Source organism: Streptomyces justiciae, from assembly GCF_015163075.1.
GTDB classification, from domain to species: Bacteria; Actinomycetota; Actinomycetes; order Streptomycetales; family Streptomycetaceae; genus Streptomyces; species Streptomyces justiciae.
The window spans coordinates 281,241-338,506 of the sequence record NZ_JADDXU010000001.1; the positions used below are offsets into that span (position 1 = coordinate 281,241).

Annotated in this window: 47 protein-coding genes (1 of these 47 only partly in view); 19 read left to right on the top strand and 28 right to left on the bottom strand. The window is 70.7% G+C overall.

Features of this window, described 5'->3' with window-relative positions; genetic code table 11:
* The first annotated feature begins 73 nt into the window (after positions 1-73).
* Both IQ210_RS01330 and IQ210_RS01335 read left to right on the top strand, forming a co-directional pair.
* Positions 74-601 (top strand): universal stress protein, encoded by a 528-nt coding sequence (locus tag IQ210_RS01330; RefSeq protein WP_059191971.1) that lies wholly within the window; start codon positions 74-76, stop codon positions 599-601.
* Positions 602-750: 149 nt separating this feature from the next.
* Entirely contained in the window at positions 751-1,308 is a 558-nt protein-coding gene (locus tag IQ210_RS01335; RefSeq protein WP_194075835.1) for a GPR1/FUN34/YaaH family transporter, read from the top strand.
* A 156-nt stretch (positions 1,309-1,464) separates the two neighbouring features.
* Here IQ210_RS01335 and glmS read toward each other — a convergent pair whose 3' ends face one another.
* Together glmS and IQ210_RS01345 are read right to left on the bottom strand one after the other, a co-directional pair.
* Positions 1,465-3,282, bottom strand: coding sequence for a glutamine--fructose-6-phosphate transaminase (isomerizing) (gene glmS / locus IQ210_RS01340; RefSeq protein WP_194075837.1), 1,818 nt, complete (start codon positions 3,280-3,282; stop codon positions 1,465-1,467).
* Between the two features lie 14 nt (positions 3,283-3,296).
* A complete protein-coding gene (locus tag IQ210_RS01345; protein ID WP_079306286.1) occupies positions 3,297-3,554 on the bottom strand; it encodes a hypothetical protein in 258 nt (85 codons plus the stop codon).
* Positions 3,555-3,739: 185 nt separating this feature from the next.
* On the opposite strand from IQ210_RS01345, the gene IQ210_RS01350 reads away from it, so the two are divergent.
* Positions 3,740-5,296, top strand: a complete 1,557-nt coding sequence (locus tag IQ210_RS01350) for a purple acid phosphatase family protein (protein ID WP_194075839.1) — start codon at positions 3,740-3,742, stop codon at positions 5,294-5,296.
* Positions 5,297-5,331: 35 nt separating this feature from the next.
* On the opposite strand, the gene IQ210_RS01355 is transcribed toward IQ210_RS01350, so the two are convergent.
* Both IQ210_RS01355 and IQ210_RS01360 read right to left on the bottom strand, forming a co-directional pair.
* Positions 5,332-6,225, bottom strand: coding sequence for a DUF4429 domain-containing protein (locus tag IQ210_RS01355; RefSeq protein WP_194075841.1), 894 nt, complete (start codon positions 6,223-6,225; stop codon positions 5,332-5,334).
* 34 nt (positions 6,226-6,259) lie between these two features.
* Positions 6,260-7,723, bottom strand: a complete 1,464-nt coding sequence (locus IQ210_RS01360) for an RICIN domain-containing protein (protein ID WP_194075843.1) — start codon at positions 7,721-7,723, stop codon at positions 6,260-6,262.
* 125 nt (positions 7,724-7,848) lie between these two features.
* Here IQ210_RS01360 and IQ210_RS01365 point away from each other — a divergent pair, with 125 nt between their 5' ends.
* Complete coding sequence (locus IQ210_RS01365) at positions 7,849-9,450, top strand: beta-N-acetylhexosaminidase (RefSeq protein WP_194075845.1); 1,602 nt, start codon at positions 7,849-7,851, stop codon at positions 9,448-9,450.
* Between the two features lie 113 nt (positions 9,451-9,563).
* Here the strand turns inward: IQ210_RS01365 and IQ210_RS01370 are convergent, their stop codons facing one another.
* From IQ210_RS01370 to IQ210_RS01420, 11 genes are all read right to left on the bottom strand, one after another.
* A complete protein-coding gene (locus tag IQ210_RS01370) occupies positions 9,564-11,336 on the bottom strand; it encodes an IucA/IucC family protein (protein ID WP_194075847.1) in 1,773 nt (590 codons plus the stop codon).
* A complete protein-coding gene (locus IQ210_RS01375; protein WP_194075850.1) occupies positions 11,333-11,872 on the bottom strand; it encodes a GNAT family N-acetyltransferase in 540 nt (179 codons plus the stop codon). The genes IQ210_RS01370 and IQ210_RS01375 overlap by 4 nt, the downstream gene beginning before the upstream one ends.
* Entirely contained in the window at positions 11,869-13,146 is a 1,278-nt protein-coding gene (locus IQ210_RS01380; RefSeq protein WP_194075852.1) for a lysine N(6)-hydroxylase/L-ornithine N(5)-oxygenase family protein, read from the bottom strand. Before IQ210_RS01380 ends, IQ210_RS01375 begins: the two co-directional genes overlap by 4 nt.
* Positions 13,130-14,572: a lysine decarboxylase DesA gene (gene desA, locus IQ210_RS01385; RefSeq protein ID WP_194075854.1), complete on the bottom strand. Its 1,443-nt coding sequence runs from the start codon at positions 14,570-14,572 to the stop codon at positions 13,130-13,132. The genes IQ210_RS01380 and desA overlap by 17 nt, the downstream gene beginning before the upstream one ends.
* A gap of 260 nt (positions 14,573-14,832) precedes the next feature.
* Positions 14,833-15,687: a siderophore-interacting protein gene (locus tag IQ210_RS01390; protein ID WP_194075856.1), complete on the bottom strand. Its 855-nt coding sequence runs from the start codon at positions 15,685-15,687 to the stop codon at positions 14,833-14,835.
* Between the two features lie 109 nt (positions 15,688-15,796).
* Positions 15,797-16,846 (bottom strand): ABC transporter substrate-binding protein, encoded by a 1,050-nt coding sequence (locus tag IQ210_RS01395; protein WP_194075860.1) that lies wholly within the window; start codon positions 16,844-16,846, stop codon positions 15,797-15,799.
* A 204-nt stretch (positions 16,847-17,050) separates the two neighbouring features.
* Positions 17,051-17,635, bottom strand: a complete 585-nt coding sequence (locus tag IQ210_RS01400) for a Uma2 family endonuclease (RefSeq protein ID WP_194075862.1) — start codon at positions 17,633-17,635, stop codon at positions 17,051-17,053.
* 71 nt (positions 17,636-17,706) lie between these two features.
* On the bottom strand, positions 17,707-18,867 hold the full coding sequence (locus IQ210_RS01405) for an acyl-CoA dehydrogenase family protein (protein WP_194075864.1): 1,161 nt from the start codon (positions 18,865-18,867) through the stop codon (positions 17,707-17,709).
* A 6-nt stretch (positions 18,868-18,873) separates the two neighbouring features.
* On the bottom strand, positions 18,874-19,806 hold the full coding sequence (locus IQ210_RS01410; protein WP_194075866.1) for a hydroxymethylglutaryl-CoA lyase: 933 nt from the start codon (positions 19,804-19,806) through the stop codon (positions 18,874-18,876).
* A complete protein-coding gene (locus tag IQ210_RS01415; RefSeq protein ID WP_194075868.1) occupies positions 19,803-21,791 on the bottom strand; it encodes an acetyl/propionyl/methylcrotonyl-CoA carboxylase subunit alpha in 1,989 nt (662 codons plus the stop codon). The genes IQ210_RS01410 and IQ210_RS01415 overlap by 4 nt, the downstream gene beginning before the upstream one ends.
* A 6-nt stretch (positions 21,792-21,797) precedes the next feature.
* Positions 21,798-23,414 carry a carboxyl transferase domain-containing protein gene (locus tag IQ210_RS01420; protein ID WP_194075870.1) on the bottom strand — a complete coding sequence of 539 codons (1,617 nt, stop codon included), beginning with the start codon at positions 23,412-23,414 and terminating at the stop codon, positions 21,798-21,800.
* 95 nt (positions 23,415-23,509) lie between these two features.
* Between IQ210_RS01420 and IQ210_RS01425 the strand changes: the two genes are divergently transcribed.
* From IQ210_RS01425 to IQ210_RS01440, 4 genes are all read left to right on the top strand, one after another.
* Positions 23,510-24,103 carry an SACE_7040 family transcriptional regulator gene (locus IQ210_RS01425; protein ID WP_194075872.1) on the top strand — a complete coding sequence of 198 codons (594 nt, stop codon included), beginning with the start codon at positions 23,510-23,512 and terminating at the stop codon, positions 24,101-24,103.
* Between the two features lie 110 nt (positions 24,104-24,213).
* The gene (locus tag IQ210_RS01430) at positions 24,214-25,371 is read left to right on the top strand and encodes an acyl-CoA dehydrogenase family protein (protein WP_194075874.1); all 1,158 of its coding nucleotides are present in this window, start codon (positions 24,214-24,216) and stop codon (positions 25,369-25,371) included.
* A 58-nt stretch (positions 25,372-25,429) separates the two neighbouring features.
* Entirely contained in the window at positions 25,430-26,302 is an 873-nt protein-coding gene (locus IQ210_RS01435; protein WP_194075877.1) for an acyl-CoA thioesterase, read from the top strand.
* 5 nt (positions 26,303-26,307) lie between these two features.
* Positions 26,308-27,282, top strand: a complete 975-nt coding sequence (locus IQ210_RS01440) for a cation diffusion facilitator family transporter (RefSeq protein WP_194075879.1) — start codon at positions 26,308-26,310, stop codon at positions 27,280-27,282.
* Positions 27,283-27,294: 12 nt separating this feature from the next.
* Here the strand turns inward: IQ210_RS01440 and IQ210_RS01445 are convergent, their stop codons facing one another.
* Together IQ210_RS01445 and IQ210_RS01450 are read right to left on the bottom strand one after the other, a co-directional pair.
* On the bottom strand, positions 27,295-28,083 hold the full coding sequence (locus tag IQ210_RS01445; protein ID WP_194075881.1) for a phosphatase: 789 nt from the start codon (positions 28,081-28,083) through the stop codon (positions 27,295-27,297).
* Between the two features lie 62 nt (positions 28,084-28,145).
* A complete protein-coding gene (locus IQ210_RS01450) occupies positions 28,146-29,660 on the bottom strand; it encodes a PucR family transcriptional regulator (RefSeq protein WP_194075883.1) in 1,515 nt (504 codons plus the stop codon).
* Positions 29,661-29,851: 191 nt separating this feature from the next.
* Between IQ210_RS01450 and IQ210_RS01455 the strand changes: the two genes are divergently transcribed.
* From IQ210_RS01455 to IQ210_RS01465, 3 genes are read left to right on the top strand one after another with little or no spacing between them, the layout of a single operon-like run.
* Complete coding sequence (locus IQ210_RS01455) at positions 29,852-31,309, top strand: sodium:solute symporter (protein ID WP_194075886.1); 1,458 nt, start codon at positions 29,852-29,854, stop codon at positions 31,307-31,309.
* 57 nt (positions 31,310-31,366) lie between these two features.
* A complete protein-coding gene (gene speB / locus IQ210_RS01460) occupies positions 31,367-32,338 on the top strand; it encodes an agmatinase (protein ID WP_194075888.1) in 972 nt (323 codons plus the stop codon).
* On the top strand, positions 32,335-34,020 hold the full coding sequence (locus IQ210_RS01465) for a thiamine pyrophosphate-binding protein (RefSeq protein ID WP_194075890.1): 1,686 nt from the start codon (positions 32,335-32,337) through the stop codon (positions 34,018-34,020). Before speB ends, IQ210_RS01465 begins: the two co-directional genes overlap by 4 nt.
* A gap of 308 nt (positions 34,021-34,328) precedes the next feature.
* On the opposite strand, the gene IQ210_RS01470 is transcribed toward IQ210_RS01465, so the two are convergent.
* Both IQ210_RS01470 and IQ210_RS01475 read right to left on the bottom strand, forming a co-directional pair.
* Complete coding sequence (locus IQ210_RS01470; protein ID WP_194075892.1) at positions 34,329-35,132, bottom strand: endonuclease I family protein; 804 nt, start codon at positions 35,130-35,132, stop codon at positions 34,329-34,331.
* A 199-nt stretch (positions 35,133-35,331) separates the two neighbouring features.
* Positions 35,332-37,530: a mannosyltransferase YkcB-related protein gene (locus tag IQ210_RS01475; protein WP_194075894.1), complete on the bottom strand. Its 2,199-nt coding sequence runs from the start codon at positions 37,528-37,530 to the stop codon at positions 35,332-35,334.
* A 190-nt stretch (positions 37,531-37,720) separates the two neighbouring features.
* Here IQ210_RS01475 and IQ210_RS01480 point away from each other — a divergent pair, with 190 nt between their 5' ends.
* Both IQ210_RS01480 and IQ210_RS01485 read left to right on the top strand, forming a co-directional pair.
* Positions 37,721-38,563 (top strand): serine hydrolase, encoded by an 843-nt coding sequence (locus tag IQ210_RS01480; RefSeq protein WP_194075896.1) that lies wholly within the window; start codon positions 37,721-37,723, stop codon positions 38,561-38,563.
* A 48-nt stretch (positions 38,564-38,611) separates the two neighbouring features.
* Positions 38,612-39,643: an esterase-like activity of phytase family protein gene (locus IQ210_RS01485; protein ID WP_194075898.1), complete on the top strand. Its 1,032-nt coding sequence runs from the start codon at positions 38,612-38,614 to the stop codon at positions 39,641-39,643.
* A gap of 12 nt (positions 39,644-39,655) precedes the next feature.
* Here the strand turns inward: IQ210_RS01485 and IQ210_RS47810 are convergent, their stop codons facing one another.
* Positions 39,656-39,790, bottom strand: a complete 135-nt coding sequence (locus IQ210_RS47810) for a hypothetical protein (protein WP_256780980.1) — start codon at positions 39,788-39,790, stop codon at positions 39,656-39,658.
* A 157-nt stretch (positions 39,791-39,947) separates the two neighbouring features.
* Between IQ210_RS47810 and IQ210_RS01490 the strand changes: the two genes are divergently transcribed.
* Together IQ210_RS01490 and IQ210_RS01495 are read left to right on the top strand one after the other, a co-directional pair.
* A complete protein-coding gene (locus IQ210_RS01490; protein WP_322656295.1) occupies positions 39,948-43,649 on the top strand; it encodes an ABC transporter ATP-binding protein in 3,702 nt (1,233 codons plus the stop codon).
* A gap of 116 nt (positions 43,650-43,765) precedes the next feature.
* Positions 43,766-44,170, top strand: coding sequence for a hypothetical protein (locus IQ210_RS01495; RefSeq protein ID WP_194075902.1), 405 nt, complete (start codon positions 43,766-43,768; stop codon positions 44,168-44,170).
* Between the two features lie 38 nt (positions 44,171-44,208).
* On the opposite strand, the gene IQ210_RS01500 is transcribed toward IQ210_RS01495, so the two are convergent.
* The 4 genes from IQ210_RS01500 to IQ210_RS01515 all read right to left on the bottom strand — a co-directional run bounded on the left by IQ210_RS01500 (position 44,209) and on the right by IQ210_RS01515 (position 49,790).
* Positions 44,209-45,636, bottom strand: coding sequence for a S28 family serine protease (locus IQ210_RS01500; RefSeq protein ID WP_194075905.1), 1,428 nt, complete (start codon positions 45,634-45,636; stop codon positions 44,209-44,211).
* Positions 45,637-45,731: 95 nt separating this feature from the next.
* On the bottom strand, positions 45,732-46,367 hold the full coding sequence (locus IQ210_RS01505) for an LppU/SCO3897 family protein (protein WP_194075907.1): 636 nt from the start codon (positions 46,365-46,367) through the stop codon (positions 45,732-45,734).
* 115 nt (positions 46,368-46,482) lie between these two features.
* On the bottom strand, positions 46,483-48,270 hold the full coding sequence (locus IQ210_RS01510) for a glycoside hydrolase family 3 protein (RefSeq protein ID WP_228046681.1): 1,788 nt from the start codon (positions 48,268-48,270) through the stop codon (positions 46,483-46,485).
* A 602-nt stretch (positions 48,271-48,872) separates the two neighbouring features.
* The gene (locus IQ210_RS01515; RefSeq protein ID WP_194075911.1) at positions 48,873-49,790 is read right to left on the bottom strand and encodes a LysR family transcriptional regulator; all 918 of its coding nucleotides are present in this window, start codon (positions 49,788-49,790) and stop codon (positions 48,873-48,875) included.
* 107 nt (positions 49,791-49,897) lie between these two features.
* Between IQ210_RS01515 and IQ210_RS01520 the strand changes: the two genes are divergently transcribed.
* From IQ210_RS01520 to IQ210_RS01530, 3 genes are all read left to right on the top strand, one after another.
* Entirely contained in the window at positions 49,898-50,854 is a 957-nt protein-coding gene (locus IQ210_RS01520) for an EamA family transporter (protein ID WP_194075914.1), read from the top strand.
* Between the two features lie 344 nt (positions 50,855-51,198).
* On the top strand, positions 51,199-52,446 hold the full coding sequence (gene aroA, locus IQ210_RS01525; RefSeq protein ID WP_194075916.1) for a 3-phosphoshikimate 1-carboxyvinyltransferase: 1,248 nt from the start codon (positions 51,199-51,201) through the stop codon (positions 52,444-52,446).
* Positions 52,443-53,078, top strand: coding sequence for a GNAT family N-acetyltransferase (locus IQ210_RS01530; protein ID WP_194075919.1), 636 nt, complete (start codon positions 52,443-52,445; stop codon positions 53,076-53,078). The genes aroA and IQ210_RS01530 overlap by 4 nt, the downstream gene beginning before the upstream one ends.
* 24 nt (positions 53,079-53,102) lie before the next feature.
* Here IQ210_RS01530 and IQ210_RS01535 read toward each other — a convergent pair whose 3' ends face one another.
* Positions 53,103-54,056, bottom strand: coding sequence for a LysR family transcriptional regulator (locus IQ210_RS01535; RefSeq protein WP_194075921.1), 954 nt, complete (start codon positions 54,054-54,056; stop codon positions 53,103-53,105).
* Between the two features lie 51 nt (positions 54,057-54,107).
* On the opposite strand from IQ210_RS01535, the gene IQ210_RS01540 reads away from it, so the two are divergent.
* A complete protein-coding gene (locus IQ210_RS01540) occupies positions 54,108-54,671 on the top strand; it encodes an RBBP9/YdeN family alpha/beta hydrolase (protein WP_194075924.1) in 564 nt (187 codons plus the stop codon).
* Here the strand turns inward: IQ210_RS01540 and IQ210_RS01545 are convergent.
* The 3 genes from IQ210_RS01545 to IQ210_RS01555 all read right to left on the bottom strand — a co-directional run.
* The gene (locus IQ210_RS01545; protein WP_194075927.1) at positions 54,658-55,923 is read right to left on the bottom strand and encodes an MFS transporter; all 1,266 of its coding nucleotides are present in this window, start codon (positions 55,921-55,923) and stop codon (positions 54,658-54,660) included. The two genes, IQ210_RS01540 and IQ210_RS01545, sit on opposite strands and share 14 nt — an antisense overlap.
* A gap of 79 nt (positions 55,924-56,002) precedes the next feature.
* Positions 56,003-56,803: a sugar phosphate isomerase/epimerase family protein gene (locus tag IQ210_RS01550; RefSeq protein ID WP_194075929.1), complete on the bottom strand. Its 801-nt coding sequence runs from the start codon at positions 56,801-56,803 to the stop codon at positions 56,003-56,005.
* 18 nt (positions 56,804-56,821) lie between these two features.
* Positions 56,822-57,266: the 3' portion of a bifunctional helix-turn-helix transcriptional regulator/GNAT family N-acetyltransferase gene (locus IQ210_RS01555; protein ID WP_194075932.1), read on the bottom strand. The gene runs 488 nt beyond the window's last position; the window shows 445 of its 933 coding nt (coding positions 489-933); its start codon lies beyond the right edge, outside the window; the stop codon is at positions 56,822-56,824.

Genomic DNA, 57,266 nt, shown 5'->3' on the forward strand with positions numbered 1-57,266 from the left:
AAGATGATTCCCGGACACAGCTCCGCCGCAAACGGTCGTCCCTCCCACTAAGGATCACAACGCCGAGACAGCCATGGCCGGTCACGAATTCTTCGAACCCGCGGACCGCAAGCGGCCCGTCGCCGATCCCACGGCGGCCGAGCCCCAGGCGGCGGAAGAGCCACGCCATTCCTGCGACCCCGCCTTCAAGCACGGCGTCGTGGTGGGCTTCGACGGCTCCACGTCCAGTGAGCGCGCCCTCGCGTACGCCATCGGCATGGCCCACCGCTCCGGCTCGGGCCTGATCATCGTCCATGTCGCCAACCGGCTGCCCACGACCGTGTGGGCGGGCTGCGAGCCGCCGGTCTTCGTGGACGTACCGGACCACCGCACCGAGGTGCTCGGTCTCGAGCTCGCCTGCGCCGACTATCTGGCCGAGGTGCCCTGGATCCTCGTCGAGCGCGGTGGCGACATCTGCCACGAACTCGAAGAGGTCGGGCGGGAGTACGAGGCGGACGCGATCGTCGTCGGCTCCACGCACGGCATCGTGGGGCGCATCTTCGGCTCCGTCGCGGGGCGGCTCGCGAAGCGGGCCAAGCGTCCCGTCGTTGTCATTCCGTAACTCGTCGTTCTCCCAGGTGAGATGCGAACTGGGAACGGCCCCTCCCCCTTGTGCAGCGACCGAATCTACTGGCGCGTAGAGGTGTTTGTGCCCTTGTGAAGGGCATATATCGCACACCGCACAACTGCACAGCATGAAGGGAGCCCGCCGTGGACAACGACGTCTCCGCGGGAGCAACCACCACCATCGTCGGCCGACTCGCCCTCGGGATCACCCTCCTGGCGTTCGGACTCGGCCACACCGACGTGATCGACGGTGTGTCAGCCGCTGACGCCGTATCAATCGCCCAGTACGTGGGCGGCATTGCCCTCTTCGTCGCCGGACTCATGGCCTTCCGTGACCGCGACACCGCCAATGGGACCGCGTTCGCGGCGCTGGGTGCGCTGTGGTTCACGTGGGCCGTCTCGGACGCCGGTTCCGCCAACGCGGCCGGGCTGTTCTTCCTGCTCTTCGCCCTCGTGGCGCTGTCGCTCACGCTCGCGGGCGGGGACCAACTCGGGCAGGGCGCCTACGGGTTGTTCTTCGTGTCCTTGCTGCTCATGGCGATCGCCAACTTCGCCGACAACGACGGTCTCACCAAGGTGGGCGGCTGGTTCGCCGTCGCGGCGGGGGCGGTTGCCTGGTATGCCGCGACCGCCGCGTTGGCCCATTGGCCGACGTCGCTTCGTGGACGTGCTGCCGGACGTGGCGTGACGGCCACCGGCTAACTGGCAGCCGACGTCGGGGTATTGGGCGGCCCCGGCGATGAAAACGGACCCCCCGTGATTGGTGGCATCACGTGGGGGTCCGTTCCTGTTTCGGTGGCCTCTGCGGGTGCGTTGTGGTTGCTCGCGCAGTTCCCCGCGCCCCTAAAGCCAGGCCAACTACTCCACCGTTACTGACTTGGCGAGGTTCCTCGGCTTGTCGATGTCCCGGCCCAGGGCCAAGGCCGTGTGGTACGCCAGGAGTTGCAGGGGGATGCCCATCAGGATCGGGTCGAGTTCGTCCTCGTTCTTCGGGACGACGATCGTGTGGTCGGCCTTCTCCTGGTGCTGGTGGGCGACCGCGAGGATCTTGCCGCTGCGGGCCTTGATCTCCTCCATCGCGGCGCGGTTCTTCTCCAGCAGGTCGTCGTCGGGGACGATCGCGACCGTGGGGAGGGCGGGCTCGATGAGGGCCAGCGGGCCGTGCTTGAGCTCGGAGGCCGGGTAGGCCTCGGCGTGGATGTAGGAGACCTCCTTGAGCTTCAGGGAGGCCTCACGGGCCACCGGGTAGCCCCGGACGCGGCCGATGAAGAGCATCGAGCGGGCGTCGGTGTACTGCTCGGCCAGCTTCTTGATCTCCTCCTCCCGGTCGAGGATCTCGGAGATCTGGGCGGGCAGCCTGCGCAGGCCCTCGATGATGCGCTTGCCGTCGCGGACCGAGAGGTCGCGGGTGCGGCCCAGGTGCAGGGCGAGCAGGGCGAAGGCGACCGTGGTGTTGGTGAAGCACTTCGTCGAGACGACGCAGACCTCCGGGCCCGCGTGCACGTAGACGCCGCCGTCCGCCTCACGGGCGATCGCGGAGCCCACCACGTTGACCACGCCGAGGACACGCGCGCCCTTGCGCTTCAGCTCCTGGACGGCCGCGAGGACGTCGTACGTCTCTCCCGACTGGGAGACCGCGATGTAGAGGGTGTCGGGGTCCACGACCGCGTTGCGGTAGCGGAACTCGGAGGCCGGCTCGGCGTCCGCGGGGATGCGGGCCAGCTCCTCGATCATCTGGGCGCCGATCTGGCCCGCGTGGTACGAGGTGCCGCAGCCGAGGATCTTCACGCGGCGGATCTGGCGGGCCTCACGGGCGTCCAGGTTCAGGCCGCCGAGGTGGACCGTGGAGAAGCGGTCGTCGATGCGGCCGCGCAGGACGCGGTCGACCGCCTCGGCCTGCTCGAAGATCTCCTTGTGCATGTACGTGTCGTGGCCGCCCATGTCGTAGGAGGCGGCCTCCCACTCGACCGTGGTGGGCTCGGACGTCGTACGGGTGCCTTCCGTGGTGTAGGTGCGGAAGTCGTCGGCCTTCAGGGTGGCCATCTCGCCGTCGTCGAGAGTCACTATCTGCCGCGTGTGGGCGACCAGGGCGGCGATGTCCGAGGCGACGAACATCTCCTTCTCGCCGATGCCGAGGACGACCGGGGAGCCGTTGCGGGCGACGACGATGCGGTCCGGGAAGTCGGCGTGCAGGACGGCGATGCCGTAGGTGCCCTCGATCAGGCGGAGGGTCTCGCGGACCTTGTCCTCCAGCTTCTCCGCGGTGGAGCGGGAGATCAGGTGGACGAGGACCTCGGTGTCGGTCTCGGAGAGGAACTCGACGCCGTCGGCCTCCAGCTTGCGGCGCAGGTCGGAGGCGTTGTCGATGATGCCGTTGTGGACGACGGCGACCTTGCCCTCGGCGTCGAGGTGCGGGTGGGCGTTCACGTCGGAGGGGGCGCCGTGGGTGGCCCAGCGGGTGTGGGCGATGCCGGTCGTGCCCTTGAAGCGGGCCGGGACCTTGGCCTCCAGGTCACGGACGCGACCCTTGGCCTTGACGGTCCTGAGGCCTGCCGTCTTCGGCGCGGTGATGGCGATGCCCGCCGAGTCGTAGCCCCGGTACTCCAGGCGCTGGAGGCCCTCCAGGAGCAGCGGCGCCACGTCACGCTTGCCGATGTATCCGACGATTCCGCACATATATATACGTATTCCTAGCCGTAGACGATCCGGCGCAGCTGGCGGAGCGTGAGCTCCGGCGGTGCCACCGCCCGGTATTTCAGGTCCGCCTCGATCCGGTCGAAGATCTCCGCGTTCACCAGGCCCTGGGCCTGGAGCTCGCGGTGGCGGCGACGGACGTACACCTCGGTCGTCTCGTCGAAGTAGGCGAGCACGTCCTGGATCACCCGCAGCGCCTCGCCCCGCTGGAGGGGCGTGGTGCGGGTCAGGTGATCAACAAGGTCGTCGTGCACTCGGTAGATCCTGGGGTATCGGGGGCTGCCTCGCAAGAATCCTGCCCGATATCGGGCAGGGCGCTGTAGAAACTCTTAGAACAACATTGAATCTCTTATGAGGCCGTGTTCGTGACTTGGCCACCCGGCGTCTTGCATCTCGTTGCCTGAGGGGACGAGTTTCGGTCGTCATGGACATTCCTCGCATGGGAGTACCCGAGCAGCTCGCCGACCGCATGAGCATGGCCGAGCAGCACGAGTACCTGCGCGCCAGATTCTCCCGGCGCACGATGATCAGGGGCGGCGCGGTCACGCTCGGCGCCGTCACCGGCGGCGCCTTCGTGCCCGGCGCCACCGCCCAGGCCACGCCCATGGCCGCCCCGCGCACCGAGACCGTCGACGGCTCGCTCGTCGCCCCCTTCGGCCGCCACCTCGCCTACGGCAACGACCCGCGCACCGAGATGACCGTCTCGTGGCAGGTCCCGGTCGCGGTGAAGAAGCCCTTCATCCGCGTCGGCGCCCACCCGTGGGACCTCTCCCGCAAGATCGAGGCCGAGGTCCGCAGCCTCTACACCCCGACCGGCGTCGGCGCGAGCGCCGATCACACTCAGTACTACGTCCACGCCAAGCTGACCCACCTCAAGCCGGGCAAGACGTACTACTACGGCGTCGGCCACCAGGGCTTCGACCCGGCCGCGCCCCACCTCGTCGGCACCCTCGGCACCTTCACCACCGCCCCCGCCCACAAGGCGCCCTTCACCTTCACCGCCTTCGGTGACCAGGGCGTCAGCTACCACGGCCTCGCCAATGACAGCCTGATCCTCGGCCAGAACCCGGTCTTCCACCTCCACGCCGGTGACATCGCGTACGCCGACCCGGCCGGGCAGGGCAAGTCCGCCGACACCGGCTTCGACTCGCGGGTGTGGGACCAGTTCCTCGCCCAGACCGAGTCGGTCGCCAAGTCGGTGCCGTGGATGGTGAGTTACGGCAACCACGACATGGAAGCCTGGTACTCGCCCAACGGCTACGGCGGCGAGGAGGCCCGCTTCACGCTCCCCGACAACGGGCCGGACCGGAAGAACCTCCCGGGCGTCTACTCCTTCGTCTACGGCAACACCGCGATCATCTCCCTCGACCCGAACGACGTGTCGTACGAGATCCCCGCCAACCTCGGCATCTCCGGCGGGACGCAGACCACGTGGTTCGAGGGGCAGTTGAGGAAGTTCCGGGCCCGGCCCGACATCGACTTCGTCGTCGTCTTCTTCCACCACTGCGCCTACTGCACCTCCACCGCGCACGCATCGGAGGGGGGCGTACGGCAGGAGTGGGTGCCGCTGTTCGAGAAGTACACGGTGGACCTGGTCATCAACGGCCACAACCACCAGTACGAGCGGACGGACGTCATCAAGGGGAACAAGGTCGCCAAGAAGCTCCCGATCGGCGAGACGGCCTACCCCGAGACCGAGGGCGTGGTGTACGTGACCGCCGGTGCGGCGGGGCGGAGTCTGTACGCGTTCAGCGCGCCCGACTCCTACGAGGGGCACCTCAACGAGGTCGACTCCGTCGTCTCGTTCATCAACACCAAGGACGGCAAGGTCGACGAGACCGTGGCCTGGTCCCGGGTGCGGTACCTCAACTACTCGTTCCTGCGGGTGGACGTGGAACCGGCGGCGCGCGGGCACTACGCCAAGCTCAAGGTGTCGGGCATCGCCGAGACCGGGGACCGGATCGACCACTTCACGGTGGCGAGGAAGGCCAAGTAGGCGTGCCATCAGCGGACTTACGTCCGGTGGCGGACCTACATCCGTTTGAGGATCGCCTGTTTGGCCATCGTGAACTCCTCGTCCGTCAGCACACCCGTGCGGCGCAGCTCGCCGAGTTCGCGCAGGCGGCGCAGGAGGGCGTCGTGGCCGTCCTCGACGGGGGCGACCGGGAGGGAAGGCGTTTCCGGTCGTGCGGCGAGGGTTTTTCGTACGTCGACGGCGGCCGTCCGGGCCGGGTGGGGGAGCCTGGCCTGGACAGCCGCCGCGATCAGCGCCATCAGCGGGTCCTTCTTGAAGCCCCACAGCTCCACGGAGTTGGGGTCGTACTTCGGCGGGGCCTTGGTGGGCGCGTTCCGCACCGCGAAGCGGAGATGGCCGTTGTCCAGGCCGGCCGCCGGGAGCCACTCCACGCCGACGACGTCGGTCAGGGGGAGGGTGCGGATGCCGGCGGCGGCCTTGGCGTCCTCCGTCTTCCAGTTCCACTCCAGGCGGACGCGCTCGCCGTCGAAGGTGGCGGTGCCGTCGCCCGCGGAGACCGACAGCGGGACGGCCGGGCCGGGGAGGAGATACTCCGTGACCGGGGTCGCCGGGACCTGGTCGAGGAGGAGGGCCTCGCGGACCTCGTCCACGAAGTACTCGGCGACGCCGTAGCGGTCGGACTCGACGATCAGCTGGTAGGGGTCGTTGGGTTCGGTGAGACGGCCGCCGGTGGCGTGCAGCAGCGGGTCGGCGCCGTCGCGCAGCCGCAGCCTGAGCCGCCCGGCCCTGCGACCCTGCTCGAAGGAAACGCCCGCCAACGCGCCCAGCGGGACGACGAGTTCACCCAGGGTCTTGCGGAGCAGGCTGACGTTCTTGTCGCGTCCCGGGGTCAGACGCAGGGCGTCGCCGTCGAAGGCCCACGTGCCGTCCTTCTGGATGATTTCCGCCATGGGGCAAGTCTGGCATTCGGCTCGCGGGCGCCGGTCAGCCGCCGAGCGCCTTCGTCAGGTCCGCGGTGGCCTGGAACCTGATCGCCTTGCCGCTCCCGGCGGTCGCCAGCATGCGGACCTCTCCGTTTCGGACGCCGACGGCGATGCCCTGGTTGTCCTGGCACACGAGGGTGAAGGTGCCGTCCGCGCGGGTCTTCATGAGGAACGCCTGGTCCTCCGGGTAGGGGGCGTCGTCGCCCTGCTGGTAGGCGCACGGGCGCAGTTGCATGGGGTCGCCGGTGACGCGGTCGCCCGCGATGTCGAGGCAGAACTTCGAGGAGACGTGCTCCAGGGCGTACGTGTTCTTGCCGGACGGGACGAGGTTCCACTGCTGGGTGGGGCCCTCCGCGCAGGTGGCGGTCCTGGGGGCGTTGTCGAAGGAGGAGCCGGCGTCGGCGGCGACGCAGCGTCCGGTGGCGGTGTTCTCCAGGGTGAGGGTGGCGATCGACGCGCCGGCGCTCGGCGAAGGGGTGGGGGACGCGGTGGGGGCCGGGGCGGAGACGGACGGGGCGGTGGCGGCGTTCGCGGCCTGGGCGGTGGAGTCGTCGCCGAGCAGCTTCAGGGCGGCGGTGGTGGCCACGGCGGTGACGACGACCGCGATCGCCACGGCGAGGACGGGGCGGCGTCTGCGCGGGGGCTCCGGGGCGGGAGGCGTGGCGGTCTCCGGCTCCGGTTCTCGCGGCGCCACCGGGGCCGTCTCCGGCTGCCGGGCCGCGCGGTAGGCCGGGCCGCCCCACACCAGCACCTGGTCGACCAGCAGGGCCCGCAGCTCCTCCGGGGCGCCGGAGGTGAGCGTGTGCAGCAGGGTGAAGTCGTGGGCACAGAACCGGCAGCCGTCCAGGTGCCGTCGGAGGTCGTCGGGGGTCTCCCGGTGGGTGCCGCGGGCGATCGCGCCGAGCATGGTGCCGTAGTGCACACAGCGGGCGTCCTCGGTGCGCTCGGCACGCAGCCGCAGAAACCCGTCGGCCAGCCGGGCCCGCGCAGACTCCGCCATGGACTCGGCGAACTCCTCGGTGATGCCGAGCACTTGGGCGGCGAACGCGGTCTCGCCCTGCTCGGCCTGGCACAGCCACAGCGCGGCCTGCGCCTGGTCGGGCAGGGTGGCGAAGGCGGCCAGCAGCAGCGAGGTGTGCTCCACCCGGCGCAGGGTGTCCACGGGCCCGAAGGTGTCCGCCGCCCGCTGCGCCCAGGACCGGAAACCGGGGCGCAGCAAGGCGGCCCGTTCCTGGCGCACCCAGGCGTCGGCGGTACGGCGGACGGCGGCCAGCAGGTCCAGGCGGCCGGTGGGCCCCGGGTGCTGCGGGGCGTGGGCGAGGACCTCGGCGGCGAGGTCGGCGGCGGCGTGCTGCTCGCCGCAGAACGCGCCCGCGTAGGCGCGCACCGCCGACACGTCGGCCGACGGGACGCCCGACGCCGGGGCGTGGGCGGTACCGGCTTGCTGTGCGCTGTGCTCGGACATCTTCGTCTCCCCCAAGGAGCCGTCACGGCAAGGTGTGGACCGTAGTGGGACTCCCTGTGACGGGGCTGTGCACTTCCGCAACCAGCCCGTCACCCGGCAGAGTGGTCTGCACCAATCCAGGGTTGATGGAGAAGGGGGCGCAGGTGAGACGGCACCACAGAACGACTCCCCGTACGACCCGAGTTCTGGGCGCGCTGCTGCTCGTGGCGGTGGGCTCGCTCACCGTGGGCGCGGCGCCGACGCCCGCCGAGGCCACACCGCTCGACCAGGTGATTCCGGCGCCCTCGAAGGTGACGCCGGGCGGATCGCCGTACCGCATCACGGCGAAGACCCGTATCGGCGTGGACGACTCGCGGGAGGTGCGCCGCGTCGGCGAGTACCTCGCGGGGGTGCTCCGACCGTCCACGGGCTATCCGGTGCCGGTGGAGGTGGGGCGCGGGGGAGACATTCAACTGCGGCTGGCGAAGGGCCCGTTCGGTGCGGAGGGATACCGTCTTGTCAGCGGGGCGAAGGGGGTCACCATCACCGCCGCGCGGCCCGCCGGCCTCTTCCACGGGGTGCAGACCCTGCGGCAGCTGCTGCCGGCGAAGGTCGAGAAGGGTTCCGTGCAGTCCGGACCCTGGCTGGTCGCGGGTGGCACCGTCACCGACAGCCCGCGTTACGGCTGGCGGGGAGCGATGCTCGATGTCTCCCGGCACTTCTTCACCGTGGACCAAGTCAAGCGGTACATCGACCAGTTGGCGCTCTACAAGGTCAACAAGCTGCATCTGCATCTCAGTGACGACCAGGGCTGGCGCATCGCGATCGACTCCTGGCCGCGGCTGGCGACGTACGGCGGGTCGACGCAGGTCGGTGGGGGTGCCGGTGGTTACTACACCAAGGCCGACTACAAGGAGATCGTCCGGTACGCGTCCTCGCGGTATCTGGAGGTCGTCCCCGAGATCGACATGCCCGGCCACACCAACGCCGCGCTCGCCTCGTACGCCGAGCTGAACTGCGACGGGGTCGCGCCGCCGCTCTACACCGGCACCGAGGTCGGATTCAGCTCGCTGTGCGTCGGCAAAGACCTCACGTACGACTTCGTCGACGACGTGATCCGGGAGCTCGCCGCGCTCACGCCCGGCCGCTATCTGCACATCGGCGGGGACGAGGCGCACTCGACCAGCCATGAGGACTACGTCAAGTTCATGGACCGGGTGCAGCCGGTCGTCGCCAAGTACGGGAAGACGGTGGTGGGTTGGCATCAGCTCACCGGGGCGAACCCCTCGCGGGGGGCTGTGGCGCAGTACTGGGGGCTCGATGACACCAGTGCGGAGGAGAAGGCGCAGGTGGCGAAGGCTGCGCAGAACGGTACGGGGATTGTGCTGTCGCCCGCCGACCGGGTGTACCTCGACATGAAGTACACCGCGGATACGCCGTTGGGGCTGGACTGGGCGGGGCTGGTCGAGGTGAAGCGGTCGTACGACTGGGATCCGGGGGACTATCTGGCGGGGGTGCCTGCTGCGGCTGTGCGGGGGGTTGAGGCGCCGTTGTGGACGGAGACGATCGTGACGTCCGCCGACATCGAGTACATGGCGTTTCCGAGGTTGGCGGGGGTGGCTGAGCTGGGGTGGTCGCCTTCCGTCACGCATGACTGGGAGGCGTATCGGGTGCGGCTTGCTGCGCAGGGGACTCGGTGGGAGGCGATGGGGATCAATTACTACCGGTCGCCTCAAGTGCCCTGGTGATTCGGCTGCGGGCCGGTGGGGGCTGGTCGCGCAGTTCCCCGCGCCCCTTAACGGCATGAAGTCGGCGGGCGCCACGAAGGACCGTACCTCGTGGCGCCCGCCTGTCTCTGGGGTCAGAAGCCCGCTATCGGGTTCTTCAGGTTGCCCACCAGTTGGAGTGCGCCCGCCGGGTCCGCCAGGTCCACCATCTGCTTGTTGTTGCGCAGTTGGAGGCGGTTGAGGCAGGACAGGGCGAACTCCGGGGCGAACATGTCGTACTGGCGGAACTTGTCGGCGAGTTCGGGCACCGAGGCCTGGTACTCGCGGGTGACGTCCGCGACCGTCCGCCAGAAGTCGTCCTCCTCCAGGATTCCCTCGGCGGCGAGGTTCGCGGCGAGGAAGCGGAAGAAGCAGTCGAAGACGTCCGTGAAGATGGAGAGGAGCTTCTTGTCCTCCGGGACGTCCACGCGGAGGCGTTCGACGGTCGGCGGGAGCACCGCGTCGACGTCCATGACGGCGATCTCCTCGGCGATGTCCTTGTAGATCGCGCGGGTCACCGCGCCGTCCTTCAGGGCCAGGATCACGTTCTCGCCGTGCGGCATGTAGACCAGGTCGTAGGCGTAGAAGCTGTGGAGCAGCGGGGTGAAGTACGCCGTCAGGTAGCGGCGCAGCCACTCGGTCGGGGTCAGGCCCGACTGCTCGATCAGGGCGCCCGCGAAGGAGTTGCCCTCGTGGTCGACGTGGACCAGGGACGCCATCGTCGCCAGCGACTCCCCGTCCTGGAGGGAGTTGACCGGGCTCTCGCGCCACAGGGCGGCCAGCATCTTGCGGTACGGCGAGTAGCGGTCCGTCGCCGCCTCGTACTCCAGATGGCGGTAGCCGACGGCCGCGCGCTCGCGGATGATCGACAGGCCCGTGGACTTCAACACCGGGTCGTTGTCGATGAGTTGGGCGAGCCAGTCGTTGATCGCCGGGGTCGCCTCCATGTACGCCGCCGAAAGGCCGCGCATGAAGCCCATGTTGATGACGGACAGGGCCGTCTTCACATAGTGCTTCTCGGGGTTGGACTTGTTGAAGAAGGTCCGGATGGACTGCTGGGCCAGGTACTCGTCGTCGCCCTCGCCCAGGCAGACGAGGTGGCGCCGGGCGACCTCCGCGGCGAAGGTGACGGAGAGCTTGTTCCACCACTGCCAGGGGTGGACCGGGATGAGGAGGAAGTCGGCCGGGTCGAGGCCCTGCTCGGTGAGCTGCCGGTCGAAGCGCTCGACCGTCTCCGCACCCAACTCGTCCCGTACGAAGGCCTCGTACTCGATCCCGACACCCGCCGTGAACGCGGCGCGGGAGCGGTGCGCGGCCAGCCAGACCAGGCGGACCGGGCTCGCCGTCTCCGGGGCGTACGACAGGTACTCGTGGATGCCGAAGCCGAGCCGGCCGTTGTTGGCGACGAAGCAGGGGTGGCCCTCGGTCATGCCGGTCTCGATGGCCTGGAAGTCGGATCGCGCCAGCTCTGCTACCGGGATCTGGGGCTTGGTGAGCTTGTAGCAGGTGCCGGAGAGGGTGGAGGAGATCTCCTCCAGGTAGACCGGCAGGATCTCGTCGCTCAGGCCCAGCGCCTTCTTCAGCTCGATGAAGAAGTCCAGCGCGGCGAGGGGGAGGTCGACGCCGTCTCGCTGACGGGAAAGGGAGTCGGCGTCGACCTGCCAGTGGTCGAGGGCGCGGCGGGTGGCGGTGAACCCGTAGCGGGTCAGACCGTCGTCGCTGCGGACCTCGAAGCGGCCGTCGGCGGTGGCCTCCGGCGTGATGAGCCGCTCGTGGGCGAACTCGGCGAGAGCCTTGCGGATGAGCAGGCGGTTGGCCTGCTCCCAGCGCTCGGGGGAGAGGTGGGCGACGGAGTCGGCGAGGCTCATGCGGCCACCGCCTTCGCGAACTGCTCGCGGGTGCAGAAGCTGAGCAGCGCCCTCTTCTCCGGCTTCTCGATCTCCCGCTCGGGCACGAACCCGACGGCCTCGTTGAGGGCGTGGACGCCCTTGTTGGAGACGTCCGGCTCGACGACGACGCGCTCGACGGCCGGGTCCTCGAAGAGGTGGGCCATCACGGCGGTGATGACGGACCGGGTGAAGCCGTGCACCGGCTTGTCGGTCGCGGGGGTGAGGAAGTGCATGCCGACGTCACCCGGCAACGGCTCGTACAGGCCCACGAGTTCACGATGGGCGGGGTCGTACTTCTCCATCAGGAACACGGGGACGCCATACTCGTCGAGACCCAGCAGCGCGTGGTGGTGCTCGTCGGCGGCTATCTCCATGTACGCGCGCTCGACGTCCTCCAGTTTCGCGTCCTGCATCATCCAGAACGCGGCCTTGGGGTGGGTGACCCAGCCGTGCAGCAGCTCGGCGTCCTTGAGCGGGTCGAGCGGGCGGAAGGTGAAGGTGTGGGGGGTGGTCATACGGAGAACTCCTGGAACGCGATCGTCTTCTCGACCGGGTAGTACTCGGTGCCGAGCAGCTCACGGATGATGTAGCTGTTGCGGTACGCACCCATGCCCAGGTCGGGCGAGGTGATGCTGTGGGTGTGCACGCCGGCGTTCTGGAGGAAGACGCCGCGGCCGGTGGTGTCGATCGAGTAGTTGCGGGCGACGTCGAAGTTGCCCTGCGAGTCGTAGCGCAGCCGGTCCTTGACGGGGGTCAGGAACTCGGGCTCGGCGTACTTGTATCCGGTGGCGAGGACCAGGCCGTGCGTCTGGAGGTCGTAGTCCTTCTCCTGCTCCTCCTGCCGGAAGGAGAGGGTGTACGTGCCGTTTTCGTAAGTCGCGCCGTTCAGCGCCGAGTTGGTGAGCAGCCGGGTGGGGACCGGACCGCCGAGGTTCTTCTGGTAGAGCAGGTCGAAGATCTCGTTGATGAGATCGCCGTCGATGCCCTTGAACAGGCCCTTCTGCTGGGCGGTGAGCCGGTAGCGGGTGGCCTCGGGCAGCTCGCGGTAGTAGTCGATGTACTCCGGGGAGGTCATCTCCAGCGTGAGCTTGGTGTATTCGAGCGGGAAGAAGCGGGGCGAGCGGGTCACCCAGTTCAGCCGGTAGCCGTAGACGTCGATCTCGGCGAGGAGGTCGTGGTAGATCTCGGCGGCGGACTGCCCGGAGCCGACGATCGTGATCGACTCCTTCTTCTGCAACTCCGCCTTGTTCTGCATGTATTGGGAGTTGTGGAAGAAGTCACCGCCGAGCCCGCGCACGGCCTCCGGGTAGTGGGGGGAGGTGCCGGTGCCGAGGACGAGATGGCGGGCGCGGTAGACGTCGCCGGCCGTGGTCGTCACGACGTACACGTCATCCACGTACTGGACGTCCGCGACCGTCGTGCTGAAGCGGACGCTGCTCAGCTTGTTCGCGGCCCAGCGGCAGTAGTCGTCGTACTCGACGCGCAGCGGGTAGAAGTTCTCCCGGATGTAGAACGAGTACAGCCGGCCTTTGTCCTTCAGGTAGTTGAGGAAGGAGTACGGCGAGGTCGGGTCGGCCAGCGTGACCAGGTCCGACATGAACGGCGTCTGGAGGTGGGCGCCGTCGAGGAACATGCCGGCGTGCCACTCGAAGTCGGGCTTCGACTCCAGGAAGACACCGTCGAGTTCGTCGATGGGCTCGGTGAGGCAGGCCAGGCCGAGGTTGAACGGGCCGAGCCCGATGCCCACGAAATCGTAGGTTTTGGTCGGGGTTTCAGGACGCGCGGTCAAGGGACTCTCCCAGGTACTGCTCGGCGTGGCCGGCGATCAGATCGAGTACGGCGGCGATGTCTTCGGTCGTCGTCTCAGGGTTGAGCAGGGTGAACTTCAGGTAGTGGCGGCCCTGCACCTTGGTGCCCGCGACCACGGCGTCACCGGAGGCGAACAGGGCCTTGCGGGCGTACAGGTTGGCGCGGTCGATCTCGGAGGGGTCGGTCACGGCGGCCGGGATGTAGCGGAAGACGAGGGTGGAGAGCGTCGGCTCGACCACGACGTCGTAGCGCGGGTCGGCGGCGAGGATCTTCCAGCCCTCGACGGCCAGGTCGCACACCTCGTCGAAGAGCTGCCCGATGCCGTCCGCGCCCATGGTCCGCAGCGTCACCCACAGCTTCAGGGCGTCGAAACGGCGGGTGGTCTGGAGGGACTTGTCCACCTGGTTGGGGATGCGCTCCTGCACCATGCGCTTCGGGTTGAGGTACTCGGCGTGGTAGGTCGCGTGGCGGAGCGTGGCGGCGTCGCGGACCAGGACGGCGGACGAACTCACCGGCTGGAAGAAGGACTTGTGGTAGTCGACGGTGACCGAGTCGGCGCGCTCGATGCCGTCGATCCGGCCGCGGTACTTCACCGACGCGAGCAGTCCGCAGCCGTAGGCCGCGTCGACGTGCATCCAGGTGCCGTACTGCGCGCACAGCTCGGCGATCTCGGGCAGCGGGTCGATGGACCCGAAGTCGGTGGTGCCGGCGGTGGCGACGACGGCCATCGGGACGAGACCGGCGGCCTTGCAGCGCTCCAGCTCATGGGCGAGCGCGACGGTCTGCATCCGCTTGTTCTGGTCGACGGGGATGGTGACCACGGAGTCGGGGGAGAGGCCGAGGAGTTTGGCGGACTTCTTGACGCTGAAGTGGCTGACCTCGGAGGCGAAGATACGGAGTTTGGCTGTGGTGTCCGTCTTCGCCTCTTCCCGGGCGAGGAGCAGCGCCTGGAGGTTGGACTGGGTGCCGCCGGAGGTGAACACGCCGTCGGCGGCGGGGCCGAGGCCGATGCGGGCGGTCGTCCAGTCGATGAGCTTGCGCTCGATGAGGGTGCCGCCGGCCGACTGGTCCCAGGTGTCCAGCGAGGAGTTGACCGCGGAGAGGATCGCCTCGCCGAGCACCGCCGGGATGACGACCGGGCAGTTGAGGTGGGCGAGATAGCGGGGGTGGTGGAAGTAGACCGCGTCGCGGAGGTAGACGTCCTCCAGCTCGTCGAGCACGGCGCCGGTGTCGAGCAGCGGCTTGTCGAGGTCGATCGCGTCGATGGCCGGGGCGAGGGCGTCGACGGTGACACCTGTGAACGGACGGTCGGTGGCGGCGAGTTTGGCTGCCACCCGCTCTATTCCTTCGGTCACGGAGCGGCGGTACTGCTCCGCGGTCGTGTCGTTGAGCAGGTGCGAGCGCATGGTGGGGGTCCTCCGGTGGGGAGCAGTCCGTGCGGGTCGGACGGGGTGGGGACGCTTGGGGAAGCGGTCTTCGTTTCACGTTCGCGTCGATCTCGCCTTACTTAGGTTAGCCTAACCTAAGTCACTTGGATCAAACGCGGTGTCGGCCGTGACTACGGTCACTTCGGCCGCAGTTGCCACTCCCCGCACAGCAGTCACCGCCGCACGCGGGGGAGTTGGGCGTGCGGCGGCTCGGGGTCGTTCTGGGGGCTACGCGGCGGCTACTCGGCGGCGCGGAGCTGTTCCTCGGTCATGCCCTGCCGCCAGTAACCGACGAAGGTGACGCTGCGGCGGTCGATGCCGCGTTCGCCGACGAAGTGCCGGCGCAGCTGCTTCACACAGCTCGACTCGCCCGCGATCCAGACGTACGGCTTTGTGGAGTCCGGGAGTTGGGTGTCACGGATGGCGCCGAGGGCCATGGGGGACCCCTCGGCGCCCTCGTGGTCCCGGACGAACCAGGTGATCTCGGCGTCGGCCTCGGTCACCAGGTCCTGGATGTCGGCGGCGTGCTGCACCTCCAGCCAGACCCGGGCGGGAGTGCCGGCCGGCAGGGACTCGAGGATCGCGGAGACGGCGGGTACGGCGGTCTCGTCGCCCCAGATGAGGGTGAGGTCGGTGTCCTCGGCGGGCCGGAACCGGATCGCCCGGTTGTCGGCGATGGCGGGGCCGAGGAGGAGGACACGGTCCCCGGCGGTAGCGGCGGCGGCCCAGCGGGAGGCGGGCCCGGCCTGCGTGTCGGCACCGGGTTCGACGCCGTGCAGCACGAAGTCGATGTCGATCTCGTCGGGGTCCCGACGCAGGGCGCGGAGCGTGTACGACCGCATCACGGCCCGTACGTCGTCCGGGAGTTCACGCCAGCCCTGCCACCAGCCGTCACCGAGCTCGATGGGCACACGGGGCTCGGTCTGCCCCTCGGCGGGGATGAAGAGCGACAGCGACTGGTCGCACCCGTTGGAGCAGAACTCCCGCAGTTCTTCGCCGGAGAAGGTGACCCGGACGAGAGACGGCCCGAGCTGCCGCGTTCTCACGACGTGCAGCGCGAAGAAGCGGAACGGGGCGGCAACGGCGGTGGTCATGGGAGTGCTCCTGAGTTTTGGATCAGGGGGCGAGGTGACGTACCCAAGGGGCGCGGGGAACTGCGCGACCAGCCACGACGGACCCGCAGCTCCCCACCGGCGTAAGCGACTAGCTGACCTTCTTCGCGTTCTCAAGAGCCTCGGCGAGGGTCTCAAGAAGCGGCGTGCACTTGTCGTACGACAGGATCGGCTCCGGCGACCGAGAGATGACCTGCCCGGCCTTTACGGCAGGGAGCTTCTTCCAGGTCGCCTCGGTGATGTCGGCCGGCTGGATCGTCGACGACCGGTCGTCCATCATGATGATGTCGGCCTTGTACTTGTCGACGTTCTCCCAGCTCAGCGACTCGTACCAGCCGCCACCCTCCTTCTTGGCGCTCTCCGGCGGCTCGACGAAGTTCACGCCGAGGGCCTTGAAGTACTCGAGGTCGATGGAGAGGTTGGTGCCGGAGACGTAGAAGATGTCCTGGCTGGCGGAACCGGCCATCACCTTGATGTCGGGCTTCGCCTTCGCGGCGGCGCGCAGCCGGGTCGCGGCGGCCTCGAACTTCTTCTTGGCGTCGGTGACGGTGGCGGCCGTCATGTCGGCGCCGAGGGACTCCGCGAGCTCCCACATGCGCTGGAGCGGCTCGGTGATCTGGCGGTCGTAGACGGAGATGCCGACGCTCGGGGCGAGCTTGGCGATCTTGTCCTTGGAGGCGGCCGGGACGTACCAGAGGGTGCCGGCGTCGTCGAACATCGTGGTGATGAGGACGTCCGGGGCGAGGGCGGCGTACTTCTCGACGTTGAACTGGTCCCAGACGTTGCCGAGGATCTCGACCTTGGAGATGTCCATGTCGCCGGCCTGGACGTCGGCCTTGCCGTCGGCGGTCTTGGTGGGGCCGAAGACGCCCTTGACGGAGATGCCGTAGTCGTAGAGCGCGGCGGCGACGCCGGTGAAGGCGACGATGTTCGCGGGGATCTTGTCGAGCTTCACCTCGGTGCCGCGGTCGTCCTTGAACGTCCAGGGACCGGACTTCTTCGCGGCGGCCGTCTCCTCGCCAGAGCCACCGCTTTTCGCGTCGTCGTCACCGCAGGCTGCGAGCACGGCACCGAGGCCGAGGGCGCCGCCCGCGGCGAGGATGCCGCGGCGGGTGAGGTGGGTGGCTCTGGCGTTGGACATGAGTGTGGCTGCTTTCGAACGGGGCGAAGCGCCCGCCGGACAAGTTCGAACGTAGGTTAGCCTAACCTCAGATCTTGTCCAGGGGGCAGGGCCCCTTGAAAACGAAGCTGTGGGCTGTCTGTGGGGTGGCGTGGGTGTACCGCCGGGCTCCAACTCCTTTGCAATCAACGGATGTTGAAGCGCCGCTGCACAGTCGCCCGGCCCTCAGCCGACGCCGTTCCCTGCCTTGCCGTAGCGGCGGAAATCCGCCGTCTCGACCGTCCAGGGGCCGAACGGGACCGCGTCTCCGAAGATGTACGGGTCCTTGCGGCTGTAGCGGTTCTTGCACGGGTCCGAGTGCACTTCGATGGTGCCGGTGCGAGGGTCGACGATGAGGTAGTGCGCGATACCCATGGCAGGGTATTCGGCGAGCTTCTCGCCGTAGTCGTTGTTCGGGTTGGACGGCGAGACGATCTCGATGACGGCCAGCACTTCCGTGGCGTCCACGGCCAGGTCCTCTTCGTCGAGTACGTGCTCCGGGATGACGACGGCATCGGGGCGGCGCATGCGGCCGATCGCTGGGTGTTCGATCTCGGGGCCGTTCGCGCAGATGTAGCCGGGGTGGGTGGTGAGGAGCTGCTCGTCCAGTTGCTCCCGGATGCGGCGGATCGTGCCCTGGTGGCGCTTCGACGGGCACGTCATCGCCAGTACCGGTCCCGACGGGCCGATCTCCACGATCCAGGCACCCTCAAGGCGCTCTGCGTACGCCTCAAGCTCCTCGGCGATCATGCGCATCTTGGCGTAGTCCATACGCCAACGGTATGGATGCGGGCCGCCGTCGCCCCGCATCCATACGGCGCGGGTCGACGGCGCCCGGAGGCTCAGCCCACCAAGCCCAACTCCCGAGCGATCAGCATCCGCTGTACCTCGCTCGTCCCCTCCCCGATCTCCAGGATCTTGGAGTCGCGCCACATGCGGGCCACCGGGTACTCGTTCATGAAGCCGTAGCCGCCGTGGACCTGGGTCGCGTCCCGGGCGTTGTCCACCGCGATCGTGGACGAGTAGAGCTTGGCGAGGGCCGCTTCCTTCTTGAAGGGCTCGCCTGCCACCAGCCTCGACGCCGCGTCCCGCCAGGCCAGACGGGCGGTGTGGGCCTTCATCTCCATGTCCGCGATCTTGAACTGGATGGCCTGGTTCGCGCCGATCGGCTTGCCGAAGGCGTGGCGTTCCTTCGCGTACTTCACCGACTCGTCCACGCAGCCCTGCGCCAGGCCCGTCGACAGCGCCGCGATCGCGATGCGGCCCTCGTCCAGGATGCGCAGGAACTGGGCGTAGCCCCTGCCCTCCTCGCCCAGCAGGTTCGTCGCGGGGACGCGGACGTCCGCGAAGGACAGTTCACGCGTGTCTGACGCGTTCCAGCCCACCTTCGAGTACGGCGCCGCCACCGTGAAGCCCGGGGTGCCCGAGGGGACGATGATCGAGGAGATCAACGGCTTGCCGTCGGGCTTGCGGCCTGTCACCGCCGTCACCGTCACCAAGCCCGTGATGTCCGTGCCCGAGTTGGTGATGAAGCACTTCGTGCCGTTGATCACCCATTCCCCGGTCGACTCGTCCAGGCGAGCCGTCGTGCGCGTCGCGCCCGCGTCGCTGCCGCCGTCCGGTTCCGTCAGGCCGAACGCGCCCAGGATCTCGCCCGAGCACAGACGCGGGAGCCACTCCTGCTTCTGGGCCTCCGTGCCGTAGAGGTGCAGGGGCATGGCGCCCAGGGACACCCCTGCCTCCAGCGTGATCGCCACCGACGAGTCGACCCTCGCCAGCTCCTCCAGCGCCACGCCCAGCGCCATGTAGTCGCCGCCCATACCGCCGTACTCCTCGGGGAACGGCAGTCCGAACAGGCCCATGCGGCCCATCTCGCGGACGATCTCGTAGGGGAACTCGTGGTGTTCGTAGTAGTCGGCGATCTTCGGGGCTACGACGTCGTGCGCGAACTCCTCCACCGTGCGGCGGAGTTCTTCGAGTTCGGGGGAGAGTCGGTGGTCCATCGCGGGTCACTGCTCCTTGTGGGACAGGGCTCGAACGGTGCGGGAAGGGCTGGGTCGGCCCAGGTGGTCGGCCATCCACTCGCTGGTGGCGACGAGACGGTCGAGGTCGACTCCGGTGTCGATGCCGAGACCCTGCAGCATCCACACGAGGTCTTCGGTGGCGAGGTTGCCGGTGGCTGACTTGGCGAACGGGCAGCCGCCGAGGCCGCCCGCGGAGGCGTCGACCGTGGTGACGCCGTGCAGCAGCGCCGCGTACGTGTTGGCGAGCGCCTGGCCGTACGTGTCGTGGAAGTGCACGCCGAGCACGGACGTCGAGACGCCCTCCTCGTTCAACGCCCGCAGCAGCGCCCGTACGTGGCCCGCCGTCGCCACGCCGATCGTGTCGCCCAGGCTCAACTCGTCGCAGCCCATGTCGAGCAGCGCCCGGCAGACCTGCACGACCTGCGGCACCGGGACCGGGCCCTCCCATGGGTCGCCGAAGCACATGGAGAGGTAGCCGCGGACATGCACGCCCGCATCCTTCGCGCGCGCCACCGTCGGCTCGAACATGGCCAGCGCCTCGTCCAGCGTGCGGTTGAGGTTGGCCTTCGCGAACGACTCGCTGGCGCTGGCGAAGACCGCCACCCGGGTCGCTCCCAGCGCCAGGGCGCGCTCCAGACCGCGTTCGTTCGGGACCAGTACCGGAAGGTCCGCCTTCACGTCGGCCAGCCGCGGGAACAGCTGCTCCGCGTCCGCCAGTTGGGGCACCCACTTGGGGTGGACGAAGCTCGTCGCCTCGATCGTCGTCAGGCCCGCGTCGGCCAGGCGGTGGATGAACTCCGCCTTGACGTCCGTCGGGACGCTCGACTTCTCGTTCTGCAACCCGTCGCGCGCGCCGACCTCATGGATGCGGACCCGCGACGGCAGGCCTTCCTGCGGTACGACCATGGGGAGTGTCATGTCTCGTCCTCCACGGGGGTGATGACGGCCAGCACCTGGTCCATCGCGACCGTCGTGCCCGGCTTGACGTCCAGTTCGGCGACCGTGCCCGCGTGCGGGGCGGAGATGACGTGCTCCATCTTCATCGCCTCCACCACCAACAGGCTCTGTCCGGCCGCCACTTCGTCCCCCACGGCGACCTTCACCACCGTCACCGTCCCCGGCATGGGCGCGGTGAGCGAGTCGGCGCCCGCGTGGGCCGCGCCGGACAGGGACGCCGCCACCGGGTCGTGGTCCCGTACGTGCCACGCGTCGCCGTCGCGGCCCAGCCACGTGCCGTCCGGCAGGGCGGTGAAGGTGTGCGCGACGCCGTCGAGGAGGCAGGTGAATCGGCCCGCCGAGGCGGCGGTCGCGGTCCCGCGCAGGGGCGTCTCGGCGTCGCCCACGAGCACTTCGGTGCCGCCGTCCGGTGTGCTGCGCACGCGCACGATCACCGGCTCGTGGCCCGGCACGCGCAGCGGGTGTGCCGTCCAGGCCCGCTCGCCGCCCAGCCGCCAGCCGTTCGCCGCGGCGAACGGGTCGGCCCACCCGCTGTCCTCGGCCGGGGCGAGCGCCGCCTGGCGCAGCAGCGCCGCCGCCGCGTACACCTCTGCGGGCACCGCGTCGGCCACGAGCCCATCGACCTCGCGTTCGACCAGCCCCGTGTCCAACTGCCCCGCGACCACATCCGGATGGGCCAACAGCCTCCGCAGGAACCCCGCGTTGGTCTGCACGCCCAGCGTCACCGTGTCCGCCAGCGCCGCGCGGAGCTTGCGCAGGGCCGTCGCGCGGTCGGGGCCGTACGCGATCACCTTGGACAGCATCGGGTCGTACAGGCTGCCGACCTCCACACCCTCGCTGAGCCCGGAGTCCGTACGTACGCCCTCGCCCTGCGGCTCGTGCAACCGCAGCACCGTGCCGCCGGAGGGGAGGAAGCCGCGGGCCGGGTCCTCCGCGCACAGGCGCGCCTCGATCGCGTGGCCCGTGAGCCGTACGTCGTCCTGTCCGAACGGCAGCGGCTCCCCCGCCGCCACCCGCAGCTGCCACTCCACCAGGTCCAGGCCCGTGATGAGTTCGGTGACCGGGTGCTCGACCTGGAGGCGGGTGTTCATCTCCATGAAGTAGTACGACGACGGGTCGCCGCCGGGGACGATGAACTCCACCGTGCCCGCGCCCCGGTAGCCGCACGAGCGGGCCGCCTGGACCGCCGCCTCGCCCATCGCCGCGCGCGTGGCCTCGTCCAGGAGGACCGACGGGGCCTCCTCGATGATCTTCTGGTGGCGGCGCTGGAGGGAGCACTCGCGTTCGCCGAGGTGGACGACGTTGCCGTGGCCGTCCGCCAGGACCTGGATCTCGATGTGCCGGGGGCGGTCGATCCACCGCTCCACCAGGAGCGTGTCGTCGCCGAAGGAGGCGCGGGCCTCGCGGCGGGCCGCGGCGATCTCCTCGTCCAGCACGGACAGATCGCGGACCAGCCGCATGCCCTTGCCGCCACCGCCGGCGGAGGGCTTGAGCAGGACCGGAGCGCCCAATTCCAGGGCGGCGGAAGCCAGTTCCGGGTCACGGCCGCCCGGCACCACCGGCACCCCCGCCGCGGCCACCGTCTCCTTGGCCCGGATCTTGTCGCCCATCAGGGAGATGGCGTCCGCGGGCGGGCCGATGAAGACCAGCCCGGCGTCGGCGCACGCGCGCGCGAAGGCCGCGTTCTCGGCGAGGAAGCCGTAGCCGGGGTGGACGGCCTGGGCGCCCGTCGACGCGGCGGCCTCCAGCAGCCGCTCCACCGACAGATAGCTCTCGGCGGCCGGTGCCGGGCCCAGTCGTACCGCCGTGTCGGCCTCCCGTACGTGCCGGGCGTCCGCGTCGGCGTCGGAGAAGACGGCCACCGAGCGCACGCCCAGGGAGCGCAGGGTACGGATGACGCGGACCGCGATCTCGCCCCGGTTGGCGACAAGCACTGTGTCAAACATGGGTCCTCACATCCGGAAGACGCCGAACTGGGGGTCACCCAGGGGCGCGTTGGCGCAGGCGGTCAGGGCCAGGCCCAGCACCTGGCGGGTCTCCAGGGGGTCGATGACCCCGTCGTCCCACAGGCGGGCCGTCGCGTAGTAGGCATTCCCCTGGCGGTCGTACTGCGCACGGATCGGGTCCTTGAAGGCCTCCTCGTCCTCCGCGGGCCAGTCCTCGCCGCGCGCCTCCAACTGGTCCCGCTTGACGGTCGCGAGGACCGACGCGGCCTGTTCGCCGCCCATGACGGAGATCTTGGCGTTGGGCCACATCCACAGGAAGCGGGGGGAGTAGGCCCGGCCGCACATGGAGTAGTTGCCCGCGCCGTACGAGCCGCCGACCACGACCGTCAGCTTCGGCACGCGCGTGCAGGCGACGGCCGTGACCATCTTCGCGCCGTGCTTGGCGATGCCACCGGCCTCGTACGAACGCCCCACCATGAACCCGGAGATGTTCTGCAGGAACACCAGCGGGATGCCGCGCTGGTCGCACAGCTCGATGAAGTGGGCGCCCTTCTGGGCGGACTCGGAGAACAGGATGCCGTTGTTGGCGACGATGCCGACCGGGTGGCCGTGGATGCGGGCGAAGCCGGTGACGAGGGTCTGCCCGAACTCGGACTTGAACTCCGAGAAGCGGGAGCCGTCGACCACGCGCGCGATGATCTCGCGTACGTCATAAGGGGTGCGGGAGTCGACGGGGACGGCGCCGTAGAGACCGTACGGATCGACCTTCGGCTCGACGGCCGGCTCCACGGACCACGGGAGCGCCCCGCGCGCGGGGAGCGTGGCGACGATGTTGCGCACGATCCGCAGCGCGTGCGCGTCGTCCTCCGCGAGGTGGTCGGTCACGCCGGACACGCGCGCGTGCACCTCGCCGCCGCCCAGCTCCTCTGCCGTGACGACCTCGCCGGTCGCGGCCTTCACCAGGGGCGGGCCACCCAGGAAGATCGTGCCCTGGTTGCGGACGATGACGGCCTCGTCGCTCATCGCGGGGACATAGGCGCCACCGGCCGTACAGGAGCCGAGGACGGCGGCGATCTGCGGGATGCCGACGCCGGACATCCGGGCCTGGTTGTAGAAGATCCGCCCGAAGTGCTCGCGGTCGGGGAAGACCTCGTCCTGCATGGGCAGGAAGGCCCCGCCGGAGTCCACGAGGTAGAGACAGGGGAGCCGGTTCTCCAGGGCGACTTCCTGGGCGCGCAGGTGCTTCTTCACCGTCATCGGGTAGTACGTGCCGCCCTTGACGGTCGCGTCATTGGCGACGATCACGCACTCACGCCCGCTGACCCGGCCGATCCCGGCGATCACCCCGGCGGCCGGGGCCTGGCCGTCGTAGAGCCCGTCGGCGGCGAGGGGGGCCAGCTCCAGGAACGGCGAACCCGGATCGAGGAGCGTGTCCACCCGGTCGCGCGGCAGCAGCTTGCCGCGCGCGGTGTGCCGGGCGCGCGCCTTCTCACCCCCGCCCAGCGCCGCCGCGGCCAGCTTCCCGCGCAGCTCCCCGACGAGTGCGAGGTGGGCTTCCTCGTTGGCCCGCCAGGCCTCCGACGCGGGGTCCGCCCCGCTCGTCAGCTCCGGTGCCTCGTGCATCCTGCGGTCCCCTCACCCAGTGGTCGACTGTTAATGAGCGTTAACCATTTCCTTCAGGTTAACGACCGCTAACCTCCCTGTCTAGAATTGCTTGCATGGCCACCAGAACCGACGCCCCCACCCGCCGCGAGCAGATCCTCAAGGAGGCCGCTCGACTCTTCGCCGAGCGCGGCTTCCACGGCGTCGGCGTGGACGAGATAGGGGCCGCCGTCGGCATCAGCGGCCCCGGCCTCTACCGCCACTTCGCCGGCAAGGACGCGATGCTGGCGGAGCTGCTGGTGGGGATCAGCGAGCAGCTGCTGCGGGGCGCGAAGCGACGGCTGGCCGAGGCGGACGGCTCCTCGGCGGCGGACGTCCTCGACTCCCTCATCGAGGGCCACATCGACTTCGCCCTGGACGACCGGCCACTGATCACCTTGCACGACCGCGAGTTGGACCGCCTCCGCGACAGCGACCGCAAGCTGGTGCGGCAGCTTCAGCGGCAGTACGTCGAGCTGTGGGTGGGCGTCGTCCGCGAGGTGTACCCGACGCTGACGGAGCCCACCGCGCGATCCGCCGTGCACTCGGTCTTCGGGCTGCTGAACTCGACCCCGCACCTGGGGCGGCCGGGCGCGCTCCCGGGGCGGGGCGTCACGGCGGTACTGCTGCACCGGATGGCCCGAGGGGCGTTCGGGGCGGCGGGGGAGTGACGAGCGTTACGGACGGGTTCCCCTGGACGGCTCTCGCTACCGGCCGGTACCTTTAGCTTCTGAGCAAGCGCTTAGACAAGCGACCCTGGAGCCAGGTGGAGGTGGCGGCGGTGCGCCGTACGGTGTTCAACGAGGATCACGAGGCGTTCCGGGAGACCCTCCGGGCCTTCATCGAGGCCGAGGTCGTCCCCGTCTACGACGAGTGGTTCGCGGCCGGTCAGGCGCCGCGCGAGTTCTACTACAAGCTCGCCGAGCTGGGCCTGTTCGGCATCAACGTGCCGGAGGAGTTCGGCGGCGCCGGCATCGACTCGTACAAGTTCGAGGCCGTGATGTACGAGGAGACGGCCCGCGCGGGCGTCCACTTCGGCGGCTCCGGTGTGCACGTGCTGCTCGCCCTGCCGTACATCAAGATGCTCGCCACCGACGAGCAGAAGAAGCGCTACCTGCCGAAGTTCGTCTCCGCCGAGGAGATGTGGGCGCTGGCGATGACCGAGCCGGGCACCGGTTCCGACCTCGCGGGCATGAAGACCACCGCCAAGCTGAGCGAGGACGGCACGCACTACGTCCTCAACGGCGCCAAGACCTTCATCACCGGTGGCGTCCACGCCGACCGTGTGATCGTGGCCGCCCGTACCGCCGCCTCCACCGCCGAGGACCGCCGCCACGGCATCTCCCTCTTCGCCGTGGACACCAAGGCCGAGGGCTACTCGATCGGCCGCAAGCTCGACAAGCTGGGCCTGCGCACCTCCGACACCGCCGAGCTGGCGTTCGTCGACGTGAAGGTTCCGGTCGAGGACCTGCTCGGCGAGGAGAACAAGGGCTTCTACTACCTCGGCCACAACCTGGCGTCCGAGCGCTGGGGCATCGCCTTCGGCGCCTACGCGCAGGCCAAGGCCGCCGTCCGGTTCGCCCAGCAGTACGTCACGGACCGCACGGTCTTCGGCAAGCCGGTCGCCACCTTCCAGAACACCAAGTTCGAGCTGGCCGCCTGCAAGGCCGAGGTCGACGCCGCCGAGGCGGTCGCCGACCGCGCCACCGAGGCGCTGGACGCGGGCGAGCTGACCCCGGCCGAGGCCGCCTCCGCGAAGCTGTTCTGCACCGAGGTCGCGCACCGCGTCATCGACCGCTGCCTCCAGCTGCACGGCGGCTACGGCTTCATGAACGAGTACCCGATCGCCCGCCTGTACGCGGACAACCGCGTCAACCGGATCTACGGCGGCACGAACGAGATCATGAAGACGATCATCGCCAAGGACATGGGCCTGTAAGAACGCAGGACACGGGTCTGTAAGACCCCCGCAACCGCTGACCAGTAGAAATGACTGCATGAGTCAGGCACTACAGGGTCTCCTCGATCTGCTCGACCTCGAGCAGATCGAGGAGAACATCTTCCGCGGCCAGTCCCGGCCCGCCATCGTCCCGCGCGTCTTCGGCGGCCAGGTCGCGGCCCAGGCGCTCGTCGCCGCCGGGCGCACGGTCCCCGAGGACCGTCTCGCCCACTCTCTGCACGCGTACTTCCTGCGCACCGGGGACCCGGGCGCGCCGATCGTCTACACGGTCGAGCGCATGAACGACGGCCGCTCCTTCACCGCCCGCCGGGTCCTCGCCGTCCAGCACGGCCAGCCGATCTTCGCGCTGTCGGCGTCCTTCCAGAAGCACGAGGAAGGCTTCGACCACCAGGCCCCGATGCCGGCCGCCCCCGACCCCGCCACGCTCCCCACCTCCGCGGAGCGGCTGCGCGGCTACGACCACATCGCGCCGGACGTCATCGAGAAGTTCCTCGAGGCCCGCCAGGCGATCGACCTGCGGTACGTCGACGAGCCGCCGTACGGGAAGTTCGGCGAGCCGCGCGAGCCGCACTCGCAGGTCTGGTTCCGCACCAACGGCAAGCTCGCCGACGACCCCCTCCTGCACGTCGTCCTCGCCACCTACGTCTCCGACATGACCCTCCTCGACTCGATCCTGCTCGCGCACGGCCGCGGCGGCTGGGCGACCGGGGACGTCGTCGGTGCCTCCCTCGACCACGCGATGTGGTTCCACCGGCCCTTCCGCGCCGACGAATGGCTCCTGTACGACCAGGAGTCGCCGTCCGCGCACGGCGGCCGTGGGCTCGGTCAGGCGCGCATCTACACGCAGGACGGGCAGCTCGCCATCTCGGTGATCCAGGAAGGCGTGGTCCGGGCACCTCGGCAACACTGACGGGCATGACGGAAGCGGAAGCAGCGGAGCAGGGCGGCGGCGAGAGCACCTTCACGGTGATCGTGGCCGCCGTCGCCAACCTCGGGATCGCCCTCGCCAAGGCGGTCGCCGGTGTGATCAGTGGCTCCAGCGCGATGCTCTCCGAGGCCGCGCACTCGGTCGCCGACACCGTCACCGAGGTGCTCCTGCTCACCGCCCTCAAGCGCAGCGAGAAGCCCGCCGACGAGGACCACCCCCTCGGCTACGGCCCCGAACGGTACATCTGGGCCATGCTCGCCGCCGTAGCCACCTTCGTCGGCGGCGCGGTCTTCTCCCTCTACGACGGCATCCACACCCTCGTCGAGGGCGAGGAACTCGGCGACCCGCTCGTCTCGTACATCGTCCTCGGCGTCGCCTTCCTCCTGGAGGGCTACTCGCTGCGGACGGGACTGAAGCAGGCCCGCGGCGAGGCGGCCCGCTTCCGGGCGCCGTTCAAGCTCTACCTCCGGCACACCCCGGACACCGCCGTGAAGGCCGTCGTCCTGGAGGACTCGGCCGCGCTGATCGGCCTCGTGCTCGCCGCGGGCGGGCTGCTCGGCGGGCAGCTCACCGGTTCGGGCGTGTGGGACGGGGTCGCCTCGCTGCTCATCGGGGTGCTGCTGCTGGCCGTGGCGTGGGTGCTCGGGCGGTCCAACGCCGAGCTGCTGATCGGCCGCCCGCTGCCGAAGCCCATGCGGGAGCGGATCAGGGCCGAGCTGGTGGCGGTGGAGCACATCGAGGCCGTACTGGAGCTGACGACCCTGGTCCAGGGGCCGCGGGAGGCGCTGGTCGCCGCCAAGGTCGACTTCCGGGACGTGTCGACGGCGGCCCAGATCGAGTGGGCCTGTGAACAGGCCGAGCTGCGGCTGCGGGCCGTGTTCCCCGGCGTGACCAGGGTGTACCTGGACCCGACGCCGGGGCACGCGCAGCAGCGGACGGAGGGGTTGAACCCCTGGCCGTGAGCTGAGGGGGGCCTACTTGAGGCCCGCCTCCGCCAGCAGGTACGCCGTCATCGGGTCGTAGTGGCGCGGGCTGACGACGTGGTCGTCGAGGGGGACCGTCACCTGGACGGTGCCCTCCGCCTCGCCGAGGAAGAGGGCGGGGTCGTTGCAGTCGGCGTACCCGACGGAGTCCACGCCGTGCCGGCCGGCGTACCCGGCCCAGCCGTGGTCGGCGACGACCAGGTCGGGCAGCGGACGCCCCTCGCGCTCCAGGCCCGTCAGGATGGCCTTCATCGGCTCGCCGGAGTGGGTGTGCCACAGCGTGGCGCCGTGCTCCAGGACGGCCACGTCCGCGAACTGCATGACGTACCCCTCCTCGGTCTGCAACCCCTCCGGGATGACGACGATCTCGCAGCCGGCGGCCCGCAGCGCGGCGGCCGTGGAGTGGTGGACCTCCAGGAGCCCGCCCGGGTGACCGGTCGCGAACAGCACCCGCTGCTGCCCCTCGGCGGCCTTCCGCAGCCGTGCCGCCATCCGGTCCAGGCCGTCCACCGTCAGCTCGGGGTCAATGGTGTCCTGGCCGTACCGGTACTCGGGGTCGTCGTTCACACCCACCCGCTCCGCCATCACCGCGAGCACGTCCTGCTCGTCGCTCCAGCGGTCACCGAGCTCCAGGCCGAGCCAGTAGTGGCGGTTGCCGTTCGCGAGCTGACGGTAGTGCGAGAGGTTGTTCTCTCGGGGCGTCGCGACGTCGCCCGCGATGCGGGTCCTGACGAGGTGGTCGACGAGCTCGGCGCGGCTGGGAGTCCCGGGTATCGGCATGGGGTCCATTGTGAGGCAGGCCCCTGTGCCCGTGCCGGGTGTACCGGACGCTGGGACGCGGGTCACTCCCGCAGGGCGAACCACAACTCCATGCGTACGTCGGGGTCGTCGAGGTCGGCGTCGAGCAACGCCGCGCACTTGGCGACCCGCTGCCGCACGGTGTTGCGGTGCACGGCGAGCGCCACCGCCGTCCGGTCCCAACTCCCGTGCAAGGACAGCCAGGTGCGCAGGGTCTCCAGCAGGGCGGGGGAGCCGGCGATCGGCGCGAGCAGGGCACGGGCGTGCGCCTCGGCCTCGGCGGGCGGGACGAGCGCGGCGAGACCCGGCCGGCCGCCGTGCCGGACGAGGGCGGCACGGGTGGCGTGCGCACGGGCCAGAGCGCGGGCCGCCTGGGTGTCGGCCAGGGCCCAGTCACGCGGCTCGACGGCGGCACTGACCCCGAGGGTCCATCCGGGCTGCGGGGCGAGCGGCTCCCGCGCGGCGGGCACGAGCACCCGTACGACGTCCGCGGCGAGGTCGACGAGAGGCGAACCCAGCGCGGCGCCGAGCGCGGAGGCGGCGAGGGCCTGGCCGGGATCGCCGGTGGTCGGAACCGCGTGCACCACCACCCACCGCCCCTCCCCCAGCAGCACCGCCACCTCCTCCGGCCGGCCGCCCAGCAGCAGCCGTACCAGCGCCGAGGACCGGGCCGCTCCCGAGCCGCTCTGGTGCTCGCCGGTGAGGAGGGAGAGGAGGACGGCGGCGACGGAGGCGATGGTGTGGTCGCCGGGGTCGCGGGTCGGTGCGGCCACGCCGAGCACGAAGCCCTGCCCGGCACCGAGGGCGTAGGCGGCGAGATGGACGCCGGCGGTGGTGTGGGTGGCGGAGGTGGGGGTGCCGGGGCCGGAGGGGCGGACGACCTGGGCGAGCTCGGCCAGCGCGTCCCGGGCGGCGTCCCGCGTCGGGTGCCCCGCGTCTGCCGCGGGTCGGCCTGCCGCACGGGTCCCCGCCAACCGCCCCGCGCTCGCGATCTCCGTCCCCTCCGGCCCGTACAGCACCGCCCCACCCCCCACCCGCTGGGCCAGTTGCCGCAGGACGGACGGCACCGGGTCCGGGCGGGACGCGGCCGCGGCGAGGCTCTGCTGGGCCTCGGTCACGCGGCGGAGTTCGGCGAGCCGGGCCTGGGCCATGAGCTGCCAGACCGCGCGGGCCACGCCCGAGAAGGTGGTCTGCGGCGGCACCTCGATGAGCGGGAGTTCGTACGCGTCGCAGGCCGCCACCAGCGCGCGCGGGACCGTGTCGTGCACCGGCGCCACGCCGAAGCCCAGCGCCGCGCCGCCCGCCGCCACGATCCGCGCGACGTAGTCGTCGAAGTACGCCCCCGACCCCGCCGCCTCCGGCACGTGCACGCCCGCCGTCAGCAGCAGCTCGCCGCCCAGCAGATACGGGTACGGGTCGGCCATCTCCGAGGTGTGCGCCCAGTGGATGACGGTGGCCGGGTCGACCGGGCCCGCGATCTGCCGCAGCGCGAGGTCCTCGCGGGCCAGCAGTGCGGCCAGCGGGACGGGTGGGGTGGGCGGGACGGCCGGGTCCGGCATGGTGTGCGTTTCCTTCACTCCGAACGGCCTGGGTGGATGAAACGTACACTTCGCAGCCGCTTTCCGGCCACCTAATGTCAGTCCCGACCGGCAGCCGCGGGTACGGGCGGATGTCCCCGCGAGCCCCTGCCGTCGTCCCCACCCCCCTCTGCACGACACGCCACCGGGATGTTCGCGAAGGAGGCCCCCACATGGCCATCGACTACACAGTCATCGTCGTCTATCTGCTCGGCATGCTGGCCATGGGCTGGTGGGGCATGCGCCGCGCCAAGTCCAAGAGCGAGTTCCTGGTCGCGGGGCGCCGCCTGGGTCCCGCCATGTACTCCGGCACCATGGCCGCGATCGTCCTCGGCGGCGCCTCCACCATCGGCGGCGTCGGCCTCGGCTACCAGTACGGCCTCTCCGGCGCCTGGATGGTCTTCACCATCGGCCTCGGCCTCCTGGCTCTCTCCGTCTTCTTCTCGGCCCGCATCGCGCGCCTGAAGGTCTACACCGTCTCCGAGATGCTGGATCTCCGGTACGGCGGCCGGGCGGGCGTCATCTCCGGCGTGGTCATGTGGGCGTACACCCTCATGCTCGCGGTCACCTCGACCATCGCCTACGCGACGATCTTCGACGTCCTCTTCGACATGAACCGGACCGTCGCGATCATCCTCGGCGGCTCGATCGTCGTCGCGTACTCGACGCTCGGCGGCATGTGGTCGATCACCCTCACCGACATGGTGCAGTTCGTGGTGAAGACGGTCGGCGTGCTGCTCCTGCTGCTCCCCATCGCGGTCGTCAAGGCGGGCGGCTTCAGCGAGATGAAGGACCAGCTGCCCACCTCGTACTTCGACCCGCTGGGCATCGGGGGCGAGACGATCTTCACGTACGTCCTGATCTATACGTTCGGCATGCTCATCGGTCAGGACATCTGGCAGCGCGTCTTCACCGCCCGCAGCGACCGGACGGCCAAGTGGGGCGGCACGGTCGCGGGCACCTACTGTCTCGCGTACGCCCTCGCCGGCGCCGTCATCGGCACGGCCGCCAAGGTCCTCTACCCCAAGCTCGGCAGCGCCGACGACGCCTTCGCCACCATCGTCAAGGACGAACTCCCGGTCGGCGTACGGGGCTTGGTGCTGGCCGCCGCGCTCGCCGCCGTGATGTCGACGTCGTCCGGCGCGCTGATCGCCTGCGCGACCGTCGCCAACAACGACATCTGGTCGCGGCTGCGCGGCAAGGTCACGGGTGGCGAGCGTGACGAGGTGGCGGGCAACCGCGCCTTCATCCTCATCATGGGCGTCGGTGTCATCGGCACGGCCATCGCGCTCAACAACGTCGTCGAGGCGCTGACGGTGGCGTACAACCTGCTCGTCGGCGGGCTCCTCGTCCCGATCCTCGGCGGCCTGCTGTGGAAGCGCGGCACCGTCCACGGCGCGCTCGCCTCCGTGATCGTCGGCGGCCTCGCGGTCATCGGCCTGATGGCGGGCTACGGCATCCTCGCCAACGAGCCCGTCTACTACGGCCTGCTGGCGTCCCTCGCCGCCTACGTGGCCGTGTCCCTGGCGACCCCCGCGACCGACGAGGCCGTCCTCACCGCCTGGCGCGAGCGGCTGGCCGGCCGGGGTGCCCCCGAACTCGTGTCCGAACCGGTCCCGGCTCCCCAGTAGAGTCGGGGACGTATTCCGTACATACGCGATGAAGCGTAGGAAAGAAGGCATTACCTCATGAGCAGCAACGAGACGCCCCGCGGCCCCGTCGACTCCTCCCGCATCCCGCGGTACGCCGGCCCCGCGACCTTCGCCCGGCTGCCCCGCCTCGACGAGGTCGGCCGCGCCGACGTCGCCGTCGTGGGCGTGCCGTTCGACTCGGGCGTCTCGTACCGGCCGGGCGCCCGCTTCGGCGGCAACGCGATCCGCGAGGCGTCCCGGCTGCTGCGCCCCTACAACCCGGCGCAGGACGCGTCCCCGTTCGCCCTGGCGCAGGTCGCGGACGGCGGGGACATCGCGGTGAACCCGTTCAACATCAACGAGGCCGTGGAGACGATCGAGGCGGCGGCGGACGAGCTGTTGGGGACGGGCGCGCGGCTCATGACCCTCGGCGGCGACCACACCATCGCGCTGCCGCTCCTCCGCTCGGTCGCGAAGAAGCACGGCCCGGTCGCCCTGCTGCACTTCGACGCCCACCTCGACACCTGGGACACCTACTTCGGCGCGGAGTACACGCACGGCACGCCTTTCAGGCGCGCGGTGGAGGAGGGCATCCTCGACACGTCGGCGTTGTCCCACGTGGGTACGCGCGGGCCCCTCTACGGCAAGCAGGACCTGACCGACGACGAGAAGATGGGCTTCGGCATCGTCACGTCCGCGGACATCTACCGCCGCGGCGCCGACGAGGTCGCCGACCAGCTGCGCCAGCGCATCGGTGACCGCCCCCTCTACATCTCCATCGACATCGACTGCCTGGACCCGGCCCACGCGCCCGGCACGGGCACGCCGGAGGCGGGCGGCATGACGTCGAGGGAGCTGCTGGAGATCCTGCGCGGCCTGGCTGGGTGTCATCTGGTCTCGGCCGACGTCGTCGAGGTGGCCCCCGCGTACGATCACGCGGAGATCACGTCGGTGGCCGCGTCCCACACGGCGTACGAACTGACCACGATCATGTCCCGCCAGATCGCCCAGGAGAAGGCAGCGAAGTGACCCACGACCACGACCTGGTGCTCCGCCCCACGGAGGCCCAGACCGCCGCCGCCCTCAACCCGCCCGCCGGCCGGAACGGCGGAGACCTGGTCGTGGAGACGCTGGCCGCGCTCGGCACGACGACGGTCTTCGGCCTGCCGGGCCAGCACGCGCTCGGCATGTTCGACGCGCTGCGGCGCAGCGATCTGCGCTATGTGGGCCTGCGGGTGGAGAACAACGCGGGGTTCGCGGCGGACGCGTACGGCCGGATCACCGGCGAGGCGGCCCCGCTGCTCCTCTCGACGGGGCCGGGCGCGCTGACGTCGCTGGCGGCGTTGCAGGAGGCGGCGGCGGCATCGGCGCCGGTGTTGGCGATCAGCAGCCAGATCCCCACGGCGGGGTTGGGCGGCGGCCGCCACGGCTACCTGCACGAACTCCCGGACCAGTCCGCCTCCTTCCGCGGTGTGGTGAAGTCGGTCCACACCGTGCGCACCCAGTCCCAGATCCCGTCCGCGATCGAGGCGGCCTGGAAGTCGGCCCTGACGGCCCCGCACGGTCCGGTGTGGGTGGAGATTCCGCAGGACGTGCTGCTGGCTCCCACGCTGATCCCGGTGGTGACGGGCGGCGACGCGTTCCCGGAGGAGTTGCCGCCGCGGGTCGAACTGACGGCGGTGGCGGCGGAGTTGCTGTCGAAGGCGGCCCGCCCGGCGATCATCGCGGGTGGCGGGGTCGTACGGTCCGACGCGAGCGGGAAGCTGCGTCAGCTGGCGGAGGTGTTGCAGGCCCCGGTGGTGACGACGCCGGGCGGCAAGGGTGCGTTCCCCTGGAACCACCCCCTGTCCCTCCAGTCCTGGATCGAGGACCGGTACGTCACGGACTTCCTGGAGGAGGCGGACGTACTGCTGGTAGTGGGCTCGGGCCTGGGCGAACTGTCGTCCAACTACCACACGTTCAAGCCCCGCGGCCGGGTCATCCAGATCGAGGCGGACCTCGGCAAGCTGGAGTCCAACCACCCGGCGCTGGGCATCCACGCGGACGCGCGGCTGGCGTTGCAGGCGCTGCTGGAGACGGTGGAGGAGCGGGAGGACGTCCACGCGGGGGAACGAGTTCGCGGGGTGCTGGAGCGGGTGGCCGCGCGTATCGCCTCCCAGGAACTCACCCTGGAACAAGACGTGTTGGCGTCGGTACGGCGAGCCCTTCCTTCTGATTCTCCCTCCTTCTGGGACATGACGATCCTGGCGTACTGGGCCTGGTCCGCCTTCGACGCCAAGGGCCCCAACCTCCTCCACTCCGCCCAGGGCGCGGGCGGCCTCGGCTACGGCTTCCCGGCGGCGCTGGGAGCGGCGGTGGCCGACCCGACGCGGCCGGTGCTGGCGGTGTCGGGGGACGGGGGTGCGCTGTACTCGATCGCGGAGTTGGCCACCGCCCGCCAGTACGACCTGAACGTGACGTGGCTGATCGTCGACGACGGCGGTTACGGCATCCTGCGCGAGTACATGACCGACGCGTTCGGCGAGGCCACGGCGACGGAGCTGACGCGACCGGACTATGTGGCGCTGGCGGAGTCGTTCGGGGTGCCGGGGGTGCGGACGTCGGCGGAGACGCTGGAGACGGACCTGGCGAAGGCGTTGGGCGAGCCGGGGCCTTCGGTGGTGGTGCTGTCGGCGGTGCTGCGGATGTTCGCGGCTACGCATCTGGGCTGAGCGGGAAGCGGGATCTCCGCCCAGGTCGCCTTTCTGATGCCGTGGAGGCGGGGGCAGGGCGACCTCCACGCGCAGGCGGCCGTCGTACTGTTCGAAGCCTTCCAGGCGTCAGGGCATCCACCTCGGCGGAGGAACTCGCCGGGATGACTGCAGCACTGGCCGCCGCCCTGAAATCCTCGGTCGATACCGAAGAACCACCGAGCTCTGACGCACAGTCGCCGCCAGAGGGCGGCTGAGCCGACCGCCCCCGTCCCGGCGTCGTTTCGCAGTGACGCCCGCGACGGAGGCGGCTCAGGTGTGGCGCGTTCCTACCAGATCGCCTCGACCCACTCCGGGTGGTCGATGAACGGGTTGCGGTTGTGCTGATAGGTGTCGTAGATGACCTGGTTGCGGCGCTCCTCGAAGGCGCTCGGCGGGTCCGCCTCGTTCCACGCCTTCAGGACGGAGAGCTTGCCCATGTACGGGTTGGAGCCGTTGCCGACCTTCTCGTTGGGCTCCAGGTCGGCGAAGCCGTCGTCACCCTCGTAGCGCACGGCCATGTAGAGGATCATGCGGGCCACGTCGCCCCGGTCCGCGGCGCGCGGCGCGAAGGAGTCGGAGTCGACGGTGCTGCCGCCGCCGTTGGTGACGGTGCTGCCGCCGTTGTCGAAGTCCAGGTTGCCGCGGATGCTGTTGACCTGGACGTCACAGGCGCGCAGGTGGTGCAGGTCGGTGCCGGGGCCGGTGACCTCGCCGAAGTCGCCGTGCGACTTGGCCCAGGTGTGCTCACGGTTCCAGTCGCCGACGTCACCGCCGTTGAGGGACTTGCTGCGCGAGACGCCGCTGTACAGCAGCAGGACGTTGCTGGTGTTGTTCGGGTCCTGGTCCGTGACCTTGAGCGCGTCCCAGACCGCGGAGTACGAGATCTTCGACTGACTGCTGATGATCGTGTGCAGGGAGGACTTGAGGCTCGTCCCCGTCTTGCCGATCGCGTTCTTGTAGTACGTCGAGTCGTACGCGGTGGTCGTGGCGGCGGCCGGGGTCGCGGTGAGCGCCGGGGCGCAGAGGCCGGCCATGACGGCGGCCGTGGCCAGGGCCACCGACTTCCAGCGCCGTATGCGTGTCGCCAGCATAAAGAGAGTCCCATCTACGCGGGTTGAATGGAGGCGGCAAGCGAGAGAGTGACATGGACATGCGGCCGTGTAAATGGAATCTGCGTGTCCATTGGGTGACCGGAAACGGCAAATCAGCCCTTGTCTACGCGAGTTGACACGTGACAAAGGCCCCCGACCGGATGGTCGGGGGCCTTTGAGGGAGAGAGGCGTCAGGAAGTCAGCTGACGTCCGAGGCGTCCAGGCGGTAGATCGTGGACGACGAGGTGGAGGTGTCCGACGTCGACTCCGACGTCGAACTCGTGCTGTACTCGCTCGCCTTCACCGCCGTGCCGTTCTTCTGCACCCAGCTGGTGATCTCCTGGTTGAGGCTGCTGTTGCCGCCCATACCGCCACCGCCGAGCTGGATGTAGTGCAACTCGCCCTTCTTCACCAGCTCCTTGAGCTTGGCCAGGGTCATCGCCTGGTCGGAGCCGGTGAAGCCCCACATGGAGATGACGGGCTTGTGCGTGCTCAGGATCAGCTGGCCGGCGCTCTGCGAGTTGGAGACCGCGAGCAGCCACTTCGCGCCGTCCTGGTGCTTCTCCAGGTAGGCGATCAGCTCGCTGTCGACGCTGCCGCCGCCCATGGGGCCACCGCCGCCACCACCGCCACCGCCGAAGCCGCCGCTGGGAGCGCCGCCCGTACCGCCGTTGCCGCCGGGAGCCGTACCGCCGCCCGGGAACTCCCCGTTCGCGCCGCCGGGTGCACCACCGCCCTGCGGAAGCTCGCCGCCACCGCCACCGGGCTGCATCTGGCCGCCACCGCCGCCGGGGAACTCCCCGCCCGCCTGACCGCTGCCCTGCTGACCTCCGGGACGGCCGCCACCGCCACCAGGCCCGCCCATGCCGTTCCCGGTCGAGGGGCCCGCCGTGGGATTGGTGCCTCCCATGCCGCCGGTCGTGGAGTCGAAGGCCGGCGACGCGGCGTACGCCGTCGGACCGGCGAGGCCCGCCACGACCGCCGCGGCAACGGACACGGCCAGCAGCCGGGCCCGGGTCCCGGAACCCGCCGTACGGAAGACGAACAGGCCCACGATCGCGAGCACCATGACCACGCCGACGACCGGCCACAGCCAGGTGTTCCAGCCGGTGGCGCGGCGCAGCAGCACGATCGCCCAGACACCGGTGACCGCGAGGCCCGCGGGCAGCACCCACGACCAGCGGGCGTCACCGCCGCGGAAGGCACGCCACAGCATGACGCCGCCGCCACCGCACAGCGCCGCGATGCCCGGGGCGAGCGCGGTCGTGTAGTACGGGTGCATGGTGCCCTCGGCCATCGCGAAGGTCAGGTAGTGCAGCACCAGCCAGCCGCCCCACAGGACGAGCGCGGCCCGTGTCATGTCCGTGCGCGGGGCCCGGCCGCACAGCACCAGACCGGCGACGAGCGCGAGGAAGGCGAAGGGGATCAGCCAGGAGATCTGGCCGCCGAGGACGTCGTTGAACATCCGCCCGATCCCCGCGGTGCCGGCGAAGGTGCCGCCTCCGCCCCCGCCACCGCCGTTGCCCTCGCCGCCGAGGACCCGGCCCAGGCCGTTGTAACCCATGATCAGGTCCCAGGCGGAGCCGTCGGTGGAACCGCCGATGTACGGCCGGTCGTCGGCCGGGACCAGCGAGACGGCCGTGGCCCACCAGAAGCTGGCGACGGCCAGCGCGACGGCGGCCAGGGCCAGGTTGACGACCTTCTTCTTCCAGCCGAGCTTCGAGGCGTAGACGTACACGGCGAAGACGGCGGGCAGGGCGATGTAGCCCTGGAGCATCTTGGTGTTGAAGGCGAGCCCGAACAGGACCGCGGAGCCGAGGAGCGGCAGCAGCTTGTCGGTGCGTACGGCGCGCAGGGCGAGGGCCGCGCCGCCGACCATCAGCAGGACCAGGATGGTGTCGGGGTTGTTGTCGCGGTTGATCGCGACCGTGATCGGGGTGAGCGCGAGGACCAGCGCGGCGATCGCGGCGGCCGCGTGCCCGAAGGCCCGCTTCACGGAGCTGTGCAGGATCCAGATCGTGCCGAGCGCGGCGGCGATCTCGGGCGCCATCATCTGCCAGGTGCCGAAGCCGAACACGCGGCACGACAGGCCCATGACCATCAGGGCGAACGGCGGCTTGTCGACGGTGATGAAGTTGCCCGCGTCGAGCGAGCCGAAGAACCAGGCCTTCCAGCTCTGCGTACCGCTGTAGATCGCCGAGCTGTAGAAGCTGTTCAGGCTGCTGCCGGACAGGTTCCAGGCGTACAGGACGCCCGCCAGGACCAGGATCGCGAGCAGCGCGGGCAGCGACCAGCGGGGGGCCTTGTCCGGGGGTGCCGCCGGTGGGGAGGGCGGCGGCCAGTCGGGAGAAACGGCCGTGGTCTCGGTGTGGGGGTGTGGATCGGTGGCAGATGTCACCCGAGCATGGTGCGAAGCCGGGGTGAGCGTGCGCTGTGCCGTACCTGGCCCTTGCCTGTGAATTCACCAAGGAGCGGGTAACGGCTCCCCAATCAGCGGCTCAAAGCAGCCCACCCCGCGCCACATCACCTTCGGAATACGCTTCGAACACGCATGCAACCTTTCACTCCCGTCCGTGAGTCAAGAGGGCATGACTCACGGCATATCCAGACGCGCCAGATGGGTGGCAGGGGGCGCGCTCGTCGCGTGCGTGGCCGCCGCCGCACCCGCCACCGCCGCCACGGCCCCCACCGTCAGCTGTACGTCGTCCAAGGCGGGCCTCGCCGACAAGCTGAAGCGGGACATCACCTCGGCCCTCGCCAACCGTAAGGGCACGATCGCCGTCGGCCTCTACGACCGCAGCACCAAGACCACCTGCACGCTGCGCGCTTCGTCGGCCTACGACTCCGCGAGCGTCGTCAAGGTGACCGTCCTCGCCACGCTGCTGTGGGACGCGAAGCTGCACAACCGCTATCTCACCGACCGCGAGACCACCCTCGCCAAGGCCATGATCACCAAGTCGGACAACACCGCGACCAGCACCCTGTGGAAGCAGCTGGGCCTGACGAAGATCAAGGGATTCCTGAGCGCGGCCGGCATGACCCAGACCAAGCCCGGCGCCAACGGCTACTGGGGCCTGACCCAGATCACGGTCACCGACGAGCAGAAGCTGCTCAAGCTGATCACCGCGTCGAACACGGTCCTGAGCGACAACTCCCGCACGTACATCCGGAAGTTGATGGGCCAGGTCATCTCCTCGCAGCGCTGGGGCACCCCGTACGGCGCCCCCTCCGACGTCCTCGTGCACGTCAAGAACGGCTGGCTGCAACGGTCCACGCACGGCTGGCGCGTCCACAGCGTCGGCACCTTCAAGGGCGGCGGCCACGACTACATGATCACGGTGCTCACGCACGACAACAGCACCATGAACTACGGCATCACGACCATCCAGGGCGTGGCGAAGGTGATCCACAAGGATCTGGCGGCCAGTTGACCGCTGCCGGTCTCCCGTTCGTCACCAACTGCTCCTACGGTGACGCCCATGCGCCTGAGAACCGTACTCGCGACCGTCACCGCCGGCCTGGCGGCGGCCACCACCTGCCTGTCAGCCGGGGGCCCCGCCGCCGCCAACACCCCCTCGGCCCACGCCTGTTCGCCCGCCGTCTCGATCGACCGCTTCTCCGACGCGCTCGACAAGACGTCGTACGACGGGACGTTCGTCGGCAACTTCTCCGCGCTGGCGGTGGACCGGGACGGCTCGCTCGCGGCGCTCTCCGACCGGTCGTCGCTGTTCTCGCTGGACGCGCGGACCCTCGCCCCCAGGGGCGTGGTGCCGCTCGCCGACGAGAACGGCGCCGCCCTCGACTCCGAGGGCCTGGTGATCGACCGGGACGGCACCCGGCTGGTGACGTCGGAGACGGAGCCGTCCATCCGCCGCTACAGCGAGGACGGGCACATCCTCGACCGCCTGCCGGTGCCGGACGCGCTGCGGGTGGCACCGGCGGGACGGGCGGTCTCCAACGGCACGTTCGAGGGGCTGACGTGGTTCCGCGGGGGCCGGTCCTTGCTGGCGTCGATGGAGTACGCCCTGTCCGGCGACACCTCGGGCGCGGTCCGCTTCCAGACCTGGCGGCGGAACGGTGCGGGCTTCGCCCTGTCGACCCAGTACGCCTACCAGCCCGACGCCGGCCTCGGCGTCCCCGAGGTCCAGTCCCTCCCAGACGGCCGCCTCCTCGTCCTGGAGCGCGGCTTCACGTCCGGCGTCGGCAACACGGTCCGCCTCTACCTGGCCGACCCGCGCCACGCCACGGACACGAGCGGGGTGGAGAACCTGACGGGCCAGGACGGCGTACGGCTGGTGAGGAAGACCCTCCTCGCGGACATCGCCGCCTGCCCCACCCTCGGCGCCACCGCCAAGCAGCCCCAGCCGAACCCGCTCCTCGACAACATCGAGGGCATGACGGTCACGGGCCGGAGCAAGGGTGGCTTCAAGGTGCTGCTGGTGAGCGACGACAACCAGAACGCGGTGCAGACGACGCGGTTCTACTACCTGAGCGTCAAGCCCGCGCGCTGACCGGACAGGAGATCACCAGGGAATCGGCCTCATCGTCGAGAGCGACACCAGAAGAAAGATCGCGAGGGGCACGAGCACGAGGAGGACGAACGCCGCGACGGCCTTCATCCACCCTGGTGTTCTGCCCCGGGGGCCTTCGGTCGGCATGCGCACACCGTAACCCCGCGAAGCCGCCGGGTGAGGTGAAGATCTGCCTTCCCCGTCCTCGCCCCCTTCCCCCGAAATGTTGCGGCGGGATGAAATCCAAGCCCCTCCGCGTTGTGCCCTTCCGGCACACCAGCGGAGCGGAGTGGAGGACGGGCACGTGAGACAGCGGGGATGGGCACGGCGGCTGGCCGGATACGCCTGGCGGTATCCGAAGGACGTCGTCCTGGCCCTGGGGTCGAGCCTCGCCGGTATGGCGGTCATGGCGCTCGTGCCGCTGATCACGAAGGTGATCATCGATGACGTCATCGGTGATCACAGCCGGGACATGGCCCCCTGGGCCGGGATGCTCATCGGCGCCGCCGTGCTCGTGTACGTGCTCACCTACATCCGTCGCTACTACGGCGGCCGTCTCGCCCTCGACGTCCAGCACGACCTGCGGACCGAGATGTACGGCACGATCACGCGGCTCGACGGGCGGCGGCAGGACGAGCTGTCGACCGGGCAGGTCGTGGGGCGGGCCACCAGCGACCTCCAGCTGATCCAGGGCCTTCTCTTCATGCTGCCGATGACCATCGGCAACTTCGCCCTGTTCCTGATCTCCCTGGTCGTGATGGCCTGGCTGTCCATTCCGCTGACCCTGGTCGCTCTTGCCGTCGCGCCCGCCCTCGCCTGGATCGCGAAACGTTCCCGTAGCAAGCTGCACCCCGCCACCTGGTACGCGCAGGCCCAGGCCGCCGCCGTCGCCGGAGTGGTCGACGGTGCCGTGGGCGGCGTACGCGTGGTCAAGGGGTTCGGGCAGGAGGAGCAGGAGACCGGGAAGCTCCGGGAGGTCGGGCGGCGGCTCTTCGCGGGGCGGCTGCGGACCATCCGGTTCAATTCCAAGTACACCCCGGCCCTGCAAGCCGTCCCGGCGCTCGGGCAGGTCGCCATGCTCGCCCTCGGCGGCTGGCTGGCCGTGCGCGGGCACATCACCCTCGGCACGTTCGTCGCCTTCTCGACCTATCTCGCCCAGCTCGTCGGGCCGGTCCGCATGCTCGCCATGGTCCTCACCGTCGCCCAGCAGGCCCGCGCCGGCACCGAGCGGGTCCTGGAGCTGATCGACACCGAGCCGAGCATGAAGGACGGGGCCAAGGAGCTGCCCGCCGACGCTCCGGCCACCGTCGAGTTCGACGACGTCTCCTTCGGCTACGAGGACGGCCGCAACGTCCTCGACGGCCTCTCCTTCGAGATCCGGCCCGGTGAGACCCTCGCCGTCGTCGGCTCCTCCGGCTCCGGCAAGTCCACCGTCTCCCTCCTCCTGCCGCGCTTCTACGACGTCACCCACGGCGCCGTCCTCGTCGGCGGCCACGACGTCCGCGAGCTGACCCTCGACTCGCTGCGGGCCGCCATCGGGCTCGTCCCCGAGGACTCCTTCCTCTTCTCCGACACCGTCCGCAACAACATCGCGTACGGCCGTCCCGAGGCCACCCAGGAGCAGATCGAGACCGCCGCGCGTGCCGCCCAGGCGGACCGGTTCATCAGCGAGCTGCCCGAGGGCTACGACACCAAGGTCGGCGAGCACGGCCTCACCCTCTCCGGCGGCCAGCGCCAGCGCATCGCGCTCGCCCGCGCGATCCTCACCGACCCCCGCCTCCTCGTCCTCGACGACGCCACCTCCGCCGTGGACGCCCGCGTCGAGCACGAGATCCACGAGGCGCTGAGGCAGGTCATGGAGGGGCGGACCACGCTGCTCATCGCGCACCGCCGCTCCACCCTCAACCTCGCCGACCGCATCGCCGTCCTCGACCACGGCCGGCTCGCCGACATCGGCACCCACGCCGAGCTGGAGAAACGGTCCGCCCTCTACCGGCGCCTGCTCACCGACCCCGACGAACTCGGCGGCGTATCCCCCGGCCACGCCCAGCCCCTCGCCCCGGCCGAGGACACCTCCGTACGCGACGAACTGGACGCCGAGTTCGACGCCGAGCGCGGAGTGACCCCGCGGCTGTGGACCGGCGACCGGGAGCCGAAGGACACCGCGCTCTCCGGCACCCCGGCCACGCCCGAGCTGCTCGCCCAGGTGGAGGCGCTGCCTCCGGCGACCGACACCCCGGACATCGACGAGGCGCGGGCGGTCACGCCCGAGGAGTCGTACGGGCTGCGGCGGCTTCTCCGAGGCTTCGGCGCTCCCCTCCTCATCAGCCTCGGGCTCGTCGCCGTCGACGCCGGCATGGGACTGCTGCTGCCGATCCTGATCCGGCACGGCATCGACAGCGGCGTCGGCGAGATGGCCCTCGGCGCGGTCTGGGCGGCCTCGCTGCTCGGGCTGCTCACGGTCGCCGTGCAGTGGGCCGCGCAGGTCGGCGAGACGCGGATGACCGGGCGGACCGGCGAGCGGGTGCTGTACTCGCTCCGGCTGAAGATCTTCGCGCAGCTCCAGCGGCTCGGACTCGACTACTACGAGCGCGAGTTGACCGGCCGGATCATGACCAGGATGACGACGGACGTCGACGCCCTGTCCACCTTCCTGCAGACCGGGCTCGTCACCGCGTTCGTCTCCGTCGTCACCTTCTTCGGCATCATGGTCGCCCTGCTGGTGCTCGACGTGCAGCTGGCGCTGGTCGTCTTCGTGACGCTGCCGCCGCTGATCGTCGCCACGTACTTCTTCCGCAAGGCGAGCGTGAAGGCGTACGAACTCGCCCGTGAGCGGGTGTCGGTGGTCAACGCCGATCTCCAGGAGTCCGTCGCCGGGCTGCGGATCGTGCAGGCCTTCCGGCGCGAGCGGGACGGCGGGGCGCGGTTCACGGAGCGCAGCGACAGCTACCGGCAGGCCCGTATCCGGGGTCAGTGGCTCATCTCGGTCTACTTCCCGTTCGTGCAGCTGCTGTCATCGGTCGCCGCCGCGGCCGTTCTCATCGCGGGCGCCGGACGGATCGACGACGCGACCCTCACCACCGGCGCGCTGGTCGCGTATCTCCTCTACATCGACCTGTTCTTCGCGCCGGTGCAGCAGCTCTCCCAGGTCTTCGACGGCTACCAGCAGGCCACCGTGTCGCTGGGCCGCATCCAGGAACTGCTCCAGGAGCCGACCTCGACGAAGGCAGCGGACGAGCCGCTGGAGGTGCTCTCCCTGCGCGGTGAAGTCGCCTTCGAGGGCGTGCACTTCGCGTACGGCGACGACGAGGAGGCCCTGAGCGGGATCGAGCTGCGCATCCCCGCCGGGCAGACCGTCGCGTTCGTCGGCGAGACCGGCGCGGGCAAGTCGACCGTGGTGAAGCTGGTGGCGCGGTTCTACGACCCGACCGGCGGCCGGGTCACCGTCGACGGCACGGATCTGCGGGCGCTCGACCTCACCTCGTACCGGCACCGGCTCGGTGTCGTCCCGCAGGAGGCGTACCTCTTCCCGGGCACCGTCCGCGACGCCATCGCCTACGGCCGCCCCGACGCCACCGACGCCGAGGTGGAGGCGGCGGCCCGCGCGGTCGGCGCGCACGAGATGATCGCCACCCTCGACGGCGGCTACCTCCACGAGGTCGCCGAACGCGGCCGCAACCTCTCGGCCGGCCAGCGCCAGCTGATCGCGCTGGCCCGCGCGGAACTCGTCGACCCCGACATCCTGCTCCTCGACGAGGCGACGGCCGCCCTGGACCTGGCCACCGAGGCCCAGGTCAACCAGGCCACCGACCGACTCGCGGGCCGCCGTACGACCCTCGTGGTCGCCCACCGGCTGACGACCGCGGCGCGCGCGGACCGGGTGGTCGTGATGGATCACGGACGGGTCGCGGAGGACGGGACGCACGCGGAGCTGCTGGCGCTGGGCGGGCGGTACGCCGAGTTGTGGCGGACGTTCGTCGGGGAGGACGCCCCGGTGGTCGCCTGACGTCCGCCCGGCCGGGCGGATCATGGCCTGATCCCGTGACGGTCGTGCAACCATCCGACATACGTCGTGCGTCCGTACACCAGTACGCTCATCGCCGGGGTACGGGAGGGACCACAGTGGACCGAGGGACTGGTGCGATACGGCGGCGGGCCGCGGTCGTGCTCGCCGGGCTGACCGCTTCCGGGCTGCTCGCGATCGCGGTGCCCGGTCAGGCGCAGGCCGTTTCGGCGGACTCCTGCGAGGGCCGGAAGATCCGCACGTTCACCTTCTCCACCGGCTCCGTCAAGCTCTACAAGGACGGCGGCTGGCTCTGCGCCATGACGTTCCCGAAGAGCACCGGCGGCGGCAAGCGCACCATGATGGTCAGCATCCAGGCGCGCGGCTTCGGGGCCGTCGTCGACAAGGGGAAGTACACGCATCACGCCGGGCCGGTGAAGACGTACGCCGGCACCCGCAAGGTGTGGATCAAGGGCCAGGTGGGCCGGGGGACCTACGAGTCCAGCAGCTGGAAGCGGTACTGAGAGCTCCGGTGCGCCCTGTGGCGCACCGGAGCCGAGTGCTACGGACGCAGCGTGGGCTCGCGCTCCATGTCGCGCACGTCCAGCTTCTTGTCGTACGACGCGAGCGGCTTCGCCTCGGCGACCGCGGCGGCCGAGACGCCCGCCCAGTCGAGGATGCGGGCCGTCGCGAAGGCCTTCTGGTCGGCGACCAGACCGGCCACGTTCGCGTAGTGGTTCAGGCCGGGGGCCGTGAAGACGTAGGAGTCCTTCGCGCCCTTGTCGACGCGGAACCGCTCGCCGCCCCACGGGTCGTTCTGGCCGTAGACGTAGAGCATGTGCCGGGCGTTGTGCCGGATCCAGGTGTCGACGTCCCGCATCGCGTACGGCTGGAACTTCGTCGGGATGTCACGCGGGACGAAGTTGCGCGGCGGCTGGTAGCCGTAGCGGATGTACTTCTTCTCGATGTACGGGAAGTGGATGGTGGGCGCGCCGAGTTGGGTGGCCGCCTGGTAGTAGTACGGGGTGTACGGCTCCAGGCCCTGGTCGGTGTAGAAGGAGAACCCGGAGATCGTGTCGATCGAGTTCCAGATCTGGTCGTCGGTCGCGGTCTTCGCGTCCGGCGGGATCAGCTCGTCGTCGGCGCAGTCGGCCAGCAGGTTGTACTGCCAGAAGCCCCACACGTAGTCGAGGACGACGGCCTCGTACGCCCGGTCCAGGCTGCCGATCGTGGTGAAGGTGTAGCCCTCCGCCTCCGCGTAGGCCGCGTACTTCTTCTCCAGGGACTCCCGGCGCACCAGCGCCTCGCGCTGCACGGCGTTCAGCCGGTCGCGGCACTCCTTGGTGCCGACGGAGGCGAAGAAGCGGTCGTAGGCCGAGTCCTCGTCGTTGACGACGTCGTTGGGGGCCACGTACGCCACCACGCCGTCCATGTCCTTGGGGTAGAAGCGCTCGTAGTAGGTGGCGGTCATGCCGCCCTTCGAGCCGCCGGTGGCGATCCAGTTCTTCGAGTAGACGGTCTTCAGCGCCTTGAAGATGCGGTGCTGGTCGCTGGCCGCCTGCCAGATGTCCAGCTTGCTCCAGTCGTCCGGGTCGGGCCGGGACGGCGTGAAGAAGCGGTACTCCATGGAGACCTGGTTGCCGTCCACGATCTGGGTCGGCTCGCGGCGGCTCGGCGTCGTCGAGACGTTGTAGCCGCCGGTGTAGAACACCGTCGGGCGGCTGACGTCCTTGTGCAGCACGGTGATCCGCTGCTGGAACGTGCCCTTGGACGGGTGCCGGTGGTCCACCGGCTGGGTGTAGTTGAGGACGAAGAAGCGGTAGCCGGTGTAGGGCTTCTCCTCGATCAGGCTCATGCCCGGTATGGAGAGCAGTTGCTCCTTGATATCGGTGGTGGTGGCCTCCGGCTCGGCGGCGGTGGCCGCCCCTGCCGTGCTCAACGTGCCTATGAGCACCGTGAGCGCCAGCAGCCATCTGAGCGCCTTGCGCATGCACCCTCCCCTGTGAGACAGATGTGCGAGCGGAAGCTATCGGAGCAACTCCCGTGCGCACCAGGGGAGATCGGGAAAAGTTCGGGCGGCGCAGGTCAGAGCGGTCGGGCGCAGCCGACCGGTTCCCGGCCACCGAGCTGGACGTACAGGGCCGTGGACAGCGGGCACCGGCTGCGCTTGGCGACCGCCTTCGTCACCTTGAACTCCGGCTTCTTCGCGCCCTTGCCGTCGCACGCGGTCTCGCGGACCTGCCCGTCGCCGGAGCCGTAGACGCAGTCGCCGACGATGGTGCGCGGCCCGCCCCCGCCGCCCGGGTCGCCGGGGTGCGGGGCGGAGAGGTTGCGCATACAGGCGTAGCCCTGCGGGACCGCCCCGTCGCCGTCCTCGTCGGAGGACGGGGCCTGTTCGCTGATGTGCAGCACGAAGTCGGTGGTGCTGGGGCACAGCGGGCCGTCGGCGGTGGTGCCGTCGAAGCGCGCCACGACCCGCGCCGCCGCCCGCTCACTGGTGCAGGGCACCTCGGTGAAGCTGGTGGTGCCGAAGGAGCTGCACTCGTCGACGCCGAGGAACACCGTCCCGTACCCGGAGGGCCGGGTCGGTGTCACCTCGTTGCTGATCCGGCCGTCGCTCTCGGTGCCGCGGTCCGGTGTGCTCTGGCAGCCGGTCAGCAGGGCCGCGAGCAGCACGGCGAGCATGGCGCACACCGCCCCGGCCGACCATCTCTCGCGCATCGCATCCCCCCGGACACCCCGGACCAGCGTGACCCGCCGTGGCGGGGACACGCCAGCCGTGCGGGGTGCTTTGCGCCCTTTGGCGGGCGTGCGCCGGGTGTGTGGCGTACGCGCACTACGTCGGATACGAGAGCCCGTGGCCGATCGGATAGAGCACCTGCGCCGGATCGTCGGCCTTCTGCACCGGCACCGGCAGCTTCCCGCGCGGTGCCACCGCGCCCGCGATCACCCGCGCGGCGGCCCGCAGTTCGACGTCGGTCCAGGAGTACGCCGCCACGTAGGCCGGGACGCCGGGCAGTTGGGCCACGTCGTACGGATTGCGGATCGCGATCGCCACCACCGGCTTCCCCGTCGCCAGCAACTGCTCGACCAGCGACTTCTGCGCGGCGTTCAGGTTGTACGTCCCCACGACGACCGTGTCCGCGTCCTGCGCCGCCGCGACCGCCTTGGCGACGGTGGCGGCCGAAGGTGCCGTGCCCGTCGACAGGGCCGTGGCCGTGAAGCCGAGTTCGGTGAACGCGGTCGCGAGGACGCCGGTGGGCGGCCCGGTGGTGCCGGACGGGGAGGCCGGATCGGCGCCGCACACCAGGAGCCTGCGCGGCGACAGGGGCAGCAGCCCGCCCTTGTTGACCAGCAGGGTCGTCGTCCGCTCGGCGATCCGGTCGGCCGCCGCGAGATGGGCGGGGACGCCGACGGTACGGGTGACACCGCCCTGGCTGACGTACGGCCTCTCGAACAGCCCCAGTTTCGCCTTCAGCCGCAGCACCCGCAGGATCGACTCGTCGAGCCGCGCCTCGGTCAGCTCACCGTCCTGGACGGCCTTGAGCACGGCGTTCCAGGCGACGTCCAGGTTGGGCGGGTTGAGGAGCTGGTCCACCCCGGCCTTCAGGGCGAGCACGGGGACGCGGTCGTCGCCGTACTTCGTGCGGACGCCCTCCATGCCGAGGGAGTCGGTGACGATCACCCCCTCGTAGCCGAGCTCCTCGCGCAGGATGCCGTTGAGGATCGGGCGGGACAGGGTCGCCGGGTCGCCGGAGTCGTCGAGGGCCGGGACCATGATGTGCGCGGTCATGATCGAGTCGATGCCGGCGGCGATCGCGGCCCGGAACGGCGGGGCGTCCAGCCGGTCCCACTGCTCGCGGGTGTGGGTGATGACCGGGAAGCCGTAGTGGCTGTCGACGGCGGTGTCGCCGTGCCCGGGGAAGTGCTTTGCGGTGGCGGCGACCTGACGGCCGTGCTGGTACCCGGCGACCTCGGCGGCGACGAGCCGGGCCACCGCGTGCGGGTCGGCGCCGAAGGAACGGACGCCGATGACCGGGTTGGCGGGGTTGACGTTGACGTCGGCGACGGGGGAGTAGTTCTGCCGGATGCCGATGGCCCGCAACTCCTGGCCCGCGATCCGGCCGAGGGAACGGGCGTCCTTGCTCGACCCGCCCGCGCCGATCGCCATCGCGCCCGGGAAGAGCGTGGCGGGCTCGCCGACCCGGCAGACGATGCCGTGTTCCTGGTCGGTGGAGATCAGGACGGGCAGGCCGCGCGGCTGGGTGAGGGAGGCCTTCTGGATGCCGTTGGAGAGGTCGGCGATCTGGTGAGGGTCGCGGGTGTTGTGGGCCCAGGTGAAGTAGATGATGCCGCCCACGCGGTACTTGGCGAGCAGCTCGGCGGCGCTGCGGACGCCGATCTCCTTGAGGTTGGCGTCGATGTCGGCCTGGTCGGGGGCGGTGGCGGAGTGGCCGTAGACCCGCATCACGAAGAGCTGGCCGACCTTCTCCTCAAGGGTCATACGGGAGATGAGGGAACGGAGCTTCTTGTCGTCGAGGCCGGCGGCCCGGGCTTCGGTGCCGAATGCCAGGGCCGCGGTGACGCCCGCGCCGGCGGCGAGGACGGTACGTCTGGAGGGCAACGCGCACTCCTTCCGGAGATGTCCGCTGAAGGAAACTTCCGTGGGGACAGGGGTATCCGGGAAGTTTCTTCCAGTCAAGGGAGTGCGCGCACCGTACGTCATGGAGGGGCCGCCATCGGCGCTGTTGGAGGGGGGCGCGCCGATGGCGGCGTGCTGCCGGCCGCAGTACGGAGGAGAGGGTAGGTCAGCGTTCGCAGCCAGCAGCGAGGCCGACACCGCACCACGGTGACTCTCCGACAGCTCGGGGGTTGGACGGGCGGGGGTGGGGAGGGGTTCCCGGGTGGGGCGCGAATCCCGGAAGTTGGGGGGTGAGGGGGTATTGGGGTGGGTGGGTCGGATCAGCGGGGTCGGCGGGCGGGGCGGCTCGGCGGGGTGGGTGGGGCGGCCGGGTTGGTTTGATGGGGTCGGCGGGCCGGTTCAGGGGGGTCGGCGGGGCGGACGGGCTGGCTCAGCGGGGTGGTGGGTTGGCCGGGGTTGGTTTGGCGGGGCGGGTGGGCCGGTTCAGCGGGGTCGGCGGGGCGGCCGGTTCGCCGGGGTTAGCGGGGTGGCCGGGGCGGTTTGATGGGGTGGACGGGCCGGTTCACAGGGGTCGGCGGGGCGGCTCAGTGGGGCGGGTGGGCTGAGGTGTTGGGCCAGTGGTTCTGGAGGGTGTGGACCGTCTCCGTGATCGACGGGCGGCCCGCCGCGCCCGTGCGCCAGAGGGCGTACAGGCGTCGTACGGGGGTGGGGTCGAGGTCGACCTCGGCGACGCCGGCCGGCAGCGGGCCGCGGCCGAGGCGGGGGATGAGGCAGATGCCGAGGCCGGCGGCGACGAGCGCGACGAGGGTGGGGTTCTCGTCGGCCTGGTGGATGATCTCCGGCTCGTGCCCGGCGCCCCGCAGGGTCCGCACCAGCCACTCGTGGCAGACCCGGCCCGGCGGCTGGCACACCCACCGCTCCCCGCCGAGGTCCTCCCGCCGGACCTTCCCCCGCCCGGCGAAGGGATGCCCCTCGGGCACGAGCAGCGTGCACCGGTCCTCGCCGATCACCGCCTGCTCCACCCCGGGCGGCACCGGCAGCGGCGAGATGTCCCAGTCGTGCACGACGGCCAGGTCCAGCGCGCCCCGCGCCACCAGCCCCACCGACAGATGCGGGTCGATCTCGGAGAGCCGGACGTCGAGGGCGGGGTGCCGGCGGGCGAGGTCGGCGAGGACGCCCGGCAGCAGCCCGCGCGCCGCCGACGCGAACGCGGCCACCGTCAGCCGCCCCGCCGGAGTGTTGCGCCGCTGCTCGATACCGGTCTCGGCACGCTCGACGATGGCGAGCAACTCCTCAGCCGCGTCCACGAGTTGCAGCGCCTCCGCGGTGAGCCGCACCCCGCGCCCCTCCCGTTCCAGCAGCACGGTCCGGGTCTCCCGTTCCAGCTTGGCGATCTGCTGGGACACGGCGGAGGGGGTGTAGCCGAGCGCGGCGGCGGCCGCGCCGACGGTGCCGTGGACGGAGACGGCGTGCAGGGCGCGGAGACGTTGCAGATCGAGCACGGGGCCCTCCAATGCTTGGCTCTGCTCCAAATGCTTAGCTCTGCTTCATCCAACCATGCAGCAATCATCGCTGGTGCTACACGGTCACCCCGGGCGATCCTCGACGCATGCGCCCCGCCCACATCGCCCTCGCCGTCCTCGTCGCCGCCGTCTGGGGCGTGAACTTCACCGTCATCGAGATCGGCCTCGACCACTTCCCGCCGCTGCTCTTCTCCGCCCTGCGCTTCCTGGCGGCGGCCCTGCCCGCGGTGTTCTTCGTGGGCCGCCCGAAGGTGGCGTGGAAGTGGATCGTTGCGGTGGGCCTGGTCCTGGGGGTCGCGAAGTTCGGCCTGCTGTTCGTCGCGATGGACGCGGGGATGCCGGCCGGGCTGTCCTCCCTGGTGCTCCAGATCCAGGCGGTGTTCACGGCGGTGATCGCGTTCGCGGTCCTGGGTGAACGTCCCTCCGGAATCAGGGCGTTGGGCATGGCGGTGGCGCTGGCGGGCATCGCGGTCGCCGCCGTCGACGAGGGCGCGTCCGGCCCCCTCGGCGCGTTCGCCCTGTGCGTCGCGGCGGCGGCCTGCTGGGGCGCCTCCAACGTCCTCACCCGCAAGGCGGCACCCCCCGACGCCCTCAACTTCATGGTCTGGGTGAGCACGGTCCCGGTCCTCCCCCTCCTCGCCCTGTCCCTCCTGACCGAGGGCCCCACCCGGGACTACGACGCGCTGCGCGCCCTCGACTGGCAGGGCGCCGGCACGGTCGTCTACGTCGCCTGGGTCACGACGGTCTTCGGCTTCGGCGCCTGGGGCCGACTCCTCCGCCACCACCCGGCCTCCACGGTCGCCCCCTTCTCCCTCCTGGTCCCGGTCTTCGGCATGTCCTCGGCGACCCTGTTCCTGGGAGAGGGAGTGAGCGGCTTGCGCTGGTGCGCGGCGGCGTTGCTGGTGGGCGGGGTGGCACTGGCGTCGATGAACGTACGCCGGACCACGCCCGATCCCGCGCTCCCTTCGGCGGCCGCCCCCGAGGCCTCGCCCGCGGCTGACTCCGCGCCCCCTTCGACGGCTGCTCCCGCGACCGCCCCCTAGGCCCGTCCCGCACGGCCTGTCCCGCACCTGCCCGCGAGGCTTCTCCCGGGGCTGACTCCGTACCGCTATCGGCGGCTGCCCCGGGGGCGTCCCCGGCGGCCTCCCCCTAGGCCTGTCCCGCGGCTTCTTCTGTGGCTGCCCGCGAGGCTTCTCCCGCGGCTGACCTGCAACTAGCCCGGCGCTCCCTTCGGCGGCCGCCCCCGAGGCCTCGCCCGCGACTCTTTCCGTGGCCGCCCCTAAGGCCTCTCCCGTGGCTGCCCCCGAGGCCTCCCCCGAAGCCACCCCCGCGTTCCACCCCCTGGACGCCCCGGCGCCGGAAGCGCTCCGCGGCCGATCATGAGGGCATGCCCGCTGTCGCCATCCCCGGTTCCAAGTCCATCACCGCTCGCGCCCTGTTCCTCGCGGCGGCGGCCGATGGTGTCACGACGCTCGTACGGCCGCTTCGTTCCGATGACACGGAGGGGTTTGCCGAGGGGCTGGTTCGGCTCGGGTATCGGGTTGGGCGGGCGCCGGAGAGTTGGCAGGTCGACGGTCGGCCCGAGGGGCCCGCGGTGGCGGAGGCCGATGTCTACTGCCGGGACGGGGCGACGACCGCGCGGTTCCTGCCGACGCTGGCCGCGGCCGGCCACGGCACCTACCGCTTCGACGCCTCCGAGCAGATGCGTCGCCGGCCTCTGTTGCCCCTCTCGCGCGCTCTGCGCGACCTCGGTGTGGATCTACGGCACGAGGAGGCCGAGGGTCACCACCCGCTGACCGTCCGGGCGTCCGGCGTCGAGGGCGGCGAGGTCGTGCTGGACGCCGGTCAGTCGTCCCAGTACCTGACGGCGCTCCTGCTCCTCGGCCCGCTGACCCGCACCGGCCTGCGCATCCGCGTCACCGACCTGGTCTCCGTGCCGTACGTGGAGATCACCATCGCGATGATGCGGGCGTTCGGCGTCGAGGTCGCCCGGGAGGGGAACGTCTTCGTCGTCCCGGCGGGTGGCTACCGGGCCACGACGTACGCGATCGAGCCGGACGCCTCCACCTCCAGCTACTTCTTCGCCGCCGCGTCCCTCACGCCCGGCGCCGAGGTCACCGTCCCCGGCCTCGGGACGGGCGCCCTCCAGGGGGACCTGGGCTTCGTGGACGTCCTGCGCCGGATGGGCGCCGACGTCTCGGTGACGCCGGAGGGCACGACCGTCCGCGGCACCGGCCGGCTGCGCGGCCTCACCGTCAACATGCGGGACATCTCGGACACCATGCCGACGCTCGCGGCCATCGCCCCCTTCGCCGACGGCCCGGTTCGGATCGAGGACGTGGCGAACACGCGCGTCAAGGAGTGCGACCGGCTGGAGGCCTGCGCGGAGAACCTGCGGAGGCTGGGCGCGGACGTGACGGTCGGCCCTGACTGGATCGAGATCCGACCGGGGCTGGACCCGGCGACCGCGGGCGCCGAGATCAAGACGTACGGCGACCACCGCATCGTGATGTCCTTCGCGGTCACCGGCCTGCGGGTGCCCGGTATTTCGTTCGACGACCCCGGATGCGTGCGGAAGACTTTCCCCGGTTTCCACGAGGCGTTCGCCGCACTGCGAAGGGACATCGGGCATTGAGCTTCAAGCTGGAGGGGCCGCTCCTGGAGGGCGAACTGGTGCGCCTGGAACCGCTGGAGCACCGGCACGCGTCCGGTCTCGCCGCGGCCGCCGAGGAGGACCGCGACACGTACGGGTTCACGTGGGTGCCGCGCGCCCACGAGGTCGCCGGGTACATCGACGCCCAGCTCGGCCGGGCCGCGGACGGCAGGCTCGCCCCGTACGCCCAGATCTCGACGGCGACCGGACAGGTCGTCGGCACCACCTCCTACTGGGAGCCGCGCAGTTGGCGCTCGCCGGACCGTCTGGACGCCATCGAGATCGGCTTCAGCTGGCTGGCGGGGTCCGCGCAGGGCACCGGCGTGAACGCCGAGTCCAAGTACCTCCTGTTCCGGCACGCCTTCGAGGAGTGGGGCGTCTCCCGCGTCGACCTCAAGACCGACGCCCGCAACGCCCGCTCCCAGGCGGCGATCGCGAGCGTCGGCGCCCGCTTCGAGGGCGTGCTGCGCAACTGGTCGCGCTCCTGGGCGCCGGGCGAGGACGGACGGCTGCGCGACTCCGCGATCTTCTCCGTCACGGCGGAGGAATGGCCGCAGATCCGGCCGACGTTGGAGGCGCGGGTGGCGCGGGCCGTGGCCCGCCGGGCGAGCTGATCCCGGGCTCCTCGCCCAGCCCGCCTACGTCGCCCAGACGGCGATCATCAACTCGTCCGCCGCACGCCGCAGTTCCTCCCGTACGGCGGCCAGCACCGGGTCGTCCTCCGACCCGGTCCGCACCGCCGCGAACACGTTCCGGGACGGCGGCTCACCCTCGGTCCGTACGACGGACAGGCGCCGGCCGTCGTGCAACGGCCGTACCAGGCGCGGGATCAGCGCCACCCCGGCCCCCGCCTCGACGAGCGCCGCGACCGCCGCCCAGTCGTTCACCGCGTGCCGGATGTCCGGCGTGAAACCGGCCGTCGCGCACACCGCACGCGCCACCGCCCCCACACAGCTGCGCGGATGGCCCACGATCCAGGCGTCGGCGGCCAGTTCACGCAAGGGGACGGCCTCGTCCCGTCCCGCCAGCCGGTGGTCTTCCGGCACCACGAGGTCCATGACGTCGGTGAGCAGGTCGATGCGGCTGTAGCGGCGGTCGGTGTGCGGCGGCCCCGCGGCGAAGTCCACCGCCACCGCGAGGTCCACCTGCCCGCCGTCCAGCGCGGTGAACAGATCCGGCGGCTCGGACTCGACGACGTCGACCCGGACGTGCGGCAGCCGCGCCCCCAGCGCCCGCAGGGCCCCCGGCAGCAGCCCCAGGATGCCGCTGGAGAAGCAGCCGACCGTCACCGAGCCGCGCCCGCCCTCCCCGTACGCCGCCAAGTCGGCGCGGGCACGCTCCAGTTGGGCGGCGATCAGATCGGCGTGCGCCAGCAGGACCCGGGCCTGGCCGGTGAGCCGTACGCCCCGGCCGTCCCGTTCGGTGAGGGGCGCGCCCACCTCCCGGGCCAGCGCGGCGATCTGCTGGGAGACCGCGGACGGGGTGAGGTGGAGGGCCTCGGCGGTACGGGCGAGACTGCCCCGGCGCTGGAGTTCCCGCAGGACGGTCAGGCGGCGCAGATCGACGGTGAAGGTCTCGCTTACCTGTTCCATCGAGAAAGATTAACTGGACCGGGGGAGAGGGGATCGGAAACGATCAGTGTCATGACCGCCTACCTCATCCTCCACGGCTGGCAGAACCACCGCCCCGCCGACCACTGGCAGCACTGGCTCGCCGACCGCCTCACCGAACTCGGCCACCAGGTCATCTACCCGCAGCTGCCCGACCCCGACGACCCCTCGCTGGAGGTGTGGCTGACCGAACTGTCCCGGCATCTGGCGGCGGGTCCGGACGTCGTGGTCGCGCACAGCGCCTCCGCCGTGCTGTGGCTGCACGCGGTGGCCCGGGGGATGCCCGGGGTCGGGGACGTGGAGCGGGTGCTGCTGGTGGCGCCGCCGGCCGCGTCGGTCCTGGCCGGGTATCCCGAGGTCGCCGAATTCCTCGCGCCGCCCCTGGACTTCACGCTCCCGGGCCCGACGCTGCTGGTGGCGGGCGACGACGACCCGTACTGCCCGGGCGGCGCGCGGGCCGCCTACGGCGATCCGCTGGGCATCCCCACTCAACTCCTCCCCGGCGCCGCCCACTTGGACCTGGACGCCGGATACGGCTCCTGGCCGTCGGTGCTGGAGTGGTGCCTGGACCCGGAGGCGGAGTTCAGGGTCCGGTAGGCGCGGTGGCCGGGGGTTCCCCGGGCGCGGTGGCACCGGCCGCGCGCAGCTCCGGCGTGGTGACGCCGACCGCCGTCACCGCCGCCAGGCACATCAGCCCGCCGGCGATCAGCGCGGTCGCCCCGGAGCTCCAGCCCGCGACCAGGCCGCCGCGCAGGTTGCCCAGGTGGGGGCCCGCCTGGCCGACGATCGTCTCGGCCGCCGTGACCCGGCCCAGCAGGGCGTCGGGGGTGCGGGTCTGGACGATGGTCGTACGGGAGAGGACGGCGAGGGCGTCCGCAGCACCGGCCAGCGTGAGCAGACCGAGGCCCCACCAGGCGCTGGTCGTCAGTCCGAAGAGGAAGAGGCCGGTGCCCCAGCCGGCGGACGCGCACAGCATCACCGGGCCGGGGCGGGCCAGCCGGGTCACCGGGCCGGAGAAGGCGGTCGCGGCGACCCCGCCGACGGCGAGCGCGGACAGGAACAGCCCGAGGGTGCGGGGGTCGCCGCCGAAGCGTTCCTCGTTGACCACCGGGAAGAGGCTGGTCGGCATGGACAGGAGGGTGGCCGCCAGGTCGGTGAGCAGGGCGCCGCGCACCACCCGGTGGCCGACCAGGAAGCGCAGGCCGTCCAGCACCCCGTGGATCCCGGGGCGGGACCTGGCGCCCTCGGGCGGCAGCGCGGGCAGGCCGTAAGCGCCGTAGAAGGACAGGGCGAAGCTCAGGGCGTCCAGGAGGTAGCAGACGCCGATCCCCCACCATCCGAGGACGACACCGGCGACGGCCGGGCCGACCAGCATCATCGCCTGGCCGGTGACCTGCTGGAGGGCGAGACCGGCGGCCACCTGGTCCTTGGGCAGCAGCCGCGGCACGAACACCCCGGCCGCGGGGGCGCCGAGCGCGGCGAACGACGTCTGGACCGCGACCAGGACGAGGACCACGGCCACCGGCGCGTGCCCGGCGAAACCCTGCACGGCCAGCAGCACCGAGCAGACCGCCGAGCCGACGGTGCCGGTGAGATACAGCCGGCGGCGGTCGACGCGGTCGGCCCAGGCGCCCGCGAACAGGCTGACGCCGACCATCGGCACCGCCTGCGCGACACCGACCGCGCCGCTCCAGAACGCACTGTGGGTCATGTCCCAGACCTGGTACAGCACGGTGACCATGGTCATGAAGGTGCCGAGCGTGGACACCGTGCGCCCGAACAGCAGCCGCCGGAAGACGGGGGAGGTGCGCAGGGGCCGTACGTCGAGCAGCGCGTCGGACAGGCTCATGAGAGCGGGAGCGGGGGCGCGGAGGGCTGATGCACCCCGGGACGCTAACCGGCGACGGCCGCCCAGGCCACCGAATTAGTCACGCGCTGTCGTTCAGGAGGCGGCTCAGGTGCTCACGCCCCCGGCCGAGCAGTCCCGGAAGCGGCGCGGCCCCCTCGTACCAGCGCTTCTCGTACTCCCAGCACAGCCAGCCGTCCCAGCCGTGCCGGGAGAGGATCTCGACGCACTCGGCGAGCGGCAGCACGCCGGCGCCGAGCCGCAGCGGGGTGGTGTTCTCGGCTGAGGCGATGTCCTTGACCTGGACGTATCCGAGGTACGGGGAGAGCGCCGCGTAGGTCTCGCTGGGCTGTTCGCCGCCGAGCCAGGTGTGCATGACGTCCCACAGCGAACCGACGTTGCGGTGGCCGACCAGGCCCAGGACGCGGATCGCGTCGGCGCCGGTGCGGTGCGAGTCGTGCGTCTCCAGCAGAATCCGTACGCCGAGATCGGCGGCGTACTCCGCGGCCGTGCCGAGCCGCCGGGCGGCCGTGGCGTCGGCCTCCGCGCGGGACTGCTCCGGGCTCGCGCCGGGGAACACGCGGATGTACGGGGCGCCGAGGTCGCGGGCGAGGTCGAGGAGGGCGCGGATCTCCTCGATCACGGGCTCGTCGTCCCCGGGCGCGGCCACCCGCGCGTACCCGGCCACGCCGAGGATCTCCACCCCGGCGGCCTTGAACTCGCCGGCGACGTCGGCCCGTTGCTCCGCCCCGATCCCCGGATGCACCGCCTCCTCGGGATGCGCGCGCAGCTCGACCCCGTGGTACCCGTGCGCGGTGGCCAGCCGCAGCACCTCGGGGACGGGGAGACCGGGGACACCGAGAGTGGAGAACGCGAGTTTCATGGTTGGGGACTTTACGCGTCACTCCCGCGTGCCGTGCAGGTCCAGACGCCAGTCCTGACCGACCAGATCCTTGCCGAACGACCGGTGCGGCTTCTCGGCGAGCAGCACGAAGCCGTGGCGCTGGTAGATGTGGCGGGCGGAGCTGAGGATGTCGTTGGTCCACAGCACCAGGTCCCGGTAGCCGACCTCGCGGGCGAAGTCGACGACGGCCGTGACCAGCCGGTCCCCGATGCCGAGGCCGCGGGCGTCCGGCTCGACGAGCAGCAGCCGCAGCCGGGCCGTGGCGGGCGCCTCGTCGCGCACGCACATCACGCACCCCACCGGCCGCCCGTCCAGCTCGGCGATCCACACCCGCTCCAGATGCGGATCGTGATCCTCCGCGAAGTCGGCGACGATCCGCGCCACCAGCCCCTCGTAGTCGGCGTTCCAGCCGTACTCCGCCGTGTACAGCGCGGCGTTGCGC

What these genes read in the sequence shown, in the direction of transcription:
- IQ210_RS01375 (WP_194075850.1), bottom strand. Translation starts at nt 11,872, where the DNA reads ATGACCACCCCCCACACCTTCACCTTCCGCCCGCTCGACCCGCTCAAG.
- aroA (WP_194075916.1), top strand. Translation starts at nt 51,199, where the DNA reads ATGCCCGCTGTCGCCATCCCCGGTTCCAAGTCCATCACCGCTCGCGCC.
- IQ210_RS01450 (WP_194075883.1), bottom strand. Translation starts at nt 29,660, where the DNA reads ATGCCGGACCCGGCCGTCCCGCCCACCCCACCCGTCCCGCTGGCCGCA.
- IQ210_RS01400 (WP_194075862.1), bottom strand. Translation starts at nt 17,635, where the DNA reads ATGGACTACGCCAAGATGCGCATGATCGCCGAGGAGCTTGAGGCGTAC.
- IQ210_RS01455 (WP_194075886.1), top strand. Translation starts at nt 29,852, where the DNA reads ATGGCCATCGACTACACAGTCATCGTCGTCTATCTGCTCGGCATGCTG.
- IQ210_RS01410 (WP_194075866.1), bottom strand. Translation starts at nt 19,806, where the DNA reads ATGACACTCCCCATGGTCGTACCGCAGGAAGGCCTGCCGTCGCGGGTC.
- IQ210_RS01415 (WP_194075868.1), bottom strand. Translation starts at nt 21,791, where the DNA reads ATGTTTGACACAGTGCTTGTCGCCAACCGGGGCGAGATCGCGGTCCGC.
- IQ210_RS01360 (WP_194075843.1), bottom strand. Translation starts at nt 7,723, where the DNA reads ATGTCCGAGCACAGCGCACAGCAAGCCGGTACCGCCCACGCCCCGGCG.
- IQ210_RS01395 (WP_194075860.1), bottom strand. Translation starts at nt 16,846, where the DNA reads ATGTCCAACGCCAGAGCCACCCACCTCACCCGCCGCGGCATCCTCGCC.
- IQ210_RS47810 (WP_256780980.1), bottom strand. Translation starts at nt 39,790, where the DNA reads ATGCCGACCGAAGGCCCCCGGGGCAGAACACCAGGGTGGATGAAGGCC.
- IQ210_RS01440 (WP_194075879.1), top strand. Translation starts at nt 26,308, where the DNA reads ATGACGGAAGCGGAAGCAGCGGAGCAGGGCGGCGGCGAGAGCACCTTC.
- IQ210_RS01445 (WP_194075881.1), bottom strand. Translation starts at nt 28,083, where the DNA reads ATGCCGATACCCGGGACTCCCAGCCGCGCCGAGCTCGTCGACCACCTC.
- speB (WP_194075888.1), top strand. Translation starts at nt 31,367, where the DNA reads ATGAGCAGCAACGAGACGCCCCGCGGCCCCGTCGACTCCTCCCGCATC.
- IQ210_RS01420 (WP_194075870.1), bottom strand. Translation starts at nt 23,414, where the DNA reads ATGCACGAGGCACCGGAGCTGACGAGCGGGGCGGACCCCGCGTCGGAG.
- IQ210_RS01505 (WP_194075907.1), bottom strand. Translation starts at nt 46,367, where the DNA reads ATGCGCGAGAGATGGTCGGCCGGGGCGGTGTGCGCCATGCTCGCCGTG.
- IQ210_RS01350 (WP_194075839.1), top strand. Translation starts at nt 3,740, where the DNA reads ATGGGAGTACCCGAGCAGCTCGCCGACCGCATGAGCATGGCCGAGCAG.
- IQ210_RS01425 (WP_194075872.1), top strand. Translation starts at nt 23,510, where the DNA reads ATGGCCACCAGAACCGACGCCCCCACCCGCCGCGAGCAGATCCTCAAG.
- IQ210_RS01545 (WP_194075927.1), bottom strand. Translation starts at nt 55,923, where the DNA reads ATGAGCCTGTCCGACGCGCTGCTCGACGTACGGCCCCTGCGCACCTCC.
- IQ210_RS01470 (WP_194075892.1), bottom strand. Translation starts at nt 35,132, where the DNA reads ATGCTGGCGACACGCATACGGCGCTGGAAGTCGGTGGCCCTGGCCACG.
- IQ210_RS01390 (WP_194075856.1), bottom strand. Translation starts at nt 15,687, where the DNA reads ATGACCACCGCCGTTGCCGCCCCGTTCCGCTTCTTCGCGCTGCACGTC.
- IQ210_RS01480 (WP_194075896.1), top strand. Translation starts at nt 37,721, where the DNA reads ATGACTCACGGCATATCCAGACGCGCCAGATGGGTGGCAGGGGGCGCG.
- IQ210_RS01330 (WP_059191971.1), top strand. Translation starts at nt 74, where the DNA reads ATGGCCGGTCACGAATTCTTCGAACCCGCGGACCGCAAGCGGCCCGTC.
- IQ210_RS01500 (WP_194075905.1), bottom strand. Translation starts at nt 45,636, where the DNA reads ATGCGCAAGGCGCTCAGATGGCTGCTGGCGCTCACGGTGCTCATAGGC.
- glmS (WP_194075837.1), bottom strand. Translation starts at nt 3,282, where the DNA reads ATGTGCGGAATCGTCGGATACATCGGCAAGCGTGACGTGGCGCCGCTG.
- IQ210_RS01355 (WP_194075841.1), bottom strand. Translation starts at nt 6,225, where the DNA reads ATGGCGGAAATCATCCAGAAGGACGGCACGTGGGCCTTCGACGGCGAC.
- IQ210_RS01550 (WP_194075929.1), bottom strand. Translation starts at nt 56,803, where the DNA reads ATGAAACTCGCGTTCTCCACTCTCGGTGTCCCCGGTCTCCCCGTCCCC.
- IQ210_RS01535 (WP_194075921.1), bottom strand. Translation starts at nt 54,056, where the DNA reads ATGGAACAGGTAAGCGAGACCTTCACCGTCGATCTGCGCCGCCTGACC.
- IQ210_RS01485 (WP_194075898.1), top strand. Translation starts at nt 38,612, where the DNA reads ATGCGCCTGAGAACCGTACTCGCGACCGTCACCGCCGGCCTGGCGGCG.
- IQ210_RS01370 (WP_194075847.1), bottom strand. Translation starts at nt 11,336, where the DNA reads ATGAGCCTCGCCGACTCCGTCGCCCACCTCTCCCCCGAGCGCTGGGAG.
- IQ210_RS01405 (WP_194075864.1), bottom strand. Translation starts at nt 18,867, where the DNA reads ATGGACCACCGACTCTCCCCCGAACTCGAAGAACTCCGCCGCACGGTG.
- IQ210_RS01520 (WP_194075914.1), top strand. Translation starts at nt 49,898, where the DNA reads ATGCGCCCCGCCCACATCGCCCTCGCCGTCCTCGTCGCCGCCGTCTGG.
- IQ210_RS01365 (WP_194075845.1), top strand. Translation starts at nt 7,849, where the DNA reads ATGGAGAAGGGGGCGCAGGTGAGACGGCACCACAGAACGACTCCCCGT.
- IQ210_RS01435 (WP_194075877.1), top strand. Translation starts at nt 25,430, where the DNA reads ATGAGTCAGGCACTACAGGGTCTCCTCGATCTGCTCGACCTCGAGCAG.
- desA (WP_194075854.1), bottom strand. Translation starts at nt 14,572, where the DNA reads ATGCGCTCGCACCTGCTCAACGACACGACCGCGGAGCAGTACCGCCGC.
- IQ210_RS01540 (WP_194075924.1), top strand. Translation starts at nt 54,108, where the DNA reads ATGACCGCCTACCTCATCCTCCACGGCTGGCAGAACCACCGCCCCGCC.